The sequence below is a fragment of the Pseudomonas phytophila genome (genome assembly GCF_025643095.1).
GTDB lineage: Bacteria > Pseudomonadota > Gammaproteobacteria > Pseudomonadales > Pseudomonadaceae > Aquipseudomonas > Aquipseudomonas quasicaspiana.
On sequence record NZ_CP081201.1, the window covers coordinates 3,266,736 to 3,324,406 of the forward strand.

The following is a 57,671-nucleotide window of genomic DNA, read 5'->3' on the forward strand; positions in this document are numbered from 1 at the left end:
CTCGTGCTGCTTTGCCAGTAAAATGGGCCAGTTGGCCGGTAACCATTTCCTGACCATCGTGCAAGGCAAGGAAAACCTGCGTGCCCTGGGCGTGAAAACCCTGTGGGAAGGCGCGCAGGACGTGCTCTTTGAGCAGGTCTGAGTCGCCCGGTATGATGACTCAACTCGCTGAATCAATACCCAACGCAGAGGACAGCCGCACCTGTGCGCGCGGCGCTTTTCTTGCTGATGCCGGATTTGCCGATGCCGTTCTGGAGGCGTTGCCCGCAGATGCGTCGGCACGACGTTATTTCCGCCTGCAAGGTGCCGGGCTGTTGCTGATGGATTCGCCGCCACGCAGCGAACCCATCGCGCCATTTGTGCAGGTGGCCGGTTATCTGCACAGCATCGGACTGTCAGCCCCGGGCTTGCGCCAGGTGGATGAACAGGCCGGACTGGCGTTGATCGAGGATTTTGGCAACGCCACGTACACTCGGCTGCTGGCTTCAGGGCATGCGGAAGAAGCCTTGTATGGCCTGGCCGTCGACGCACTGGTGGCTTTGCATCGGGCACCCGCCAGCACCGGGTTGCCGACCTACGATGCGCAGAAATTGAGCGCTGAATGTGCACTGTTCATCGATTGGTATGCACCGTTGTTGATCGGCAAAGAGGCCGCTCTGGCGCTGCGTGGACGCTATCTCGAACTGTTTGCCGAAGCCTGCCGTGACGTGGCCGAACGCCGTGAAACGCTGGTGCTGCGTGACTTTCACGTGGACAACCTGATGCTGCTCGACAGTCGCCAGGGCGTGGCGGCTTGCGGCCTTCTGGATTTTCAGGACGCGTTGGTGGGTTCAGCAGCTTATGACCTGATGTCGTTGCTAGAGGATGCGCGTCGCGACATGTCCGAGCCGCTGCGCGCAGCATTGTTCAGCCATTACCTGATGCAGCGCCCGGAACTCAATGTGCCGCTGTTCGTTGATGATTACCGGCGGCTCGCTGCGCAACGGCATGCCAAAGTACTGGGAATTTTCGTGCGTCTGGCGGGGCGCGACGGCAAGCATGGCTACCTGGCGCACCTGCCGCGAACCCTGCGCCTGTTTGTGCAAGCGCTGAGGGCGCCCGCGTTCAATGAACTGCGGGAGTGGCTGGACCTGAACGTGCCAGGCTGGCGCGATGACTTGTCTGCCCAGACTCTGGATGAGTTGCGAACCACGCCTTATCGTCAGTGACAGGCTTTCGATTGTCCGGGTCCTAGCCTGCAAAGGCACGCCACAGGGCCCAGGCAATCAGCAGCCATATCAGCACAATGCAGGTTATGGTCAGCCATTGGCCTTTGAGCTGGATTCGCTTGCCGGCCATGGCTTCAGCTTCAGGTCGGCAGCGCTGTTGCAGATCATCCGGAATCAGCCGCAAGGCGAGGGCGATGCCCAGCGGTAAAAGAATCACATCATCCAGAAAGCCCAGTACCGGGATGAAATCCGGAATCAGGTCGATAGGGCTCACAGCGTAGGCCACCGTCACCAATGCGACGATTTTTGGTAGCCAAGGCATATCGGGTTGACGGCAGCAGAGCCAGAGCAGAATCAGATTGGCTTTGAGGCGGCGGGCCCATAGTTTCAGGTGTTTGACGGTGTTGCCGATCATCAAGGGGGCTCTTCGTGCGGGATGTTATGACCTCTGAATTGATCCAGATCCTGTAGGCGCTCACGAGCACCTACAGACGGTATTCTTTAATTCAGATTCAAAGGCTACCGAAACAAACCTGCTCATGAAACACAAAGGGCAGGTCCGGTAGCGACGTGAATTCGCGGATCAATGTTCGATATTCTGCATCAGGGTCCAGATCAGCGAACTGTTCTGGCCAGAAGATTTTCGCCAGCCATTGTGCCCCGACGATGTTGAAAACGCTGTTGTAAAACTGGTGATTGAGGCCCTGTACGCATGATTTTGGCGACTTCGCAGTGGCGGCAAAGCCGGGACGGGACATCAAACGCTGCATTTCACTGTTGATCCGTTCGGTATTGGCACCGTAGCCAAAAGGTATCGCGGTGACGCCGTTGCGCAAACGCTGTGTGCCCGTCATCAAGTAAACGTCGGGTTTGCTCAGGATCAGGGTTTCCAGCGCCACATCGGCTGATTCGCTGCGCAGGTAGCGGGAGCCAAGGTTGATTGCACCGATGTCCTCGATCAGCAATCCCCAACCGGCGTGGGCCTGAGTGTGGCAACAGCCGCCAGATCCGGCTTGCCCGGCTCGGGCTTCGACGAACACTTTAGGCGCCGGCAGACCAGCGGTTTTCTCGCGCAACTCTTCAAGTTGGCGACCATAGACCTGTAAATACGCTTTGGCGTTGTCTTCCTCGCCCAATACCCGCCCCAGCAATTCCAGACTACGAGGCACGTTCACTAATGGGTCCAGCTCGTTGTCGACGTATATCAGAGGTATGTCCAACCGCTCAAGTACGCTGTTGAGTACCGTGTTTTCGATGGCTGCCCGACCACTGAGCCGGGCAATGACCAGCTCCGGGTGGGTGCGCAACAGGCTTTCGATGTCCAGCTGGCCTGTGTCGGGGAAATCCAGGTCCTTGATCTGCGTAGCATGCGGCCAGCGTTGGCTGACCACATTCCACAGGCCAGGGTCGGAACTGGCGAGATTGTTATCCCAGGCAATCACCCGGGCCAGCGGGTTTTCGCGTTCCAGCAGGGCCAGCGACAAAAGGGTATTGCTGTCCTGCAACACGATACGTTGCGGGCTATGGGATAGGGTGACGCTGCGCCCGGCGAGATCGATGATGGTGAGAGGGTAGTTGGCGGCTTGAGCTGCAGAGCAGAGTAAAAACAGTAGGCCCAATGTCCTCAATGCCACGTCCTTCAAAAAAACGCACGAAGTCACTGACACCCCCCAATACCCCTGTGGGAGCAGGGCTTGCCCGCGATAAGGCTGGACACGATATACCTGATATCTGCGGTGCACTTATCGCGGGCAAGCCCAGCTCCCACAGATTTCGCGTCATCCAGTGGGTCCGTTGTTGGGGAGAGCTGCAATATGCGCTTCATGCCACAGACCCATCCACATGAATCTGCACCCGGCCCTGGCTGCAGCGCTCGACCCGCGCCTGGACCCGATAGACCTGCTCCAGCATGGTCGGCGTGAGGGTATGTTCGGGTGTGCCCGCTACATTCAGGCGGCCACGCTCAAGCACCATGATCTGATCGGCCCAGCGCGCCGCCAGGCCTAGGTCATGGAGGACAACCACGACGATCCGGCCTTGATCGGCTAGTTGGCGGACCATGCTCATCACGTCGTTTTGATAGCGCAAATCCAGCGCACTGGTGGGTTCGTCGAGCAGCAACAAACGTGGCTGGCGAATCACCGCTTGAGCGAGGCTGACCATTTGCCGTTGTCCACCGGACAGACTGTCCAGGGGTTGCAGGGCCAGATGCAGGATGCCCAATTGTTCAAGAACGGCGCAGGCCTTGTTTTGTTGTTCCCGGGCGCTGCCGACTGTGGCCAGTGAGTCGCCCCCGCGCAAGGCGCCGAGCAGGGTTTCCAATACGCTCAAGGCAATGCCATCGGGCAAGGTCTGGGGCATGAAGCCCAGAACAGCAGCGCGTTCGCGACGCTTGCAACGCAGCAGATCGAGATCACCCAGACGAATCTCTCCCGTCGCCGACAATAGCCCGGCAAGGCTGCGCAGCAGAGTCGATTTGCCTGCACCGTTAGGGCCCACCAGCGCTACGACTTGACCCGGCGCAATATCCGGCAGGTCAATGCCATGCAGCACCGTGCTGTGTTTGTAACCAACAGTCAGATTACGTACCGTCAACTGGCTCATGTCCGGCCTCGCTTGAGAATCAGGCTCATGAACAACGGTACGCCGACGACGGCGGTTACGATGCCGATGGGCAGTACCACGCCCGGAATCAGCTGTTTGCTAACAATGGCCGACAGCGACATGATCAACGCGCCCATCAAGGCGCTGACCGGCAGAAAGAAACGGTGATCTTCGCCAATCAGCATGCGGGCAATGTGCGGCCCCACCAGCCCGATAAAGCCGATGGTCCCTACGAATGCCACCGCGGTTGCGGCCAGTAGACTGATACGCAGCAACGCCCCTAACCGTAACCGGGCAACATCAATGCCCAGCGTTTCGGCACGCTCGTCGCCCAGTCGCAGCGTAGTCATCTGCCACGACGCGCGCAGGCTGAATGGCAACACCAGAAAAAACACCACGGCCAGGGTCTGCACTGCAGGCCAACTGGCGCGGCTCAGGCTGCCCATGCTCCAGAACACCAGTTGTTGCAAGGCATCTGCCGAGGCCAGGTATTGCAGCAGCGCAACCATGGCATTGAAGCTGAACACCAGCGCAATGCCAAACAGCACCAGCGACTGCACGCCGCCAGTGAGGCTGGCGACGGCCTGTAACAACAGCACCGACGCAAAAGCTAAGATGAACGCATTGGCGGTAATCAGCCAACTGCCGGGCACGCCGGGAATTCCCAGATCCAGCACAATGGCCAGCGCCGCGCCAAAGGATGCTGCCGATGACACGCCCAGGGTAAACGGACTGGCCAGCGGGTTATTGAGGATGGTCTGCATCTCGGCCCCGGCCAACGAAAGCGCCGCGCCCACCAGCACGGCCATCAGCGCGAACGGCAGGCGCAATTCGCGGACGATCACCTGAGTATCCGGATCAACGCTGACCGGATCGAATATTGCCAGCAAGACTTCACTGGCAGCGAACCGGGTAGTGCCCAGCGTGATGTCCGCCACCAGACACGCCAGTAACGCGAGCACAAGAGCGCCACAGATCCACAGGCGTTTACGCAGGATTTTGTTGTAGGCGACCTGCAGTGTTTCAGCGTTCAGGGCAGGTTGGGAACGACTCAAAACTTCGCACTCACGCTGGCGATGAACGAGGCGGGTGCGCCCGCGTAGTTACCGTCGGTATTGGCTGCGGTTTCGATATATTTGCGATCCGTCAGGTTGCGGCCTTTGAGTGAAACCCGGATGTTTTCGTCGATGTCGTAGAACACGCTGGCGTCGATCCTGGCGTAGCCGCTCACGTCGTAGCTGTTGTCGATATCGCCCTGACGTTCGCCCACGGCGATGACGCCCGCGCCGAAGCCGAGACCTTTCATGGGGCCGTCTTGTAGCTGGTAGCTGGACCAGATCGAACCGCTGAGGATCGGTACGCCGTCCAGACGGTTGCCGGTTTCGATTGTCGTGTCCTTGGTGACTTTGGCGTCCAGTGCGCTGACGTTACCGATGATTTCCCAGCCATCCAGAGGAGTGCCGCTGACATCGAGTTCAGCCCCGCGCACGCGCTGCTCGCCAGTCTGTACCGAGTAGTTGTCGTCTGTGGGATCGGTTGCTGCCACATTCTGCCGGGTGATCTCGAATACCGACAATGTGGCGCTGAGGCGGTCAGGGATCAGGTCAAACTTGGCGCCAACTTCATACTGCTCACCTTCCTCAGGGTCCAGAGGGCTGCCGTTGCGCTGGGTGTCACTCTGCGGAGTGAATGAAGTGCTGTAGCTGGCGTAGAGTGCCAGCCAGTCAGTGGGCTGATACACCAGGCCCAGTCGAGGTGAAACTTTGGACGGGTCCAGGTTGGTTGGGGTCGACACACGACCCAGGCCCGTGATGGGATTGACGACGGTCGTCGTATTACGCTGCCGCGTATCGTCGTAGCGCGCCCCCACAATCAGCTTCCACTGTTCACTCAGATCGATCTGATCCTGCAGATAGAAGCTGTAGGCTTCCAGTTGATAATCGGTTTCTTCGTTGAATGAGAACGGGCCGGGCCGGGCGCCATAAACCGGATTGAAAATATCGATCGAACCCAATGTTGCTCGATCCGTAGCCACGTTGCGCTTGCCGTCGATGTACTCGAAACCTGCCAAAGCTGTGTGTTTCAGGCCACCGGTGGCGAAGCGGGCAATGGCTTCGAACTGCATGTCCAGCGTCTTTATGCGCTCGTCGCCATCGGTTGCACGACGAGCAAGGGTGCGGTTGTCGTCCTCCAGTCCGCGCAAATCCACGACATAACGATTCTTGTGGGACTGATCCCAGCGGGTCATCTGGCGAAGGGTCAGCCAGTCATTTACATCGTGCTCGGCGCGATACCAGACCGACACCTTGTCCGCCTTGTCCCGCGACCAGGGTTCATGCAGATAGCGATCGGCATTCATGTTGATCTTGCCGTTGACCGGGATTAGCCCTCGATCAAAAGGACTGGTCTGGTTGATGTATTCCAGGCCCGCATCCACACGCGTGACATCGCTGGGTTCCCAGCGCAGGGTCGGGGCAACGTAGATGCGTTTGCTGTCGCGGAAGGTGTCGCGAAAACCGCGTTCGGTCTGGGTTGCGACTGTCATGCGCCCAGCCAGGGTTTTGGCTTCGTCCAGAGGGCCGCTGGCGTTGGCTTCAAGCCGATAGAAGTCATAAGAACCTGCCTGCGCCTTGACCTCGGCTTCCGGGGTGAAGCTCGGCTGGCGGGTCACCAGGTTGATCAGCCCACCCGGATTGCCACGGCCATAGAGCACCGACGCGGGCCCCTTGAGGACTTCGACCCGCTCGACGTTGGCCAGATCGCGCAACGCTTCCGGGCGCGACACCAAGGGGTTGATCAACATGCCATCCACCGCATAAGTGGTGGCTTTGAACCCGCGGATGATGAAGCTTTCGGAAGAACCGCCATGGCTGTTGCCACGTTGCACGCTGCTGACGTTGGTCAGGGCATCGCCGAGGTTATTGACCTGCTGATCTTCAAGCACCTGGCGGGAGACCACCTGAATGGATTGCGGAACGTCGCGCAGGGCGGTGTCTGTCTTGGTCCCGGTGGCGCTGCGGGTTGCGCGATAGCCCTGCACCGGGCCGTTCGCATGTTCGATATAACGGTTGGAGGTAATGGTCGACGGCGCAAGGTTGATTGAGCCGCTGGCAGGCTGCGCAAACAGCAGAAGAGTGCGGTCTTCAGTCAGCGACCAGCCCAAACCTGAATCCCTGAGCAACCGGGTCAACGCTTCTCGCTCACTAAGCTCGCCGTTAACTGCTGGTGCGGTTTTGCCGGTCGCCAGTGCGGCGTCAAAACTCAGCTGTAACCGGTTCTGTCTGGCGAATTGCGCCAGCGCCGAAGCCAGCGGTTGTGCGCTCATGCTGTAACGGGCAGTACCCGGACGTTCAGAAGCTTCGGCAGCCCAACCGTTGCCCATCGGCAGCATGATGAGCAGGGCAAGAGACGGCAATGCAGGTAGGCGTGGCATCAATACGATCCTTCATACGTCTTGATTACGTTTGCGAAAAATTCTCAAACAGATGATCAAAGACGTAGCCCTTCGGGATTTTTTTCAAGGACGGGCGAAAAAAAACAAAATAACTGACAGTGCAGGTGTCCCCATGACACCGCGCTGTAGCGTTGCAAACACGGCTTTCTGTGGGAGTGAGGCTTGCCCGCGATAAGGCTGAACACGGTTTACTTTAGATGGCGTCCAGCCGTATCGCGGGCAAGCCTCGCTCCCACAAGGATCTCATTCATTCAGGATAATTAGTCGACAAAAACAAACCCCAGGCACTTGCGCCCACCCGATTAACGCGCAACCTTAGCCGCTACTGTTTGTGATCTCCAAACAATCCTACTGATAGCGGGGCAGGAATGGACCGTTTTGATGCCATGCTGGCATTCGCCCGGGTCGTGGAAGCGGGGAGCTTTACCAGGGCGGCTGACACGCTGCACATGAGCAAGACCACGGTGACCCAACTGGTTCAACAACTGGAAGCCAGGCTGCGGGTCAAATTGCTCAACCGCACCACGCGCAAGGTCAATGTCACTGCTGACGGCGCGGTTTACTACGAACGCGTGGTACGGCTGCTGGCGGACCTGGATGACGCAGAGACAAGTCTCTCCAGCGCAGCGTCATTGCCCCGAGGTCGGTTGCGAGTGGATGTACCCAGCCCGCTGGCCAGAATGATCCTGATGCCGGCACTGCCCGGTTTCCATGCAAGATACCCGGATATTCAGATCGATATGGGCGTCAGTGATCGCAAAGTCGATCTAATTGGCGAGAATGTCGATTGCGTGGTCCGCGGCGGTGAACTCAGCGACCTGTCACTCATGGCTCGCCGGGTGGGTGATTTGCAGCTTGGAGTGTACGCGGCGCCAGCTTATCTGCAGCGTCTCGGCATTCCAGTTCACCCTCGCGAGCTTGAAGAGTCTGAGCACCGGATCATCGGTTTCCTGTGGGCGCGCACAGGTAAAGCCTTACCCTATGCCATGCACAACGGCACCGAACGTCTGACGATTAATGGCCGTTACGTGTTGGCGGTGGACGACGGCAATGCGTATCTTGCGGCAGGACTGGCAGGCATGGGCGTGCTCTGGCTACCGGACTATATGGCAAAACAACACGTGGCAAGCGGTGAATTGGTCCCGTTGTTCAAAAGCTGGCGAATGGAACCCATGCCTCTGTATGTGGCGTTTCCGCCAAACCGGCATATCAGTATTAAAGTCCGGGTATTCATCGACTGGGTTGCAGATCTGATGGCGCAACACGGCCCGGTCGGCGATCGATACGCGATTGATGAGACGGAGAACCGGACGACATGACTGAGCGACGTCAATTCAGTGGTGGCATGAAGGGCAAGAATCTTCGCTATCTTGGAGATGAGTCAACAGCTTCCCGTCAGGCAAAAGCCGGATTCTTGTTGCTCGAACATTTCTCGCTTCCTGCATTCACCCAGGCGCTGGACACCATCATCACCGCAAATCTGCTGCGTCCCGGCTTGTTCGCGACCTGTACCTTTGGCTTGCAGGAGGGCGAAGTGGTCAGTGATCTGGGGCTGGTCATTCGACCTGATGTGCGGCTGACAGCTGCCGGCATAAACGGTCTGGATTTGCTGGTTGTCTGCGGCGGCTACCGGACCGAACTCAAGCATTATCCCGAGTTGACAGCGTTACTGAATACGGCGGCAGAGCAGGGTACTGCGCTGGCGGGTTTGTGGAATGGTGCGTGGTTTCTGGGTGTCGCGGGTTTACTCGACAGCTACCGTTGCGCGATTCACCCGGAACACCGTCCCGCGCTGGCTGAAATCTGCAAGATTACCCATGTCACCAGCGAGCCGTTCGTGGTGGACCGGGATCGTCTGACCGCCGCAAGCCCGTCGGGGGCTTTTCACATGGCGTTGGAGTGGATCAAGACCCTGCATGACAAAGCGCTGGTCGAAGGCATCGAGGACATTCTGTCTTTTGAAGAGTCTCGTTATAGGCGTATCAAGACTTCGGCGCATCTATCGGTCAGCGCGCCGTTGCGTGAGGTGGTGAAGCTGATGGACGCCAACCTCGAAGAACCGCTGGAAATGGAGCAACTGGTGAAGTACTCCGGTCGCTCCCGTCGTCAGGTCGAACGCTTGTTCCGGGAACAGCTGGGCACCACGCCGCAGCGCTATTACCTGGAATTGCGCATCACCGAAGCCCGGCGTTTGTTGCAGCACACTGAGATGTCCCAGGTTGAGGTGCTGGTCGCCTGCGGATTCGTCTCGCCCAGTCATTTCAGCAAGTGCTACAGCGCGTTCTTCGGTTACCGGCCATCGAAAGAGAAGCGGCTGGTTCGTTAGTGTCTTTCATGAGCGCAGTTTTGGTAGACGGTGCCTCAGTGTCCAGGGCACCGCGCTGTCTCGCGGCAAGCATAAGGCCTGTAGGAGCTGCCGAAGGCTGCGATCGCGGTGTGTCAGGATAAATGTTTCGCAGCCTTCGGCAGCTCCTACAGAAAATGCACTTCAATCCAGCGTTTGCATGTTGTTTGATGAGATTGAACTTGTTCACGAAAGAGCAGGTACATCCACAGCACATGTATGTTCTGAAATACCGCCTTCCCGAATGAACTCGCTCCCACCGCTCCAACAGGTGCTGCGGGCGGCTGAAGGCTGAGCTAACGCTGAATCCGCTCAACGATGGCATTCAGCAGCACATCGCAGCCCATGCGGGCATCTCCAGGGAAAACGTCCTCGGCTTCGTTGTGGCTCAGCCCGTCAACACAGGGGATGAACACCATCGTGGTGGGGCAGTGCCGGGCGAGCAGGATGGCGTCGTGACCTGCGCCGCTGACGATGTCCTGATGCGGATAACCTAGCGCTTCGACGGCACGGCGTACCGCCGCGACGCAATCCTTGTCGAACGGGGTGGCCGGGCTTAGCCAGTGGCGCTGTATGTCCAGGGTCAATCCGCGGACGTCCGCTACCTGCTGAAAACGCTGTCGGACCAGCTCCTCCATCAGCGCAATCTGCCCGTCTTCGTGGTGACGCAAATCCACCGTGAAGTTCACGCTGCCGGCAATGGTGTTGCGCGATGATTTGGCGATGCTCAACTGGCCAATCGTGACCAGTCCCTTGGGCGCGAACTCTTCAGCCAGGGCTTCAAGTTTCGCAGCCATTTGCGCCACGCCAAACAAAGCGTCCTTGCGCAGTTTCATCGGTGTGGTCCCGGCGTGGGCGCTCTGGCCTTTGACCTGAACGTCCAGCCAGCAAATGGCCTGACCGCCCGTCACCACGCCCACCGGGATGCCGTTGTCTTCAAGGATCGGCCCCTGCTCGATGTGCGCTTCGAAATACGAATCGAAAGGACGCTTGAAGGGTTGCTCACCCAGGTGCCCGGTGGCGTCCAGCGCTTGAGCGACGCTGATACCGTCGGCATCGCATGCATCCAGCGCTGTCTGGAGTGCCAGAGTGCCGGTGAAAACTGCAGAGCCAAACATGGCTGGCGTGAAGCGCGCGCCTTCTTCGTTGGTCCAGACCGCGATTTCAATAGGCCGTTGGCTCTGGATGCCTTGTTCGTTCAGACAGCGAACCACTTCCAGGCCGCTCAGGACCCCGTAGATGCCATCGAAACGACCGCCTTTGGGCTGAGTGTCGAGATGGCTGCCCATCACGATCGGCTCAAGCTTTTCGTTTAGCCCGGCACGGCGGGCGAACAGGTTGCCGATTGCATCGAAGCTAAGGGTCATGCCTGCTTCCCGACACCAGCTCATGAACAGCTCACGGCCTGCTTTGTCCTCCTCAGACAGGGCCAGACGGCAGTTGCCGCCCTTGGCGGTGGCACCGATTTGGGCCATGTCCATCAGGCTGGCCCAGAGGCGATCGCCGTTGGATTCAATTACATTCATCGCTCAACCTCTTGCGTGTCGCTTCAGTAGCCCAGCGTTGGGTCCACCAGATTATTCAGGGGTTCGCCATTGAGCAGTCGGCGGGCGTTTTCCGCGACCTGCAGTGCAATGCAATCGTCGGAGGCGGCGGAGGCCATGTGCGGAGTGATGATCACCCCCGGCATCTGCCACAAACGATCGTCCACCGGCAGCGGTTCCTGATCGAATACATCCAGCACCGCGCCGCGCAAATGCCCGCTGGCCAGGCCCTGTTGCAGGTCATCGACGACCAGGTGCTGCCCGCGTCCGGCATTCACCACTACCGCGCCGGGAGCCAGGGCGGCAAAGGTCTTGCTACACAGAATGCCTCGGGTGGCGTCGGTCAGGGGCAGCAGGTTGACCAGCATGTCCAGGCCGTCGAGGAATCCGTCGAACTGCTCGTCACCGTGATGACAGATCACTCCGGGAATTTCTCGCGGGCTACGTGCCCAGCCACTCACCGCATAGCCAGCACCGGCCAGATCACTGGCGATTGCCGCACCCAGTGAACCCAGGCCCATGACGCCCACTCTGAACTGCCCGGCAGGACGTTGTGGGTGACGCTGCCACGCGCTTTGACGCTGCTGTGCGGCCACGCGATCAAAATCACGGTGAAAATGCAGCACCGCCCAACGCACGTATTCGGTCATCCCACGTCGATGATCAGGGTCCACAACGCGGCAAGCTGGAAGGTCCGCCCGACTCGGATCCGTACGCAAATGATCAACCCCCGCAGCCACCGAATGCACCAGTTGCAGGTTGGGCAGGCTTGCCATGCTGCCCGCGGGTGGATACCAGCAGGCCGCGATTTGCGCCTCGGCGGCGGCCGGGTCATCGGGCAATACCACGTTGAGTTCAGGCGCGTTACGGGCGAATGCGACTTGCAGTTCGCTGTTCAGAATGGGGTCATTGGTCAACAGGACGACGGTGGTCATGAGCAGTAGGACTCGCGTTGGTCTTCGATCAGGGTAAGCGCGGCGTTCCAGCTCAACTGAATGATCTCTGCGGCTTCATCGCGATCAAACTGTTGGGCGGTCAAACGGCATACATCCTCGCTGGGTTGCACGAGTTTACTTTGACCGGACAAGGCTTGAACCTGTGCCTGACACGCCCGCTCCAGAAAATGGATTTCATGGAACGCCTGGGCCACGCTGCCACCGCCCGCCAACAAGCCGTGATTGCGCAGGATCATCGCCTTATGGGGGCCAAGATCCGCCACCAAGCGTTGACGTTCTTCCAGCGAAAGGGCGATGCCCTCATAGGTGTGATAACCCAGCTTGCCGTAGAACTTCAGCGCATGCTGAGTGATCGGCAACAGGCCGTGTTCTTGCGCGGCGACTGCCATACCGGCTGCGGTATGCGTATGGATCACGCAGTTCAGGTCTTCCCGAGCCATGTGGATAGCGGAGTGGACAACGAAACCTGCGGCGTTTACCCGGCTGTTTTCCACGTCGCCATTGACCACCTGGCCATGCTGATCGATCCGCACCAGATCACTGGCTTTCATCCGGTCGAAGATCACCCCGTAACGGTTGATCAGGAAGTGATGTTCGGGACCAGGGATGCGCAGGCTGATGTGCGTGTCGATCAAATCAGTCATGCGAAAGTGCGCCACCAGTCGATACAGTGCGGCCAGTTCACAGCGGGCCTGCCATTCCACAGCGTCGATAGAATCCGGGGTATTCATGAAAGCTCCTTGTTGAACGCTGACTGTTGTGTGGTGCTGTCGTCACCGCGCAGACGCGCCAGACCACAGACGCCAAACAGCGAAATGCCTGCCAGCACGCTGAAGAAAATCGCCAGTGGCAGCCATTGCCCGGCGTAGTGAGTGGCCAGCAACGTGCCGATGATGGGCGTGCTGCCACCGGCAATCGCACAGATCAGTTGGTAAGCGATAGATATCCCGCTGTAACGCAAATGCGCCGGGAATGCCTGAGCCATGTAACCGGCAATCACTGCGTAAAGCGCTGACAAGGTGATCACAGCCATGGCGATGCCCAGGGTCATCAACGCCAGGTTCTGGGTGCCGACCAGCAGAAACATCGGGTAAGGCATGAACATCGAGAGCAGGGCGGTCAGCATCAGGAACCGGCCTTCGCCGATACGCTCGGCCAGTAATGCGCTGATGGGCTGGGAAATGAATTGCAGGACGGTCACGATAAACAGGCAATCCAGAATGGTCGCCCGTGAGATGCCCTGATACTGGGTCACGTAAGTGATCATGAAGGTGTTGGTGAAGAAAAAGCCCGCCGAGCCGATGGTCACCGCGCAGGCGGCGAAGAAAATCTGCCGCCAGCAGGTGCGCAGCACGTCCAGCACCGGGTACTTGGCGGTTTCGCCTTTCTCCGCGACTTCCTTGAATTCCGGTGACTCCTCAACGCCAAAGCGGATCGCCAGGCCAATCAGCATCAATACGCCACTGGCGAGGAACGGCAAACGCCAGCCCCAGTCGGCAAATTCAGCGGGCTCCAGAGACGTAACAAGTCGAAAGGCAATCAACGCCAGCAGCAAGCCTGCGGGGCTGCCCAGTTGCGCGAAGGAGGCATAGAACGTCTTGCGGCCCTTGGGCGCATGTTCGCTGGCCATCAGTACCGCGCCGCCCCATTCGCCACCGACCGAGATGCCTTGCACGATGCGCAGCGCCACCAGACCAATGGGTGCCCAGATGCCGGCGCTGGCGTAGCTCGGCAGCAAGCCTATTCCCGTGGTTGCCAACCCCATCAGCAGCATGGTGAACAGCAACATCTTTTTACGCCCAAGCCGATCTCCCAAGTGACCGAACACCATCCCGGCCATGGGCCGTGCGATGAAGCCGACCGCGAAGGTGCCAAAGGCGGCGAGGGTGCTCAGGCCTGGCGTATCGCTGGGGAAGAACACCTGGCCGAGGATCAGCGCGGCGGCTGTGGCGTAGATGTAGAAGTCGTAAAACTCGATGGTGGTGCCGATGAATGCCGCGGCAGCCGCGCGACGAGGCTGGTTGGACGAGGTTCGCATGCAAGGCCCTTTTAGTATTGGCGTTATGGCAGGGATTGAGGCTGTTCACATAGCGCTCTGTGGCGCTTCCCTGCTTTATCGCTCGCTGCCTATAATTAATCAATTTGCTAATACTTATTTTATGTATTAGTCAGGCTACTAATGGTGCATTGATGAACAACGACGAATTAGTCGAAGCACAGGGCAAGTGGCAAGGTCGGCGTTTTCTCAATGATCGACTGGACTGGAACCTGCTGCGCACTTACCTGGCTATCGGTCAGGAACGCAGTATCAGCCGTGCGGCAGCCAGGCTTTTCGTCACGCAATCAGCGGTCAGTCAGTCGCTCAAACGGCTTGAGGAACAGCTCGATTGCGCGTTGATCGTGCGCAAGGGGCCGCGCTTCGACCTGACTCAGGCCGGGGAAGAGGTGTTTGGCATTGCCCAGGAGATGTATGGCAATGTGTCCCGTCTGGGCACGGCGGTTGAGGGTGCCGAGGAAGAAGTCGTTGGCAAAGTGCGTGTGCTGTCCATCAGTCATGTGCAGTCACCGCTCTATGACGACTTTCTTGCGGACTTCCACCTGCTGCATCCGCGTGTCGAGCTGGAACTTGAAGTCATGCGCAGTTCAGATATTCAGAGCTCGCTGAACCAGAAAACCGCCAGCCTCGGCATTGGCCTGTGCCGCTTTCCCCAGGCAAAACTGGAGCGAGTGCTGTTGATGCGCCAGCGCTATGCATTCTTCTGTGGCAAACGGCATCGGCTGTTCGGAAAACGCGGACTGGCACTGGATGCGTTACAGGGCGAAAACTTTGTCAGTTTCACCAGCGACCAGTTGGGCGGCAATCTCTCACCGCTGACGGTGTTCCGCGATCAGCAGGGGTTCACCGGAAAAATCGTCGCATCATCGCCCAGCTTTGAAGAGATTCGCCGGTTGATCATCGCCGGATATGGCATCGGTTGTTTGCCTGAACATCTGGTGGACAACGATTTGCACAACGGGCTGATCTGGCGTTTACCACCGGCTGACGGCGTGGTCGATGTCGATATGTTTTTGATGTGGAACCGCGATCAAAGGATGAACCGCGCCGAAACGGTTTTTATCGAGTCGTTTCGGCAGGTCATTGAAGGAGCGCTTTGATCAGCAGGTAGTTACGCGTGCCAGCCTAATTGGCTGGAAATGCGTTGCGTGGCTTCCACCAGTTGCTTGACGTAGTCCTGCTTGAGCTCTTCTCGAAAGCGGAAGCAGGGAAATGACACACTCATGCCGCCGATCACATGCCCAAAACGGTCGCGAATCGGCGCCGCCAGACAGCGCATGTTGTCTTCAAACTCTTCATGGTCTTCGGCATAACCCTGTTCGCGAACCACCTGCAGTTCCTGCAAATAAGCATCGACTGTGGTCAGGGTATTGGCTGTGCGGCGCTCGAAGCTCTCTTCTTGCAGGTGTGCCAGCAGCTCCGGTTGCTCAAGCCACGCCATCAACACTTTGCCGATCCCGGTGCAATACAGTGGTGCGCGTCGACCGATACGCGAGTACATGCGCAGGTTGTATTTGGAGTCGATCTTGTGCACGTAGACGATGCTGCCTTCGTCAAGAATCCCCAGATGCACTGTCTCGCCAGTCAGCTCATTGATACGGCGCATGCCCGGTTCAGCTTCGCGGACGATGTCCAGATGAGGCAGGGCTTGCGCGCCCAGTTCAAACAGCCGAACGCTGAGCCGGTAGCGTTCTTCGGCATCCTGCACGACATAGCCACGAGCCTTGAGCGACTGCAGAAAGCGGTAAACCGTGCTTTTGGACATGTCCAGTTTCTGCGCGATTTCCGATACGCCGCTTTCCTCGGGATGTTCTGCCAATGCCTCTAGTACCGCCATGGTCCGGCCCACTGCGGAGACCAGTTCATTGTTCTGGAGAGTGCTGTTGTCCATGAAGGCTCCAACGGGAACGGAAAACCCAAGGATATACGCTGGCGAGTCAAAACGCTGTTTCATTTTGCTTGACGAGGTGAAAAATCTGATCGAAACTCCGCCACAACTTGCAAGTGAAACGCCGTTTTAAAAATAATAAGGCGCGTAATGATGAAAGTGATTTCAAGACAACAGCCGCAATCCGTTTCACACAAACCCGTCAAAGTCGCGATGGTGGGTGAGTGCATGATTGAGATGAGAGCCGAGTCAGCCTCAGACTTCAGTCAGACGTTTGGGGGCGACACGCTCAACACGGCCGTTTATCTGGCCCGATTGAATTCAGCTGCGCACATCGCCGTGGAATACGTTACCGCCATTGGCGCGGACAGCTTCAGCGATGCCATGCGCCAGTTGTGGTGTGACGAAGGCGTCGGCAACCAGCACGTGCGAGTGATCAAGGACGCATTGCCGGGCCTCTACGTTATCCAGACCGATACTCGTGGTGAACGACGCTTCGTGTATTGGCGCGGTCAGGCCGCAGCGCGACGCATGTTCGACGGGCCTGAAGCAGACACCATGCTGATGGCTCTGGCCGATTACGACTACCTCTACCTGAGCGGCATCAGCCTGGCGATCCTCACGCCCGATGGCCGCGCACGCCTGTTGAAGGCTGTAGCTCAAGCCCGCAAATCTGGCACCCGGATCGTCTTCGATAACAACTTCCGTCCCCACCTGTGGCCCGATACCAACGCTGCGCGGCAGGCCTATAGCGACATTCTGCGCCTGACTGATCTGGCCCTGATCACCTGGGATGACGACGAAGCCCTGTTTGGTTACCCAGACGTAGAGGCCTTGTTCCGTGCCTACGCACACTTCGGTGTGGGCGAAGTGGTACTCAAGCGAGGCGCGGCGTCATGCCTGATCGACTGCGACGGCGAACGCTTCGAAGTGCCCGCCGAACTCGTCAGCAACATCGTCGACACCACGGCGGCAGGCGACTCTTTCAGCGCAGGGTATCTCTCTTGTCGCTTACAAGGCGGCGGGCCTGATCTCGCTGCTCAGTGGGGGCACCGACTGGCCGCCCAAGTGGTTCAGCATCGGGGAGCACTGATCCCCAGCGCTGCCATGCCCATCCTGAATATGCCTACATTTTCTTTTGCCGCAGAGGCCCGCAACTGATGAAAATCATTGAAGCTCGCGTGATCGTTACCTGTCCGGGTCGCAATCTGATCACTCTTAAGATCGTCACCGATGCCGGCATTTACGGTATCGGCGATGCGACCCTGAATGGTCGCGAACTTGCGGTGGTCGCCTACCTTGAAGAGCACGTGCTGCCCGCGCTGATCGGGCGCGACGCCCATCGGATCGAAGACATCTGGCAATACCTGTATCGCGGGGCTTACTGGCGCCGTGGTCCGGTGACCATGACCGCGATTGCCGCAGTGGACATCGCGCTGTGGGATATCAAGGCCAAGGCCGCCAACATGCCGCTGTATCAGTTGATGGGTGGCAAGAGCCGCGAGCGGGTGATGGTCTACGGGCATGCCACGGGGAAAGACATCGAAGGTTGCCTGGATGAAGTCGCTCGCCATGTCGAACTGGGTTACAAGGCGGTGCGCGTGCAATGCGGGATTCCCGGCATCGCCACCACTTATGGCGTGGCCAAGCGCAGCGGCGAACGCTATGAGCCGGCCGACAGCGACCTGCCTGCCGAACATATGTGGGACACCGCCAAGTACCTCAACTATGTGCCCAAACTGTTTGCGGCCGTTCGTGAGCGTTTTGGTGATGACCTGCACATTCTCCATGACGTTCACCATCGCCTCACGCCGATAGAAGCGGGGCGCCTGGGCAAATCCGTAGAGCCGTACAACCTTTTCTGGCTGGAGGACTGCACCCCGGCTGAAAATCAGGAGGCTTTTCGTCTGATCCGTCAGCACACGACCACGCCACTGGCGGTGGGTGAGGTCTTCAACTCGATTCATGACTGCCGCGAGCTGATTCAGGAGCAGTTGATCGACTATATCCGTGCCACCCTGGTTCACGCAGGTGGCATTACCCATGTGCGACGGATTGCCGATTTCGCTGCGCTGTTTCAGGTGCGCACCGGCTTTCACGGCGCCACCGACCTGTCGCCAGTGTGCATGGGCGCTGCCCTGCATTTCGATACCTGGGTGCCCAACTTCGGCATTCAGGAGCACATGCCTCACGACGAACGCATCGACGAAGTCTTTCCTCATGCCTATCGCTTTGAAGACGGCCATTTCACCCCGGGCGAAACCCCGGGCCATGGCGTCGACATCGATGAAACCCTCGCAGCGAAATATCCCTACAAACGCGCCAGTCTGCCGGTCAATCGCCTGGAAGACGGCACGCTCTGGCACTGGTAAGACAATCAAATCATCACAACAAGAACATCAGGCGGCGGCCGCCCTGACAGGAGTTACCCGATGAAAGCCTTTCAAGTAAGAGCACCTTTTGAGTTCGGCCTGGCCCACGTCGAGGTGCCGCAAATCGCACCCGGCGAAGTCAAGGTAGACGTGGCCTACGCCGGTATCTGCGGCTCGGACATGCACATCATCCACGGCCAGAACGCTTTCGTGCGTTTCCCTCGAGTAACCGGCCATGAGTTCTCTGGCGTGGTGCGCGAAGTGGGTGAAGGCGTCGAACACCTCAAGGCTGGCGACCGCGTGTGCATCGACCCGGTAATCAGCTGCGGGACTTGCTACCCGTGCCGGATCAATCGCCCCAACGTCTGCACCAAACTGCAAGTGATTGGCGTGCACCGCGACGGTGGTTTCAGCGAGCAGGTCTGCGTCCCGGCCAGCAACGCCCATCGTCTTCCTGACTCGATGTCCCTGAGTCACGCGGCGCTGGTGGAGCCTTACTCCATCGCGCTCAACGTGCTGGATCGCATGCACGTGCATCCGGGAGACAGTCTGCTGATCTATGGGGCTGGCGTGATTGGCCTGACTCTGGTGCAGATGGCCCGGGCGCTGGGTTTGACCGACATTACTGTCACCGACGTGATTGATGCGCGTCTGGAAACCGCCAAAGCCTTGGGCGCCAGCCGTACCCTCAACGGTCAGGCTGTCGATGTCGAAGCCACGATGCGTGAGTTGACCCACGGCGAAGGCGTGCCGCTGATTGTCGACGCTGCGTGCATTCCGTCCTTGATGCCGCAAATGGTCCGCCTGGCCTCACCAGCCGGGCGTATCGGCTTGCTGGGCTTCAATGCTACACCGAGTGATCTGGTGCAACTGGAGATGATCAAGAAGGAGCTGACGCTGGTGGGCTCACGCCTGAACAACCGCAAGTTTCCCAAGGTGATCGAGCTGATTGCCAGCGGCAAATTGCAGGTTCAGGAGCTGGTCAGCCATCAAGTGTCTTTCGACGAGATGCCAGCAGCCATCGACCTGATCGAAAACCACCCTGAGCAGACCCGCAAGGTGCTGGTGCAGTTGGGTGAAGCGCGTCACTAGTCCGATGTAGATACGAGTGCCCCTATGGGCACCCTCACCGAATAAACATAAAAAGCGGGAGGTTCCAATGTTTGGTCAAGGCCGTACGTTAATTATCATCATGCTGTTCCTGGCAGGCGTCATTAACTACCTGGATCGCTCGGCATTGTCCGTGGCAGCCCCTTTCATCCAGAAGGACTACGGTCTGACGACGGGTGAGATGGGCATGATCTTCAGTAGTTTCTTCGTCGGCTACGCAGCGTTCAACTTTATCGGTGGCTGGGCGGCTGACCGCTACGGCGCAAAAACCACGCTGCTGCTGGCGATGGTGTTGTGGTCGTTGTTCAGCGGCCTCACTGTGCTGACCGTCGGTTTCGCCTCGTTGGTGCTGATCCGCATCCTGTTTGGCATGGGTGAAGGGCCATTGAGCGTCACCACCAGCAAGATGGTCAACAACTGGTATACGCCAAAACAGCGTGCCAGGGCGCTGGGTTCGTCGATGTCCGGCACACCTCTGGGCGGGGCGATTTCCGGGCCGGTAGTGGGCTTCATCGCCATCAGCTACGGCTGGAAAGTGTCGTTCATTATCATCATGGTGGTAGGGCTGATCTGGGCGGCGGTGTGGTTCAAGTTCGTCAAGGACAAACCTGAAGGCAAGGTAGCCGAGGAAATCCAGCGCGCCGAAGGCACCAGCGAAGTGGCTTCGTTGCCGGTGCATCCGCTGCGTTATTACCTCAAACAACCTACCGTGCTGTTCACGTCGCTGGCGTTCTTTTCCTATAACTACACGCTGTTCTTCTTCCTGACCTGGTTCCCCAGCTACCTGACCATGGCCCATGGGTTGAACGTCAAGGACATGAGTATCGCCACCGTGATTCCGTGGCTGCTGGGTTTCCTCGGTCTGGCGCTGGGCGGTTTCATCTCCGACTTCGTGTTCAAGAAGACCGGGCGGATGATGTTCTCCCGCAAAGTGGTGCTGGTCACGTGCCTACTGGCTTGCGCAGGCTGTATTGCTCTGGCTGGCATTGTCAAAACCCTTTATCCAGCGGTCATTCTCGTCGCACTGGCGGTGTTCTTCCTGTACCTGACCGGCGCCATTTACTGGGCGATCATCCAGGACACCGTGCCCGCTGCCCGGGTGGGTGGCGTCAGCGGCTTCATGCATTTCCTGGCGAACACCTCGGGGATCATTGGCCCGACCCTGACCGGTTTTCTGGTGCAGTTCACCGGCTCGTTCACCAGCGCATTCCTGCTGGCAGGGCTGTTGACTGTGATTGGCGCGGTCTGTGTGGCGCGCTACGTAAAACCGCTAAGCGCTGCAGACACCGGTGAAGCGGCTGTCCCGGTTCCGCAACATGATTCGGCCTTGAGCCATCCCAGAACATAAGGAGTGTGTCGATGCCGACTGTTAACCGCGTGCCCGCTACCGGCACTGCTTCAGAGTCAGAACCGGTCATTCGAATTGTCCATCTTGGCCTGGGGGCGTTTCATCGCGCCCATCAGGCGGTCTACCTGCAACGTAACCTCAATCGTCATGGCCAGAGCGACTGGGGCCTGTGCTGCGCCAACCTGCGCTCCAATCGAGCAGTGGTTGATCTGCTGCGTGAACAGGACTGTCGCTACCATGTGGCTGAGTATCGCGACCGCGAACAGGTGACGCTGCGCGAAATTGCCGTCGTGCGCGAAGCGCTGTTTACGGGAGAGGGCGGTGATGAGCTGGAGTTGCTGTTGCAGCGTATGGCCGCGCCGCAAACGAAGATTGTCACGCTTACGGTTACCGAAAAAGGCTACTGCCTGAGTCCTTCTACGGGGCAATTGCGCCTTGAAGACACGACGATTGCCCATGACATTGCTCATCCGCTAACGCCGCGTTCGGCACCAGGCATCGTCCTCGAAGCCTTGCGCCGCCGTCGCGCTGCTGGCATCCCGGCGTTCACCGTCCTGTGCTGCGACAACATGCCTGACAACGGTCAGCGTACCCGGCAGGCGGTACGCGGTCTGGCAGCAGAACAGGATGAAGAACTGGCTCAATGGATAGACCAGAAAGTCGCGTTCCCAAGCTGCATGGTCGACCGGATTGTCCCGGCCATGACGCCAGAGTCTTTCAGTCGTCTGGAGCAGCAACTGGACTGCCACGACCCTGCGGCGGTGGTCTGTGAAAGCTTCAGCCAGTGGGTCATCGAGGACAACTTTCCGCTGGGTCGCCCTGACTGGGAAGTGGAAGGCGTGCAGATGGTTGAGGACGTGCAGCCCTTCGAAACGATGAAGCTGCGCATGCTCAACGGCAGCCATTCGCTGTTGGCTTACGTGGGTGTGCTGGCGGGTCATGAGTTGGTATACGAGGCGGTCAATGATGCCCGGATGGCAGGTCTCATTGAGCATTACATGGCCCATGAAGCCGCACCCACGCTGGACATGCCGCCTGGCATCGATCTTTCGCTCTATGCCCGCGATCTGATCGCGCGCTTTGCCAATGACAGCCTGCAACATCGTCTGCGGCAGATTGCCATGGACGGCTCGCAAAAACTGCCGCAACGCTGGTTGCTCGGTGCTCAGCAGTTACTCGACGAAGGTCGCGATATCGCTTGCACTGCTTTGGGCGTTGCAGCCTGGATTCGCTACTGCACACAACCCGCGACGCAGGTCGTAGACGACCCGTTGAATGCCACCTTTGCCGATCTGGCAGGACGCTTTGAAGGCGCGCCTCTGGTGGATGCGTTTTTGGAACTGAATGAAGTATTTCCGACCGCACTGGCGAAGCGCCCGGCGTTTCGCGCCGCGGTGCAACAGGCTTATGGCTCGCTGGTTGGCGAAGGCATCAGCAGCGTGTTGCAACGCTTCGCTGGGCACAACTAACAAGAAAAGGAGAAGCATATGGAACAGACATGGCGCTGGTTTGGCCCCAAAGACCCGATTTCTCTGGCGGACGTCCGGCAAACCGGCGCGACCGGCATCGTCACTGCACTGCATGAGATCCCCAATGGCGAGGTATGGCCGGTAGAGGCCATCGCGGCGCGCAAGCAGATGATCGAAGCCGCAGGCCTGACATGGTCGGTGGTGGAGAGCATCCCGGTACACGAAGACATCAAGCGCGGTTGCGGTCGCCGCGATGAGTACATCGCCAACTATCAGAAGAGCGTGCGTAACCTGGCCAGCTGCGGCATTGATATCGTCTGCTACAACTTCATGCCGGTGCTGGACTGGACACGTACCGACCTGGCCTGGGAACTGGCGGATGGGGGCTGGGCGCTGCGGTTTGATCAGACTGCATTTGCTGCATTCGACCTGTTCATCCTCCAGCGTCCGGGGGCAGAGGCGGAGTACAGTGCCGAGGATATACAGCAGGCCAAAGCCTGTTTCGAGGGGCTGACCGCCAGCCAGAGTCAGGCGTTGGTCAATACCCTGATTGCAGGTTTACCGGGTGCTGAAGAGCATTACACCCTGGAAGATTTTCGCGCTTTGCTGAACACTTACGCGGATATCGACGAAGCCAGATTGCGTGAGCATCTGGGCTATTTTCTGCGTGCATTGATTCCGGTGGCAGAAGAAGTCGGTGTGCGGATGGCGATCCACCCGGATGATCCACCCCGGGCGCTGCTCGGCCTGCCGCGTATTCTCTCTACCGCCGCCGATGCCCAGTGGTTACTGGACGCCGCGCCAAGCCAGGCCAACGGCCTGACGTTCTGCACCGGCTCTTACGGTGTGCGCGAAGACAACGATCTTGTGGCGATGGCGAAGCATTTCGCACCTTACATCTACTTCACGCATTTGCGCTCGACCCGCCGAGAGGCCGATCCGCGCAGCTTCCACGAGGCTCATCATCTGGACGGTGATGTGGACATGGTCGGGGTTATCCGCGAGCTGGTCACCGAGGAGCGAAGACGTGAACGCGAAGGCGGCCCGCGCCTGCCGCTGCGTCCGGATCACGGCCATCAATTACTCGACGACCAGCACCGCAAGAGCAATCCTGGCTACTCGCTGATTGGTCGACTAAAAGGGCTGGCAGAAATCCGCGGGGTGGAATTGGCAGTGCGGCAGCAGCTGAGCTGAAAGACCTCAGCGCCTGACTCCCGGGAAAGCCTAGCTCCAACAGGGGAATGCGATCTCATGTGGGAGTCGCCCCGGTGTCCCTGACACCACGCTGTCGCGCAGCAAACACCGACCCTGTAGGAGTGAGCTTGCTCGCGATTCGGCCTGTCAGTCGATGAATATATTGCCTGTAATGGAGCTATCGCGAGCAAGCTCACTCCTACAGTAAAAAGCATTCCAAATCAGATAGTTATATTTTGTTTGATAGGAGCGGTGCTTGCCCGCGATTCAGGCGCCTCAGATATAAAGCCAACTAAGGCTTGGCGGAAATCCACCGCCTGGAATTGGCTGTACCGCAGCAGTTGGACTGAAAGACCTCAGCGCCTGCATCGCGGGCAAGCCTCGCTCCCACAGGAGATCGCGGTCTCATGTGGGAGCCGGGCTTGCCCGCGATACAGGCGCCTCAGATATAAAGCCAACTAAGGCTTGGCGGAAATCCACCGTCTGCAATTGGCTGTGCGGCGGCAGCTGGGCTGAAAGACCTCAGCGCCTGCATCGCTGGCAAGCCTCGCTCCCACAGGGGAATGCGATCTCATGTGGGAGCGAGGCTTGCCCGCGATACAGGCGCCTCATATATCAAGTCAACTCAAGGCGTAGTGGAAATCCACCGTCTGGAATTGGCTGTACCGCAGCAGTTGGGCTGAAAGATCTCAGCGCCTGCATCGCGGTCAAGCCTCGCACTCAGAATCCGGGTACGCTTGAGTTACTCAGCAACCTCACAAATGCTGAGGATGGCCAGGATATAGACACGCACCATGTCCAGATAATCGCTGATGTGTACGCGTTCGTCCGGCATGGTGTTGAACTTGCCGCCCGGACCGCAGACCACGCCTTGCATGCCCAGACGCTGGTAGAAATGCGCAGCGTCAGTGCCGAAATAAGCGGGCGGGGTGATAATCCCGGTCGGCTGCGGCTCGCCACGAACCTGCTCATAAGCAGTGTTGACCGCCTTGACGATCAACGAGTCATGGGACACCTCGAACGGCGGCATCAGCGGCTGGTTGTCACTGTCATTGATCAGCGTTGCCTGTAGTCCGGGGAATTGCTCGCAGAGCTGATCCAGCAGGCGCTGCAAATCAGCCAGCACTGACTCCACGGTTTGGCCCGGTGTGTAGCGGGCCGAACCGCGCAGGCGCAGAAAGTCTGCAACCTGTGGCGGACGCCATTCTTCAAGATCACGGCCCAGCGCACCTCGCACCACTCCGATATGGCCGCGATTGACCTTCTCATGCTCCGGCGAACGCGCGCCGCTGAAGGTGATGCCGTTGATCTGCGGGATCAACTGCACCGCAGCGGTGATCACGTCTACTGCTTCCTCGCGCTTGGACAGGTGACGTGTGTCGCCGGTCAGCTCGATGACGAACATCAAAGAGCCCACATGCAGAGTCACGGCCTGCAGGTCGGTGGGTTCTGAATTGATGAAATAGTCCGCCTTCACACCTTGCTCGATGGCCGCAATGGTCCCGATGCCACCCTGCAGTTCACCCACCACATAAGTGAGGATCACATCGCCCTTGAGCTTGATCCCGGCATCGATCAAGGTTTTCAGCGCGCAAAAATAGGCTGCATCACCAGCCTTCATGTTGGAAACACCGATGCCGTAGATGAACTCGTCATCAATCTTTCCGGCCCACGGATCCACCGTCCAGCCTTCAGTCACCGGGTTGGTGTCGAGATGCCCATTGAACAACAAGCTGTGACCGCCGCCCTGGCCCTTGAGCGTGCCAATGGCGTTCAGGCGTTCGCCCGGCACCGGCATCAGTCTGGCGTCCAGCCCCAGCTCCGCCATTTGCCCTGCCATGTACTCGGCCAGTAGCCGTTCTTCGGGGGTGGCGCTGTAGCTTTTGTGCTGCACCATGCGCGCCAGAAAATCCAGGCAGTACGCCTCGTCAATGCGGTCGAGTAGCGCTTCAGACGTCATGCTGTGGCTCTTCATCAATGCGCTCCAATTCATTCAAAGGCTGCGGCACTGCGTCGAGCAGGGCGCGGGTATAGGGGTGAGTGGCCTGAGCGGCCATGTCCACGGCGGGCAGAATTTCCAGCAGATCACCGCGGTACATCACGGCAATCCGGTGGGCAATCTGCCTGATCAGATTGAGATCATGAGTAATGAACAGGTAAGCAGTGCCGTGCTGGCGGCGCAGTTCCAGTAGCAGTTCGATCACCGTGGCCTGCACCGAAACGTCCAGCGCGGCGGTGATTTCATCGCAGATCACCAGTTCAGGGCGGGCGGCAAAAGCGCGGGCGATGGCGACACGCTGTTTTTGTCCACCCGACAACTCGTGGGGATGGCGAGTGGCAAAGTCTTCTGGCAAACGCACTTCGCGGAGCAGGCGTGCGATCGCCTCCGCTTCGGTTTCTCCTTCGTTCAAGCCATACAGACGCAGCGGTCGGGATAGGATCTGGCCAATCGTCTGTCGTGGATTAAGCGAGGCGTCCGGGTGCTGAAAGATGATCTGCACCTTGCGCCGGTAATCGCGATCCATTTGCGCAGGGCCGCAGATCGGTTTGCCGTCGAAATACATAGTGCCGGTAAACGGCGTCAAGCCAGTCAGGGCCTTGGCGAGGGTTGATTTACCCGAGCCGGACTCGCCGATGATGCCGAGAATTTCGCCCCGCGCCATGCTCAGGTTCATGTCGCGGGCGCCCATGGACGGCACGGATTTACGCCGCAGCAGACTGTCCAGCAAGCTTGGCCGCCCGTAGCGGACGTTGAGGTCGCTGACTTGCAACAGTGCGGGGCCGACGGATCTCTTTTCATCCAGCAGACGTTTGTCCGCAGCCGGAACAGCCGCCACCAGACGTTGCGTGTAAGGATCACTTGGGGCGCTGAAAATGCGTCCGCCACGAGCCTGTTCGACGATGCGCCCCTGATTGAGCACGCACACCCGGTCCGCAACGCGCGACACCAGCGCCAGGTCATGGGAGATATATAAAGAAGCAACGCCGGTTTCTTCACGCAGACGGCGAAACAACTGCAGGATCTGCGCTGAGCTGATCACGTCGAGTGCCGTGGTCGGCTCATCGAAAATCAGGCACTGCGGGCGACAGGCGAAGGCGGTTGCGATCAGCACACGTTGCTTCTCGCCACCGGAGGCTTCGTGGGGGAAGCGCTTCATCATTGCGGCAGGGTTTTTCAGATCAACGTCGGCCAGCAACTGTTCGCCCAGGGCCCAGGCCTCGCGATAGCCCAGATCCCGATGGCGGGTCAGGACTTCAACCACTTGCTCGCCGAGGCTGAGGGTCGGATTAAGCGATGCGCTAGGGTCTTGAAAAATCATGCCCAGGCGACCGCCACGCAGCTTCTCCACCTCACGTTGAGGCATTTGCAGCAGGTTTTCGCCTTGCAGGCTGATGCTGCCGCCCATCTCCCGGGCATTGCTGGCCAGGTAACGCATGATTGCCCAGCCAAGGGTGGTCTTGCCCGAGCCGGACTCACCGACCAGCCCGACGACTTCGCCGGCAGCAACACTGAAATCAATGTTTTGCAGGACGTTCAGGGCGCCTGTGGGCAATTGATAGTCGAGGCTGTAGTCAGCCACTTGCAAAACCGTACTCATGAGCGCTGCCCCTTGGGATTAAGGGCATCGCGCAAGCCATCGCCCAGCAGATTGAAGCCGATCGCAATGACGGCGATTGCCAGGCCCGGCATCAGCATCATCCATGGAGCCTGGAAGAAGTAGCGCCGCGCTTCGGCAACCATCAGCCCCCATTCAGGCTGGGGCGGTTGTGCGCCAAGACCGAGGAAACTCAAGGTGGCAAACAGCATGATCGCGAAGGCCACGCGGATGGTCGCCTCGACAATGATCGGTGCGACGATATTGGGCAACATCTCCCGCACCACGATGTAGGCGGTGGATTCACCTCGGGCGATTGCGGCATTGACGTAGTCCTGGCGGCGGGCTGCGAGGGCAACGCTGCGGGCGATACGCGCCATGCCTGGCACGAAGGCAATGGTGATCGCCAGTACCGCATTGAAATCGCTTTTGCCGAGCGTGCTGACAATCAGCATTGCAAATAACAGCGTGGGGATTGCCATCACCGCATCCAGCGTTCGCATCAGTGCTTCGTCGACGCGACCGCCGAGGTAACCGCTGACAGTGCCCAGTAATGCGCCGATGAGCATCGCCATGGCGGTAGCAAACACTGACAGCGAGATCGTTGCCTGAGCCCCGACCAGTACACGACTGAGGATGTCGCGGCCCATCTGGTCGGTACCCAGCCAGTGCGTCAGGCTGGGCGCTTTGTAGCGGGTGAGAATTGAAATGGCTTCCGGGTCGAACGGGGCCAGCGCGGGCCCAGCAATGACCAGCACCACCGCCAGCAGCAAGATAAGACTGCCCAGCAAGCCTTGCGGCGTTGTCAGCAGCCGGTAGAAAACATTACGCATATTGAATTCGCCGGTCGAGATAGGCATAGGTCAGGTCAGCCACAAAGTTGACCACGCAATAAGTAGCGGCAAGGATCAACACACCGCCCTGAATCGCCGGCAAGTCGCGAGCGGCGACTGCTACCAGCAGTTCGCGGCCGATGCCGGGAATGTTGAAAATCTCCTCGACTACGACGATGCCGCCCAGCAGGTAGCCCACGTCCAGCGCGACAATGGTGATGGTCGGCAACAAGCCGTTGCGCAGCGCATGACGCAGCAATACCCGCCGCCGCGTGAGGCCTTTGAGGCGTGCGGCGCGTATATAGTCGGTTTCCAGAACGTCGATCATTTCCGAGCGCACCATGCGCGAGACGTGGGCGACCATGATCATCGACACCGTCAGCGTCGGCAGAATCAGGTGGCGAATGCCTTCGACGACGTTATCGCCCAGCGGCACATAGCCGGTCGCCGGTAGCAGTTGCCAGAAATCAGCGAACAGCAGAACCAGCAGCGTGGCCGTGACGAACTCGGGCAACGACACGCCGATGTACGACAGCACGCCGATGATCAGGTCGACCGGACGTCCTCGGCGCACAGCGGCGATGATTCCCAGCGGAATCGCCACCGCCAGCATTAGCAGCAACGAGCAGCTCGCCAGCAATAACGAGCGGCCCAGCGCATCAAGCAGCGAACCGAGTACCGGCTGGCCATTGCGCATCGACACACCCAGGTCGCCTTGCAGAACCCCCATCAACCAGTGACTGAATTGCAGCCAGGCGGGCTGATCCAGCCCAAGCCTGGCACGCAGCGCTTCAAGGGCTTCAGGCGTGGCGTTCTGGCCCAGCAACGTCACCGCTGCATCTGCCGGGAGCAGTTGCGTGATGGCAAAGACCAGCAGTGAAACGATCAGCAGGGTGTACACGACCAACAGCAAACGCTTGGTCAGATAAGCAGCAGTCACAGGTTTATCCTCGGTTCATCCACGCTTGGGCGCGCTGTCGTCCAGCCACGCCTGATCGAGCCGGAACACTGCACCGCGTGGGTGCAACTGGTAGCCCTGAACGTAGTTGCGTTGCGCGGCCAGCACATCGAAGAACGTCGGAATCAGCGATGGCACCTGCTCGTGCATCAGTTTCTGCGCGGTGGCGTACAGGGCGGCGCGCTTGACCGGGTCATCGGTGCCACGGGCTGCAGTCACTGCTGCGTCGAAATCGGCGTTGTTCCAGCGGGTTTCATTCCAGGCGGCATTCGAGGTGTACAGCAGCGAGAACACCGCGTCGGCGGAAGGCTGCATGTTGTAGAAGCCGACGTAGAAATTGCCTTTCTTCCAGACCTGATCCAGATAAGTGCTGTTGGCCATGGTCGCAACATTGATGTTGAAGCCGGCTGGCTTGGCCATTTCGCGCACAGCAATACCCAGTTGAGTACGGGTGGACGGTTTGTCCGAAGCCACCAGCGTGATGTCCAGACCATTGGGATAACCGGCGTCGGCCAGCAGTTTCTTGGCCTGATCGATATTGGCCTCTCGCAACGCGATATCGCTGTGGTAGCGATAAGCAGCATTGAGCGGGGTGTCATTGCCAGGAGTCCCAAAACCTTCCGCCACAAAATCCACGAGGGCAGCGCGGTCGACGCAAAGAGACAGCGCCTGACGAACCCGCACATCGTTGAACGGTGGCTGATCGCACGCCATGTTGATATTCAGAAACTGCCCGGACGGGACGCGCAGGCCTTTTACGCCGCTGGCATCACTGAGACGGCTGAACTCTGTGGCTTGCGCCGAGAGCATCAGGTCAATGTCGCCTGACATCAGCGCCGAGCTTTCCGCGGACGGATCGGGATAGACGCGGATTTCAATACGATCCAGGTGCGGGCGCTCCGGGTCATGAAAGTGTTCGTTGCGGGCGACCACCACCATGCGTTCCGGTTCGAACGACACCAGCTTGAACGGACCGGTGCCCACCGCTTCGCGGGACAGTCGAGCCAGATCGCCTTGCACAATTGCAGCCGGGACGATCTTCGCGTCCGGGTAGGCCAGGCTCACAGGCAAGTCAGCATATGGAGCGCTGGTGGTGATTTTGACGCGCAGGTCATCCAGCGCTTCGACGGTTTGAATCGGGCCGATGTTGCGCAGGCCGGGCGAAGCGGTTTTGGGATCAAGGATCGCTTGCAGGCTGGCGGCGACGTCCTTGGCGGTGCAGGCGCTGCCGTCGTGGAATCGCAGGTTGCTGCGCAACGTAAAGGTCCATTCGGTCAGCGTATCGTTGTGGCTCCAGGATTGCGCCAGATCCGGTTCGGCCTGCATGTCCTGGCTAAGGCGGGTCAGGCCGTTATAAAGCAGTTCGCTGAGCAGATACTCGGGGTTAACCCGTGCCAACAGCGGGTTGAGCATGCCCACCGCCTGGTCGACGCTGATACGCAGCGTGCCGCCTTTGCGTGCAGCAGCCGTAGCCCATAGTGTGCCGGAAAACGGCAGCATGGCCGCGCCGGTAACGATGGCGGAGGTGGTCAGAAAACGACGACGGTTGAGCCTGAAAACGTTAGTCATGGCGATACTTCACTTAGCAATGAGTGGGCATAGGGCAGCCAGGTAAAAAGCCGATAACCAGTCTTGATGCCGGTCTTCGGTGTTTCCAGTGTTCAGTCAGCAGGTGATTCAAAAGAATCCGGCGAATCGAAATCAGCGGCCAGATAGGCCAGAATCGACTGCGCCAGAGCCACCAGGTCGCTGCGTGTGGTGTACTCGTCCGCAGCATGAATACGGCTTTCCGGGCGGATCAGTCCACCCAGCAGAATCTCCTGAATCCCGGCTTGCTGCACCCAGCCCATGTCGGAACTGCTCGACGAGCCATAGCACTGAAACTGCTCCGGGGTGAAACCGAAGCCAACGCCCAGCGCAGCCTGCCAACGTGGCCAGTGGGGACCTGTAGGGTCGGCCACCGGAGCCAGATGACCAATAACTTCATGCTCGACGGACAACGCTTCGCTATCCGCCATGGCGCTCTCAATGCAGTTTTCCAACTCGGCCATGACCTGCTCGTAAGGCTCCTGCGGCGCATAGCGGCGATTGATCAGAATCTCGAACTGCGCGGGGACGGTTGATCCCTTGCTGCCACCGTGGGCGGCGGCCAGTGTCATGCGTGAAATCAGCGGGGCGCCGTTGTAATGCGGCGGCGAGGGCATCGGCCAGGCTCGTTTTTGCACGTCGAGCTTCAGGCTGTGCAGCGCATTAAGCAGCGGCAGGCTCTGTTCAATGGCATTGATTGCATTGACCGGCTCACCGGAGTGCGAGGAGCGGCCTTTGACCGTTATCTTCAGATCGATACTGCCAAAGCAGCCCGCCCAGATCCGGGGTGCTGCGCCGCCGTTGAAGCTGAGGATGTGGCCTTCGACCAACTGTTGTTCGGCCAGATAACGGATGCCTGGGTACAGGCCGCCTTCTTCGTCAGTGCACAGCAACAACGCCGGGCAATAGCGCAGCGGCAACTTGAAACGCTGGGCTGCACGCAAGGCGGTGAGGGTAGAGGCGATGCTGCCTTTCATGTCAGCGGTGCCGCGGCCAATAAGTTTGCCTCCGACCTCGGTCAGTTGCAGCGGTGGCTGAGTCCAGCCGTCGCCCGGCGGTACGGTATCGACATGGAAATACAGGCTGCAGACTTCCTGATCGCCGCGCTGGCGAGCGACAAGATTGATGCGTTCGCCATAGGCTTCGCCGCTGCGGGTCTGCCACAGTGCTTCGGGCACTGTAACGCGGCGGGTGTCCATCCCTAACGGCGCGACCAACTCATCCATGAGGTCGGCGAACGCGCCGTAGCCCGCTCCCGGAGGAAAACAGGTGTCTACCGCGATCATGCGTTGCAGATCGTGGATGAGCGAATCATGATCCGCCTCGATCGACTCGAGTGCCTGTTTCAGCGCCGCATTCGTCGTCATTTTTCGCTCTCGATGTATTTCTATATAGTTTATAGTTAAGTATCCATGCACGGCCCGTCAAGGAAAAAAGATGACAGACAACAACCCGCCGCCTGCACCTGTGAATTTCTCGCGATTGAGCGAAAACGACAGCGCGCCCCTTTATGAGGTGGTCAAACGGCACATCTCCGAGGCGATCCTTCTCGGCGAATGGGCCAGCGGCACGGTCATACCCAGTGAGAATGCTTTGGCGGCCGATTTCGGCGTTTCAGTTGGCACCATCCGCCGCGCTTTGGCCGAGCTGGTGTCCGAAGGGATGCTGATGCGTCGGCGCAAGACGGGCACCGTGGTGACGGGCTGGGCTCCGCTTCACAACCTGCGTTATTTCTTCCAGTACTTCCGTTTGCACAATAAGGAAGGCGCGCTGCTGAAATCGCGCACCGTGTTGCTTGATTATCAGTTGGGGGAGGCGAACGCCAAGGACGCTGAAAAGCTCCTGATCGAAGAGGGCAGCCCGGTCTATCGCTTGCACCGTCTACGCAGCATCGATGGTGTGCCCGCGATGCACGAGCAGTTCACGATCGTGGCCAGTAAAGTGCCGGATTTTCCTGGCCCGGACGAACTGCCGGAGCTGCTCTATCGCTATCTACTGGAGCAATACGGCCTGCGCGTTGCCGCTGTGCGGGAGCAACTGACGGCCGGGCTGGCCAATGACGAGGATTGCCGGTTACTGGAACTGACTGCGCCCCATGCGGTGATGATCATTGATGCGGTGTCTTTCGATCAGGCCGCCACGCCGGTGATGATGACGCACCAGCGCGCAAGTACTGAGCACTTCATGTACGTCAACGAGATTCGGTAGGCTGCGTGCTCTTTGCTGGGCCGGCAAGGCGATATTCTGACTACCGTACTTGAGATTGCGTAGGTCCTGTGGGAGCGAGGCTTGCCCGCGATGGCGACACCGCGGTACGTCTGAAAAACTGCGGACTTTGATTTGCAGGCAAGCACCCAAGGATCTATATCCTGCTGTCAGTGCGTCAACAGCTTATTCAACCCGAGCGGCTTTCCGACGGTGGCGTGGCCTCATACTTGCCCCAGATCCGCCGCAAATGTCGCGCCGATCCAAACCCGGCACGCTCGGCTATCGCTTCCATATCAAGGGTCGATTGGGCCAGCAGTTCACGGGCGACGCTGACGCGCAGCCGGTGCAGGTAATCAAGCGGGCTGATGCCTGCGTGCTCTTGAAACAGGCGCGCCAGATGTCGGCTGCTGGTGCACGCCAGGCTTGCCATGCGGGTAACACTCCAGTCTTCACAAGGCGCCGCAGTGATTGCGTCCTGCACACGGTGCAGCGCGGGATGCAGATGATTGCGCCCGGCAATCCAGGGCGATAGTTGCGGGTCAGCGCCGCCACGACGCATGTACACCACCATGTCCCGCGCCACAGAACAGGCCAGTTGCGGTCCCGCCAGCTCTGCGACCAGATGCAGCATCAGGTCGATACCTGCGGTTACACCAGCGCTGCAACTGATCGGCCCGTCAGTGACATACAGTCGGTTCTCCAGCACCCGCGCGTTGGGTGCAATGGTTTGCAAAGTGGCGCACAGAGAGTGATGAGTCGTGCATTGCCGACCCTCCAGAAGGCCCGCTTTAGCGGCGATCAACGCTCCTGCGCAGATGCACACCAGCCGGTTTCCTGATGGCTCAAATACCCGTTGCAACCAGTCAGTGACGACCACGCTGGCCTGCTCGAACTGAAGCTGCTGTGCGGGTGTTGTCCCGGTGGTAGAGCCGACCAGCACCACCAACGTCCCAGGCATCAGAAACTCTGGCAGTGGTGCCAAACCGGACAATGGCAACCCGATTGAAGATTGCAGCGACGCAACCGGGCTGACGTACTGCAGATCAACCTTCAGCGCTGTTTCGCTGTCACCTTGCGCGGCAAGCCGCAGTACTTCCGCCGGGCCTGCCAGATCAAGCATCAGCACATTGGGCAGCAGTACAAACAGCACCGGGATCGTCATTGTTTCAACCTTCGAGCGCCTGGGTAACGGTGACGATCCGGGCAAAGCGATCTTCCAGCACCAGTTCGGTACGCTCGCGAATCTCTGCGGGGCTGTAGGTGCGACCGCTGCGTGGGTGAGTCATGGGGAAAGTCAAAGTCGCCTCGCTGACGAAGTCTACGGAGAAGCCGCTGTCTGAGGCTTGCCGTGTGGTGGTTTCGCAACACTGTTCAGTGCGGATGCCGCTGATGATCAGTGAATTGATATGTCTTTCAGTCAGCCAGGCGGCGAGTGGAGTGCCAGCGAACGCGCTGTGAAAACGCTTGTGAATGACCACATCCGGTTGGATGGACAGTTCGTCCAGGGTTTTCACGTGACCTGACGCCAGAGAGAAGTGTCCCTGCTCCTCGACGTGGAAGACTTGTACCACGGGGATGCCTTGCTGGACACACCCGTCAATCAACGCTTGCTGGTTTTTCAGGTAAGTCGGCAGGTCAGTTTCGGACCAGTAGGTAGAGTGGCGGAACGAGTGCTGCACATCAATGACGATCAGGGCTTTGTTACTCATGGTCTGTTCTCTTTGCTCTGTGAGAGGCGTTTAAGAGATCCCATGGTAAGCACACAGCGGTAACGACGATAGACATGGGCAGGACCAGTGCAGGACCGTTTCGGACATCTGGCTTTTTAACTTGAATGCTCGGCGCGCTTGTTTCGTCGACAACGCTCCGAGCAGTAGCGGACTTCATCCCAGCAACGCGCCCACTTCTTGCGCCAGGTAAAAGGCAGGCCGCAGACGACGCAGGTTTTTACGGGCAACTCATTCTTTTTCAATGCATCTCCTGTCCAACAAATGCCACTGCCTGATTTGGAGTGCTTTTCTGTAAGGGCATCCCGGTGTCCCTGACACTACGCTTTCGCTAAGTAAACACGGGACCTGTAGGAGCTGCCGAAGGCTGCGATCGCGGTTTATCAGGAGAAATGCTTCGCAGCCTTCGGCAGCTCCTACAGAAAATGCATTTCAATCCAGTGGTTTGCGTGTTGTTTGATGAGTGCGCTTGCCCGCGATTCGGTGTGCCAGTCGATACATATATTGGCTGCGCTGACGCTATCGCGGGCAAGCGCGCTCCTACAGGTTCTATGTTTGATTCGCGACAGCGCAGCGTCAGGCTTAACAAACGATCTGCTTTAAATCATCTCCCCAGCATCCAGCCTGGTCAGTAACATCTCGCCGCGCTGCCAGAGTGCTTGCTGTTTCGATTCGGGCATGCGATCCAGATTCTTGTAGATCATGCCCATGCGCTGATTGCCGCGCAGAAGGTTGTCGTGACGCATTAGAAAGTGCCAATACAGCGAGTTGAAAGGGCAGGCATTGTCAGCCGTACTTTCAGTCACTTTATAAGCGCAGTCACCGCAGTAATTGGACATGCGTTTGATGTACTGACCGCTTGCGCAGTAGGGTTTAGAGCCGAGGTAGCCACCATCGGCATGCATGACCATGCCCAATGTGTTGGGCAGCTCGACCCAGTCGAAGGCATCCATGTAAATCGCCAGATACCACTCGCATATCTGCGGCGGCGCAATGCCGGCAAGCAGCGCGAAGTTGCCGGTCACCATCAGGCGCTGAATATGATGCGCATAGGCGTATTCCAGGCTTTGACCGATGGCCTGACTCATGCAGTTCATTCTGGTTTTACCGGTCCAGTAGAACTCCGGCAGCGACCTGGTGTTGCCGAATGAATTGCCGCTGGCGTAGTCCGGCATCTTTAACCAATAGACGCCGCGCACATATTCACGCCAGCCGATCAGTTGGCGAATGAAGCCCTCAGCGGCATTCAAGGCAATACTGCCTGCCCAATAGGCCGATTCCACATCGCTGCACAGTTGACGAAGGTCCAGCAGGCCGATGTTCAGCGCGGCGCTGATGCGGGCGTGGAAAAGGAAGGGTTCGTTGCTGGCCATGGCGTCCTGATAATCGCCAAAACCGGCCAGCCCGTAATCCAGAAAATATTCCCATAGAGACTGCGCCTCTGCATGAGTCACCGGGTAGTCGAAGTTATCCAGCGCACCGTAGTGACTGGAGAACCGGGCCCGAACCAGCGCAATGACTTCCTGAGTGATGGCGTCAGTAGAAAAGCGCGCCGGGTAGGGCGCCCGCACGTTCTTGGGCAACGCCTTGCGGTTTTCCGCGTCGAAATTCCAGGCGCCACCGACTGGGGTACCGTCGCCATTGATCAACAGTCGGCTTTTGCGGCGCATCTCCCGGTAGAAGAACTCCATCCGCAGCTGTTTTTTGCCTTGGGCCCAGTCAGAGAATTCGCTACGACTGCAGAGAAAACGCGTGTCGCTGTGCCACTGGATCGCTAGGCCACACGTCTTGATGGAGTGTTCAAGACGCCAGTCGCCGGTTTCGGTCAGGTGAATTTCTTCCGGCTGCAACGATGACTGCCAGCGATGCAACTCGGCAGGCACCGAGCCGCTGTTCAGTGAGTCATCCAGCTGGACGTAGTGAACACGAAAGCCAAGCGCCTTCAAAGCCTCGGCGAAATGCCGCATGGCACTGAAGATCAGGGTGATTTTTTGCGGGTGATGGGGCACATGGCTGGCTTCCTCCATGACCTCGACCATCAACACGGCATCGCGTTCGGCGTCCAGCTCGGCCAGCGAAGCAAGGTCAAAGGACAATTGGTCGCCCAGCACCAGGCACAATCGGCGAACCGCACTCATCAACGCATCTCTCTGTTCAAAACGTCTTTCCTGATGGCTGTAAGCCGAAGTGATGCAAAAACCTGTACCAATGTAAATTCTTGTACAAGTATTTCATAGGTCTTTGTGAATATGGCCGTTCAGCGCATTTGCAAAGGGAACTGAAGAAAAACCGAACACCTCAGTTCACAGGCACTCGAAAAATGGAGACGCCGATTCAAACTCATTAAAGGAACAGCCCCATGCGACCGCAAACTTCGTTCATCTTCGATCTGGACGGCACGCTTACAGACAGCGTTTATCAGAACGTTGCAGCCTGGAAAGAAGCCTTGGACTCCGAGGATATTCCCCTCGCGATGTGGCGCATCCACCGCAAGATCGGCATGAGTGGCGGGCTGATGCTCAAGACCTTGTCGAGAGAAACCGGACTGGACATCAGCGAAGCCCAAGCCAAACGACTCAGCGAAAAGCACGCAGAAGCCTACGAGCGGCTTCAGGGCCAGATCATCGCACTGCCCGGTGCCGTAGAGCTGCTTGATACGCTCAGCCAGGACAACCTCAAGTGGTGCATTGCAACCAGTGGCGGGATTGATACGGCAACGATCAACCTGAAAGCACTTAAGCTGGACATCAACAAGATCAACATCATTACCCGTGATGACGTGAAATACGGCAAGCCTGATCCTGATCTGTTCCTGGCCGCAGCGGAGAAGCTGGACGTGCCTATCGAGGAATGCCTGGTGATTGGCGATGCCGTCTGGGACATGCTTGCTGCACGCCGCTGTAAAGCCACCGGTATCGGCTTGCTATCGGGCGGTTATGACATTGCAGAGCTTGAGCGGGCAGGGGCCTTGCGTGTGTATGAAGACCCACAAGACCTGCTGGAACATCTGGACGAGATCGCCTCACGGCCATGACAGGTGGGGGTCAGGCTGTAGGAGATCTCTCATCGTCCAGAATCCGCGCTGTCGCGCAGCAAACATGGGACCTGTAGGAGTGAGCTTGCTCGCGATTACGTCAGCACAGGCAATATATTCACCGACTGATAGACCGAAATCGCGAGCAAGCTCACTCCTACAGATCCTGTGTTTGCATCGCGACAGCGTGTTGTCAGGAATACTTGGCCGCCCCTATCAAACAATATTCAACTATCCGAAAACTGACATTAATCCTGTTACTGAACTTGTCCGTCGAGGTCGCCGTCAGGCAGAATCTTCGGCTTCAGTTTCAGGGAAGACCCCATGATTGCCTCATTGCAGAGCGCTGCGTTGCACATTCGCCAGGCTGTTCGTGTCGCTACCGAAGGTTTGGTTGGGCGTGAGCAGCTCGCCGAGTTGATTGTTCTGGCTGCCGTTGCCCAGGAGCACATTCTGGTGATCGGCCCGCCGGGCACTGCCAAAAGCGCGGTGGTGCGGCGGGTGGCCCAATCCATGGGCGGACGTTATTTCGAATACCTGCTGGGGCGTTTTACCGAACCTTCCGAACTGTTCGGCGCGGTGGACCTGAAGAAGTTGCGCGAAGGCACCGTTGAAACAGACGTCAGCGGTATGCTCCCTGAAGCCGATATCGTGTTCCTCGACGAGGTGTTTCTCGGGTCTACAGCCATCCTCAATACGCTGTTGGGTGTGCTTAACGAGCGGCGCTTTCGCCGTGGTCATACGCAGATCCAGTGCCCGCTGCGCGTCTGCGTCGGTGCGGCAAATGGCTTGCCCGACGACGAGGCACTGGCAGCGTTCGGTGACCGTTTCCTTCTGCACCTGTTCGTTGAATCAGTCCCTGACAATCAACTGGAGGCCATGTTGGCGGGTGGCTGGCAGTCCGAGCAACGCCCGGTTCAGCAGTTATTGGGCTTGAGCCAGCTGGACACCCTGGGCCAGGCGCTGAAACAGGTTGACCTGACTCAGGTTCGGCCGTCCCTGGCTCGCGCGATCCGGCGTCTGCGTGAGGCCGGTATCCAGCTCTCGGACCGCCGCATCGTCAAGTCTCAGCGACTCATCGCGGCCGCCGCATTGCTGGGCGGACGCCTTGAGGCCAGTGACGCAGATTTGTGGCCGCTGCTGTATGTGTTGCCTACCAAGGAAACCCAGCAGCATGGTCGCGAAGTCCTGCGGGACATCTTTGCGCAGTCCAGCAACAGTCACTTGTTCAGTGCAGTGGAGGAGGCAACCCTGCAGCCGATGTCACGGCTCAGCCGTCTGCTGGAAACGGCGGAGGACTACCTGGCCCGTAGCGAACCACCGGCTAGTGCTTTGCTTGAAGGCTTGCTTCGCGAGATAGATGCCAACTTCAATACGCAGACCATACCGGCACGCTTGCAGGAAGTACGTGGGCAATTAGCCCAGATGCTGTCGACATCGGCATGAGTGCTTACGCAAAGACCTGGAGTTGGCGGCCTCGCCTGACTCCGGCCGAGCCGCGGGCTGCCGTAGCATGGGGCGAGGCAGCCCGGCGCCTGCACGCACGGTTATCATTGGTTCCGGCTGAGCAGGCTGTACGTCTGCAAGTCACCGCCAATCGCGATGTAATGGTGGTGTCCGGTGCTGTTGGCGAATTGCCGTGGGTCGATGGGGTGGAATACGCGGCAATGGATGAGCGTGCGCCCGGCCTATGGTTACCCACCAGTTGGGAGCCCGATGTGCCAATCGATCTACTGGGGCAGGCCTTGTCGTCCAGTTTTTCGCGCTCACCCCTGCTGCTGTGGCGTGAGCCGTCCGCCGTGGTACCCCTGGATCGTCAACTTCCGGTCACGTCGGAGCACTTGCTGATCATCCAGGATTATTGGGCGCAACGCTGATGCAATTACCTGATGGCCTTCAACCCTGGCGGCAGTGGCTCGAATGGTTTGCCCCCGAGCATTTACCCATGTTCGCCGACCTGCTGGGGCGTCTGAATCCACTGCTCGGCCCGTTTCGCGGGCGACAGCAAGGCGGGGTGCCCGAGCCCGACGGCCTGGGTGATCTGCAGCGTCGCGGACCCTATGAGCGTTTACTGTCCAGCGAATGGTTACTGGCCGATGAGGTGCCCGATGAGTTTTTGCGCCGAGCCGCAGCTGGCGAACACCTTTTTGTCGCACCGCAATACCATGCGCGGCAAGCAAATCGGCTGATCGTGGTTTTGTTTGATGCCGGTCCCTTGCAGCTAGGCGCAGCGAGACTGGTTCACCTTGCGCTACTGATATTGCTTGGGCGACGCGCCCAGGAAGCGGGCGCCCAATTGCGCTGGGGCATTCTGCAGCAGGCGCCCGAACTCCATGAACTCGATTCGCCTGCACAGCTCAGACGGCTGCTCAACGCGCGCACTTATGAGGTGGTGACTGACGAGCACTGGCAGACATGGGGTGACTGGCTTACCGAACAGCAACATGATGCCGGGGAGTGCTGGGTTGTCGGGCAGCGTTTGCCCAGAACCGACGGTAAGCTCTGTACCCACAGAGCTCAGGTTCACCGCAGTCTGGACGGGGAGAATCTGTTCTTCGAGCTGCAAAGTTCCAGCACTCGTCGCGTGTCGCTGCCCATCCCGGACGAACAATTCGCACTGCAGCTACTGAAAGGTCAATTCGCCGGGGAAACCATTGAGGCTCCCGTACTCAAAGGCAGCGTGCCGCGTGTATCACTGACCTTGCTGCCGGTCATTGCAAGCGCGGGCACTCACATCGCGATGAAAATGCTCGATGCGCCGGGTGTGGTGTTGATCAAGCTGCCAGCAGCCGGGCAAAAAAAACCGCTCGAAATTCGCCGTCAGCTATGGAACCCGGAATGGACGCCTCTCAGCCTCACATTCATGCACAACAAACTCGGCGGCGTGCTGAGTAACCATCAGCAACTTTCATTCTGGAACATGTCAGGACTGGTTTCTGTCCTTAAACCCGAGCCCGATGAGCTGAAATTACCGCTTGGCACGGCCAGTTTTCTACCCGCCGTCTGGTTGCGGAACAGCACTACAGGCCGTCTGTTTTTACTGGATAACCACGGGCATCTGGCTTTCTGGGCGATAGCAACGTCGCGCTCACCCGCCAAACCCAGGTCAGGTACCACTCACTATCTTGCGGACAAGGTGCTGGGCCTGGCCAAAGTCGACAAGGATCGGGCAGCCTATGTGCGCAGTGACGCCGGGCGTTTATACGCTCACTCGATCAATGCTGAGGGCGAGGTTTCGCCGGCTTACGTGGTGGGCGACGCTAACGGCGTCACTCAGGTGCTGTTTGCCGGTGGCAAGCAATGGAAGAGCGGTTTCGGCGGCTGTGCGCTGCTTACCGTTACGCTTGAGGGCGAGCGCTGGCAACTGGTCGCTGCGCCGAATGCTTCGATGCCGACGCAGACCCTTCGTCTGTCCGGTGGCTGGAAAGCTGTCGGTGTATGGCAGCAAGAGGGCGATGATTACTGCTCGATGGTTGTGTACAGTTCCAGGCAGCAATCCGTCACGCTGCGAAGTGGTGATGGGCAATCGCGTGTGTTGTTCACGACCTCTAACCCCATCGCCAAAATCAGCTTTTGCCCTGTAAGCGGCCTTATCGCCGCCTTGACCAGTGCCACCCGGGAATTACTGGTTTATTCGTTGCCACTCAATGCTCTGCGCCTGCAGATATTCTGCAACGAAACATCGGACGAACACGGGGAAGGCACGGATGCTTGAGCATGACTCGACACTGATTCGCCGTCCGGTGCTGGTCGGTCATCAGCACATTGAAGGGGTATGGTTCTCCCACGAAAGGTTTGACGAGCAGGAACGGGCAAGACTGATCCTCGATCAATGGCAAACGGGTTCAAGCGCCTATCGTTTTGCCGACGGCGACTTGCTGCGCTTTCGCCAACCCCTGTCTGTGATGTGTGAAACCCAGGTGGGCTGGCCGCTGATACGTCAGGGCGACGCACTGTGCTCGGCTCTTCTGACCCCGCAGGAAGCGCGCAGCCTGCCCGCAGCCGATGTCTGGCTGGTGCGTGCCAGCCACGTCAGCGCTTTGCAATTGCGCGATGCGACGCTCATTAATCCAGCGCAATGGCTCGATTTGGGTGGCTACACCTTGCTGGAGACCTATGACTGTCGGCGGGCGTTGCCGGAACCGATTGTTGAACCGCCTGCTGTTGCGTCCGGCGTGCGGGAGATCCTCGGCGGTGCTCTGCGGCCTGTCAGCCCTGAGCGGGAAGAGGTGATGAAGGCGCTGCTGGAACGCAAAGTCAGCGCGCCTGAAAAAATCCCTGATCAGGCTGCCGGTAGACCAGCGGATAACCCGTGGAAGAGCCCCGAGGTGGCATCGCTGCCCTGGCTGAAACTCGGCATCAGCGGGATATTGGTTGCCGCTTTTATCTGGATGGCCGTCAACGATAAGAAGGATCAAACCATTTCGCCGTCGGCGGCAGATTCCCCGGATGTCGGCGCAGTGATTCTGGGAATCCTGATCAGCGCAACGTTGTTTACTCTGTTGCTGCTGTGGATTCGCCGTTTTTTTGTTGGCCAGCCCTCCGGGGGGTATGGGGTGCCTCAATCCCAGAGCCAGCCGGGGATTGCACCGCGCGCCACGCCCACGAAGCCCAGGGTCAATCGATGGCGTCGCTGGCTTACACGCCTGACACTTCGCTCACCGCTTTCCGCGCTCTATGGCAAACGCCAGGCAGAGTACATGCGGCGCATGATGGAAATGTTCGAAGACGGCGATCTGGAAGAAGCCCTGCGCCACGCCATTCCACTGGAAGGTGGCCAGAGCACGGGGGAGCAGGCATTTGGGACTCCGCAACGGCGCCAGGAGCTTGTTGTAGGTGAGCGTTCCGGACCTGCTAACGCGATGCTTTTTGAAGATGACCTTAAAGACCGCCTCAAGCACTTATACCGGAAGTCGTTTGAAAGGCTCGACCGGGAAGGCCGTGTTGAAGAAGCAGTGTTCGTTCTGGCCGAACTGCTGAAAGAGCGCCAGGAAGCGCTCGACTATCTGGAAAAGCACGAGCGGTACCAACAAGCCGCCGATCTGGCCCTGACGTGGGATATGCCCCCAGCGGTGATCGTCCGCTTGCTGTGCCTGGCCGGTAACTGGCAGCGAGCGGTGCAGGTGGCTCGTCGTGACGACGCGTTTGCTGATGCGGTGATGATGCTTGAGCAAAAACAGCCTGAAAGTGCCGGGCGGTTGAGGCTTGAGTGGGCCGAGTCGCTCATCGGCAAAGGGCTGTGGTTGCAAGCCGTCGACGCCATCTGGAGTTTGCCCGGCGAGCGCGCCCGGGCGGCTCAATGGTTACTTGACGCGGAGGCCGCTGGTGGACGTCTTGCCATAAGGGCACTGGTCAAACGAGCGATCCTGTTACCTGACACGCTGGCCGCCTATGGGGAATGGGTGGAGCAGCTTCGCGATGATCCTCAGCGCTTCGCCGAGCGCGCTGCCCTGGCGGAGGCATTGTTGCAGCACCAGAGTCACGCAAAAGCGCTGGCCTGGCTGACCGGCGCAACGATACACGCGATCATTGCCGATGAAGCAAATGGGCAAGGGCGGCTGACCCATAATCAGTTGCAAGCGCTGGTCATAATGAGCAAGGACAAACTGCTCCAGGCTGACCTTCCTGGCAAAGCGTTGCCTCGCCGGGGTAAACAGCCTCTGGATAGCGTTGAGGCGACGCTTGAATGGTCGGCACCCGCAATGGGGAGCAGGGCCATACTGGATGCCGTGGCACTGGAAGACTCGCGTTACTTGCTGGCATTGGGCGAGGCGGGTGCAGTGGTCGTCGACGCATCCGGCAAGCGTCTTTTTCACTTTTCAGTACCGGCGCAAGCCATCGTGATGGCCCACAGCCGACAAGTGGCGCTGGTGCTGGTTCGCCGAAGCGAAGCCTGGCGGATCAGCAAGCTGGACCTGGTTAACCGTACCGCAACGGATCTGGGCGTACATAAGTTCGACGTATTCGCCAGGATCTTCAACGGTTCGTCCTGGACCATTGGGCAAAACCGGCAACTGCGGGTGGTCGACGTGGATCGAGGGTTTGAAACGCTGTGGCATGTCAGTGATCTGCCAGGCCGTCTTCTGGGGCTGAAGGATGATGCTCATGGCGAATACCTCTGGCTTTACGACCCTGAGTCGGGCAGTGAGCTGTGGCATTACCGCCTGCCGGATCGTCGCCTGATGAGCCGCGAACCTGCCTCGAAGACCGTCTTTGATGACGGCCGTCAGTTGTTCAGTGCATCCAGTGACGTCGTCGAAATCCGCATCAAGCGTGAAAGAGAAGATGATCCCGTCCTTGTGATCGAGCAACGTGGCAGCCGCAAGGGCTATCGCTTGCCTGGGTGTATTGAAGGGCCTGAAGACGACCCTGTTGAAGTGCTCCTGCTTGAGCACTGGCTGCTCACTGGTTATCTCGTTTCTGACGATGAAACCCGCTGGCAATTCATCCACCGCAATAGCGACCGCCTTTGCGCGACGCTGCAATGGCCTCGACCCGAAGTGAGGACACGCCTGTCAGGAGCCGACTGGCTCATGTTTGACGATCAAGGGCGGTTGAGTCATATCAATGCGGAAGAGGGCACTCAGCGCAATTTGACGATCAACTAAGATTGGATCGGGTGTTTACAAGGCTTGGGCGGGAGTTCTGGGTAGGCCTGTCTGTGGGCGAAGTAAGCTGGAGTATTGAGGGGCGATAAAGTTTGCCCATTTCCAGTCGATAACGCTGCTAGAGAGGGCTCCAATGCGTGAATCCCTCAACTCTAACAACGACAAGCCTGAGTACTCCCCATGTCCCAGTTCCTCAATCTGAAGCTCAAATCAAAGCTGCTGTTTGCTTTTGGTCTATGTGCGGTCATCACTGTCGGTGTTGCGGCGCTGGGGTACAGCGGGATCTCAACTATCTACGGCCAACTGCAGAGCACGGTCAGCAATAACCTGGTATCGATCCAGAAAACCGATTCGGTTAAAGCCAACGTGATTGCCACCCACCGGGACATGTTCAGAGCCATCAATCTGGGCTTGCGCAAAGCCACGCCGGAAGACATTAACACTGTCGTTTTGTCCTTCAGGGATAACCAGGCAGAGGCTGAGCAACAATTCAAAATCTATCGCGCCACTCCTCTGGAAGCTGACGAGCGCGCGGCAGGTAATGACTTCGAGCGGGACTGGCCCGCGTACGTCGCAGCCGCAGAAAACATCTTTTCGCTGCTGAAAAGCGGCGACGTCGATCAAGCCGCCAAGCTTGCTGATACCGTCGCAACCCCCGCGTATCGCAAGACCATCGGCGAAGTCAAAATCATGATCGAGTCCAATGCCCGGCAAGCGCTTGACGTCGCCAGATCGGGGGAAGATACCAACCATCAAGTGACCTGGGCGCTGATCATCGGCGGACTAATCGCCGCAGTTGCCGCCATCACCCTGGGTCTGGTGGTCACCCGCATGATTACCCGACCGCTCTATCAGTCCGTGGAAAGCGCTACTCGCATCGCTCAGGGCGACCTGACCAAAGAGATCACCTCGAACAGCGAGGATGAAACCGGACAGCTGCTTAAGGCACTGTCCAACATGCAGAAAGATCTTAAAGGCACGGTGCAGCAGATTGCCGATGCATCCGATCAGTTGGCTTCAGCTGCCGAAGAGCTGACCGCCGTTACTGAAGATAGCACACGTGGCCTGGTTCGTCAGAATGACGAGATTCAGCAAGCCGCGACTGCGGTAAACGAGATGACCGCCGCAGTGGAAGAGGTTGCCCGTAATGCCGTCAGCACTTCCCAGGTGTCGAGCCAAACCGCAGAAGATGCGATAAAAGGCCAGCATCAAGTCCAGCAGGCAGTGACAGCGATGAACACCATGGCCGTGGATATTAACGACTCCACGCAGCGTGTCGAAACCCTGGCCGGCCAGATTCGTGACATCACCAAGGTGCTGGACGTGATTCGTGGTATCGCTGAGCAGACCAATCTATTGGCCCTCAACGCTGCCATCGAAGCCGCTCGTGCCGGTGAACAGGGTCGAGGCTTCGCCGTTGTCGCCGACGAAGTCCGGGCCTTGGCCCATCGCACGCAAGCCTCTACTGGCGAAATCGAAGCGATGATCAAGGTCGTACGCGCAGGCGCTGACGAGGCCGTACAGTCGATGAGCAAAAGCCAGTCGATGGCTCAAAGCACGCAGTCGCTGGCAACTGAAGCTGGCCTGGCACTGGAGCGAATCAGCGCCGGAGTCAGCGAGATCAATGAACGTAACCTGGTGATCGCCAGCGCAGCAGAAGAGCAGGCTCAGGTAGCACGTGAAGTCGACCGCAACCTGGTGAATATCCAGGACCTGTCGACCCAGACATCCGCCGGTGCGAACCAGACCAACGCTTCGAGTCAGGAATTGTCGCGTCTGGCGATTTCGTTCAATACGTTGGTGGGCAAGTTCAAGCTTTGAGGGGTATTGATATCTACACATCTTTTCCATGCAGGGATTCTAGTGTACATATCCGTTATCGCGGTCAGGGCTGATATTGGTTGCGCCCTTACGGCGCGTCACTTTTGATAGAGCGCAAAAGTAACCAAAACGCTCTTGCCCCACCACTCGGCACCTCGCTGTCGCTATGTGTACCCGCCCGCAGATCCTGAACCGTGGGCCGCCGCAACGGGCCATCCATGGCCCAATGCGGCTAACTCGGCGTCCTGCCCCTCTTCAACTCAAGGGCGTCCCACGCTTCAGAATCTGCGTTCGGCCAGCGTGATTTAACGGGGCGCCTCAGATCAAAATCAAAAGCTTGGCGGCCTGAAAGCCGACCTGATTGTGTGAGCTTGCCTGTCTTCTGTAGGAGCTGCCGTAGGCTGCGAGGCGGCGTTCAGGCACTCTGCGATCGGGCAAGAGCTTTTTAACTTACTTTTGGCTGGGGCGGCTTCCGGCTATTTTCAAAAGATAGCTATTCTTTCATGGCTCAGCACCCGGATATCGATGGGAGAGTGAGCCGGCTGCGACCATCAAGTTCTCTCCAAACCTTTGAGTCCCATCAATACAACGTATCAGCAATACGCCCCGGCAATGCCTTGTCATACGCATCGCCATCAATTTCGGCGGCCGAGATTTCCTTCAATATTTTCCCGGCAGTCGGCAGCGTGCTTCTTTCCACGTGACGCGCTGCATCCCAAAGTCCCGCCCTAATGACCGCCCGGCTGCACTGGAAATAAACGCTGGTGACGGTGATGCGCAGCACCGATTTAGGCTGCTGGCCATTCACGGCGAAACGCGCCAGTAATTCGGGGTTCACTGATATCTGTGCTGTCCCGTTGACTCGCAACGTTTCCCCGACCCCTGGTATGAGAAACAGCAGTGCCACCCGGGGATCAGTCACGATATTGCGCAGGGTGTCGATCCGGTTGTTACCACGTCGATCGGGCAGATAAAGCGTCTTGCTGTCTTCGATATGAACAAACCCTGCCTGATCGCCACGTGGCGATGCGTCAAGTCCATCGGGGCCTGACGAAGCAAGAATCGCAAAGGTTGCTGACTCGATGAAAGGCCGGTAGACGGGATGAATATGGTCCACCTCTTTGACCATCGAGGGGCGGGCGATTGGGCCGTACAGCTTTTCCAGCGCCTCTGTCGTGGTCACGTACTCGTTGCTGTCCAGTTCCATAGTCATTTCTTTCTACCGTCTTTTTCTGGTTGTTATGCCTGCACTGATGCGGGTTAGCCGTGTTGAGTTTGAGCTATTTTGATGAAGGAAATGTGCTGCTGACAGTCGTGTTGTGAGCTGCATGGTCAGCCAGCCTCAAACCATTGCGTGAAATCAACTACCGTAAATCCCCGGATTGGGCGGCAGCATTCGCTGCCTGCATCTGGATTCGAACCTGACGACCCCTTCTTGTATAAACTCGTCCCCACGCTGTCGCACCCGACTGAAAATCTGGATTAGCCCGTCTGCGGAGACCCCATGGATAATTTGCCCCCTCTGCGTGCCTTGCAGATCTTTAACATCGTCGGTCGCTGCGGCGGTATCGCCGAGGCCGCACGACGCCTTGGTATCTCGACCGGTGCTGTCAGTCAGCAGATGAAGTTACTGGAAGAAAGCCTCGGAATTACCCTGACGGTCAAAGACGGCAAGCGCATTCGGCTTACCACTGTAGGTGAACGTTATCACCGTAACTGTGCAGCGGCGTTTGAGAGTTTGCAGGTCGGAAGGGCTGAGGTGGAGTTGGCAAAAAACACCAGCAACATGCGAGTCAGCGCGTTTCCTTCACTGATGTCCAAGTGGCTCGCACCGCAGCTTTTTGACTGGCAAGACCGCTATCCCGAAATTGACCTTTTTCTGGAAGCTCGCCATGCCGAGCCTTCTACTGGCGGCTACGACATAGACTTTCGCATTACCTACGGCGACCGGATTCCGGACAGTGGAAATGCTATCGAGTTGTTCCGCGATTGCATCGTTCCAGTGTGCAGCCCTGAGTTGCTCAAAGGCCGGGAGCCCATCATCCGTGCCGAACAGATCCTCGACTACCCATTGCTTTCAGTCGACTGGCTGCCAAGCTTCGCATCACCACCTTCCTGGCACGACTGGTTTGCTGCGCAGGAGGTCGACTGCCCGCAGTTACGGGATGGCCATCGAGTGTTTTCCCTGTCGTCCATGGCCATTCAGGCAGCAATCGAAAATCGCGGCTTTGTCCTGGCGCAGTACTCCATGGTTCGCGCGGACATTGAGGCCGGGTATTTGCTCATGCCGCTGGCACGCCCGCTGTTCCTGTTGTCTTCCTATTATCTGGTCTGGAGCAGCAGTGCCTTTGATAAGGCCTGGGGCCGAGACTTTCATCGGTGGCTGGTTGCCCGTGGCAAAGATCAGCATGACTTGAACCAACGCCTCGGAGTTTAGTTTTTCTAAAGCATGAGCCAGTTTTTCTGGCCTTATCTACCCTCAAAGAATCCGTTATGTTGACGCCATGAGTTACACATAAAAAATAAAAACAGTACTGGCACCATCGCTTTTCCATTGTCTGCCAATCATCTCAGGACTTCAGCCGCGCCTATCGCTCGCGGACAGTCGTCCTGTGCCACGAGTGCCCAGCCCGGAAACGCCTCCATGAAAAAACTCATCGCCATCATTTTACTCGCAGCTGTGTCATCCACGGCCTTTAGTAAAGACATCACGACCATTCGTTTTGGCGTCGACCCCACGTTCGCTCCCTTTGAATCAAAATCGCCTCAAGGAACACTTGAAGGCTTCGACATTGATCTTGGCAACGCTATCTGTGCGCAGCTCAAAGCAAAATGCGTGTGGGTGGAAACCAGTTTCGACAGCATCATCCCCGCACTCAAAGCGGGTAAGTTTGATGCGATCCTCTCGGCCATGAGCATCAACGAAACCCGAGCCAAACAGGTGACTTTCAGCGACAAGCTGTACAACTCGCCAACCCGGTTGATTGCCAAAGCCGGAAGCGCCTTGCTGCCAACTGCTGAGTCGTTGACCGGCAAAACTGTCGGCGTCGCACAAGGTTCCACCCAGGAAGCCTATGCAAAAGCCAAATGGGCACCCAATGGCGTGAACGTGGTGAGCTATACGAATCAGGATTTGATCTACCCCGAGTTGATCAACGGCCGTATCGACGCGACCCTGACTGACGCCGTGGTCGGTGATTCCGGTTTCCTGCAGACCCCGCGAGGCAAGGGCTACTCATTCGCTGGCGGCCCGATCAGGGACAAAGTGCTGTTGGGCGAGGGCGTGGGTATCGGCATTAACAAATCCAATAAACAGATGATCGACGCGATCAACTCTGCATTGCGCGCCATTCACGAAAATGGCACTTACGACGCTATTCAGAAGAAGTACTTCAGCTTCGATATTTATAACGGCTGACAGCCGGTCTGCGAGCCATCCTCATGCCTAATCTATTTCCGACTCATCCAAGCTATCGAGGCCTGCGCGAGCGTTTTGTGCAGTCCGCCAAACAAGCCGGGGCGATCCTGTCCCGCTACGACCACCCGCTGCCCGGGCCTTTCGGGGAGCCGCTGAGCACAGACGTTGCATTGCTCGGGCAGCCGAATGCCAAGCGCGTGATGGTTATCATCAGCGGTACTCACGGTATCGAGGGTTACTACGGCTCGGATTGCCAACGCCGCTGGCTGGATATGCTTGCCACCCAGCAACTGCCAGCCGACACCGCCATCCTGATGATTCACCTGATCAACCCCTGGGGCACTGCGTGGATGCGCCGGGTCAACGAAGACAATATCGACATCAACCGTAATTACGTCGATTTCACACAGTCACTGCCTGACAACGCGGCGTACGCAGCGATACACGATGTTTACACCTGCACTGACCTCGACGGAGCAGAGCGCGCTAAGGCCGATGTGCGATTCAGCTCGCTCATTGATGAGCATGGCTGGCCCGGGCTCATGGGCATCGTCGGCGCCGGGCAATATCAGTTTCCCGACGGTTTATTCTTCGGCGGTCACGGCCCGAGTTGGTCGAACAATACGCTTCGCCATATCCTGGCAACCCATCTGGGTAGCGCAGAAGTTGCGATGGCATTCGACCTGCACACGGGCGCCGGAGACTACGGTCACCCTATGCTCATGACCATTGCCCAATCTCAATACCCGGCGCTCCCCGACGCGCAGGCACTGTTTGGCCCGTGGCTTTATACGCTGATTACCGGCGCCAATACCCTGAGCGATACCGGGGTCGCAGCGACTTCCACCGGCTATACGTCACAAGCACTGCTGGATGCGCTGCCTGACGTGCACCTGATGCCCTTTGTCATCGAATGCGGCACGTGGCCCGGTCCTGATGTTCACGACAGCCTGCGTGCTGATCACTGGCTTCATCTACACGGCGACCCTTGCGACGCAACCGGCGAGACCATCAAGCGGGCATTACTGGAACAGTTTTATCCTGCCGATTGCGACTGGCGGGAGCTCGTATGGCTGCGAACCCGACAGATCTGGGAGCGAGCGCTGGCTGCATTTCCGACGATAAAAATGTTGTGAATGTACCGGCCTCTTCTCGGATAAATCCGGTTCTGCCAGTTCTCTGTTCGCCTCGAAAAGCGTGGTGTCAGCAATACGCTGGCTCTTAAACAACAGCGCGAAGCCCAAGAGGAGTAACGCATATGTACTTACGCAATGCCTGGTACGTGGCTGCCAGCGACAGCGACATTGACCATAGCCTGTACCCCACAACTTTACTGGGTGAGCCGGTGGTGCTGTTCCGTAAAACAGATGGCGAACTCGTCGCACTCGAAGACGCTTGTCCTCATCGCAAGCTCCCGCTGTCCATGGGCCGTCTGGACGGTAACCAGATCGAATGCGGATACCACGGACTTACCTTTGACGGCCAGGGGACCTGCACACGAGCGCCTACCAGCGGGAGAATCCCGTCCCGGGCGCGAGTGCATAGCTATCCCGTTCACGTGCGGTACGGGCTGGTCTGGTTATGGATGGGTGAGCCTTCCCTGGCAGACGTCTCAAGCGTGTGTGAAGTGCCGGAGTGGGGCGATCCGCAGTGGGGACTCAGCCGCGGAGCGAGCATGACGGTGCAGTGCAATTACCTGTACATGACCGATAACTTGCTTGATCCCTCTCATGTGGCATGGGTGCATCAGTCTTCTTTCGGCAACGCCGCCTGCGCTTCGGAGCCTGTAACCGCCACTGAAACGGCCAATGGCGTTATTGTCTCGCGGTGGATGCGTAACGTGGAGGTGGCGCCGTTCTATGCACAGTTCGTGACCTTTGACGGGCCATGCGATCGTCTGCAGCATTACGAAGTCCAGTACCCTTGCCAGGCAATCATCAAAGCATTGTTCACGCCGGCAGGTACCGGGCGGGATGAAGGTCCGCTGCATGCCGATGTTTTTCTGATGAACTCTTACAACTTCATGACGCCGGTAGACGAGCATTGCACCCGTTATTACTGGTTCCAGATGCGTAACTTCGAGCCAGGCGATGAGGGGGTATCCCGTCGTTTCGATGAAGATGTTCAACACGCTTTCGCCGAGGATCGCGTTGTGCTCGAAGCGGTGCACAAAGGCATGATTAATCCCCGCGTTGCGCCAATCAATCTGCCCAGTGATGCAGGCCCGGTAAAGTTTCGGCGAGAACTGGCCAGGCGAATCAGTGCCGAAAGCGCTGAAAGCGAGCACGCCAGGCCCGCATCTACAGAACATCGGGTGATCGAGACGCTTAGCGTTTCCTCGTGATATGGCAGGCATTGCATTGTTTGGCCAAGCCAAACAGTCATTTAGCGAACTGCCCGTTTATCCGCCACCCGCGCAAACCTACAGTTGCCACCTGCAAAGCCAACTGAAGGAATGACCTAATGACTGTCCGTGACGTAGTAACCCCGCCTGATCGCCATGCACTTTACGAACTGCATCGCTATTCTCCGGCGATCCGCAGCAACGGCCTGCTGTTCGTATCCGGCCAGGTCGGCAGCAGGGCCGATGGCTCTCCTGAGCCAGAACTGGATGCTCAAGTGCGCCTGGCATTTCAGAACCTCAACGCGATTCTTGCTGCGGCGGGCTGTAGCTTCAATGACGTGATCGATGTGACGGTGTTCATGGTCGATCCGCACACCCATTTCGAACGTGCCTGGGCGGTGGTGGCGGAATACTGGGGGGAAGCGCCGTATCCGACGGCTACTGCGGTGGGCGTTACCTGGTTATCGGGTTTTCAGTTTGAGATCAAGGTGATTGCCAGGTTGCCTGAAGGCGCTTGAAAGGAAGTTCTGCGCTGACTTTGCCGCCTGTCCGCAGACCGGACTTACTGATCCCCTTTCAAAAAACGGCGGTCATGGTCTGCGGTTGGGGCGCGGCTGGAGTCGTATCTGCCGAACAATCGATAGCGATTCAGGGCGATTTTGTCGTACATCCAGTCCCGTAGGATTTGCGGGATAACGCGTGCAACGGTCAGCCAGCGCCAAGGGGCATTCAAGCGCTTGAGGATCTCGAACATCGCCTCGGAGCGTATGGACACCTTGTTGTTCGAGATGAGCACAATGGTATTGAATTTGTCCTGAGGCAGCCCGGCCCACCCCAGCAATGCCTGGCCTTCCGGTGATTGCACCGTGGCCAGTTGAATTCGACGAGCCTGATCATGACGGATAACGAATCGTGCCCAACCGTTGCACAGTTTGCAGGTCCCGTCGAACAGCACCACCGTGTCGTCTGGATTCAGGAACGGGGCAGGGGTGCTCGCTTGCATACTCATTGAGCCTGCTGCTTCGCTGTTCGAAGCGTGATGCGGGTCAGCTCTGACGGTATGCCCAATCGCAGGGCAAATCCGGGCCACAGGGCGGTGCCGTTGTTGACATAAAGCTGCATCCCGTCGACGTCATAAAAACCGGAAACAAAGCCCTCATTCGCCAAGGCGATCACTCGCTCAAGCCCCAGAATCATGCCGCCGTGGGTATGACCGGACAACTGAACAGCCACGCCCTGGCTTGCGGAGAATTCTGCGTTTCTGGGTTGATGGTCGAGCAGGATGATGGGTGTGTCTTTTGGCGCGCCTTGCAGCGCTTGCTTCAGGTCAGGCGCGGGGAAGCCGGTTTTGGGTGCTGTTACATCCGTGACGCCCGCCAATACAATCTGTGCGCCGTTACGCTTGATCAGCGTGTGGCTGTTCGCCAGAGGGATCATCCCCAACGAAACGAAATGCTGCATCCAGGCTGCATTGTCAAAGAAGTACTCATGGTTGCCGGGAATGACGTACACACCGTCGGGAGCGTGAAGATCGCGCAAGGCGTCAATGTCTCGGGTCCGGTCACGGATCGAACCGTCAATCAGGTCGCCGGTGACGACGATCAGATCGACACCCAGATTGTTCGAGTCCTTCACCACCGCTCTTGTCCACGGCTCATCAAACAGACGACTGATATGCAAGTCCGTCAGTTGCAGAATCTTGTAGCCATCAAATTGTGGGGGCAGGTTGTTGATCGTTATCTCGATGTCCTTGACGGGCGGAACCCGTATCGCCTGGTTCACACCGAGTGCTGCCAGCAAGAGCGCCGCAATACCAAATCCATAACGCAGGTTGGCTGGAATAGTCAGCTTTTTCCGCCGAACCAGCATCGTTACCAGCGTAATCAGGTCAACAATGATTTGTCCCACCGCGATGAGCAGAATCGAGCCAAAGGCCCAGTTGAACAGCATCACGACAGTTCGCGGAAATTCCGGGGAGAACACGCTGCCTGAGGAAAACCGGGAGTACAGGTGATATTGCGAGGCGAGCACCAGCAGCAACGCGACGGCGATTCTTGCCTGCAATTTCCAGGGCATTGGCAGGATGAAACGGACGATGACATACAGGCACGGCAGGCTGAACATGACATGGAACATTAAACGCGTTTCCTTTGACGGTGATCGTTGCTGGATGCAGGTCGCCATTGCATGGAGACCCCGGCAGCGTCATCCAAAGCTATTTTTACAGGCAGCGCACCTTATCAGTTCCAGCCGAAAACCGTAGGGCGGTGTTAAAGCTGCAGCCTGCAGCCACTGAATTGAAATGCGTACTCACTGAAACAACACGTAACCACCTAAATTTACGCAGAAACCTGTGGGACCGAATTTATTCGGGAAGAGGTCGGTACATCCGCCACATTATCGTCGTCGGGAATGCCGCCTTCCCGGATGAATCCGGTCCCACTGGTTCTCTGTTTGCTGCAGGACACCGGGGCGGTTCTGATCAAAAAACCCGTCACTATCTGAATTCGCAGAAACCTGTGGGACCGAATTTATTCGGGAAGAGGTCGGTACATCCGCCACATCATCGTCGTCAGGAATACCGTCTCCCGGATGAATCCGGTCCCACTCAGACTGTGTGAAAACGTAGCGAGCGACGGCAAGACAAGGCAAAAACAGGCGAAAAAGCGGAGTCTAGGTGTTCTAAATGAGCATTTTTCGCCTGTTTTTAACGCAGTATTGCCGAGCGCAGTAGTTTTCACACTGTCTGCACTGGTTCTCTGTTTGCTGCAGGAAAGCATGGTGTCAGGGTCATTTGATCGGTTCATACACCTTGCGCGTAGCCTCGTACCTGTAATCAGTCACTATTTCGGGCTGATTACCGGCGGCAGGCACCGTCACTCGCAGCAACGGGAGGTCGCTGCCTTTCTGCGCAATGAACTCGAGCTTACCGGTCGTGTCGCCACAAGGAATGGCTCCGGCCGAGTCGGGCCCGCAATTGGCTTCGTTATTGAAACCGGCTTCGAGGGTTGCCAGGTAAGTCCACCATTTGTCGTCGGTATTCGACAGTTCTTGAGGATGGAACAGCAGTATCTCGATCGTTCGCATCCGCTCCCCGGACACCAGATACCATGTCGGCAGCGCCAGCAGCATGTCGCCTGATGGGGTATTCCACGTCTGCGGTTCACGCGTCGTGTCGACTTCGTTGCCTCGCTCGCTGCCGCCAAATTCGCCGATGTACGGTTCTACGCCTTTTAGCAACCACGGCGACTTGCTGCCGGGTTGGCTGGTGACAAACGTGGCATGCGCCATGGTTACTTTGGTATCCGGCGCAGGAAAGTCATTCTCGAGTTCGGCACCGTATTTGTCCGGTGTCTCCCAGACAAACCCTGTGTAATAGAGCGTTCCGTTCAGTTCGAACTGAAAACCGTACCAGTAATTGATCCAACTGCCGTTGACCGTCGGGTAGGACAAGTCACCGTTCCCATCCACCCTGCTGATGTAATACATGATGCTGTCGGGGCGCGGTGGTTTTAACTGTAGAGCCGCTCCTGTGGCAGGATCCCTCGCGATTGGCGCAGGCGCCGCGGGTGCGGCGCCGTCGTCATGTGCCAATGCCGGCCCTGCCGCCAGTGCTGCCAGAGCGAGAATCAGTGGAATGGTTTTGATGAACATTGGATGTCCTTGGCCTGAGAGCGGCTACTGGTTTCAACAGCCTGTTTTTTCAAAAGAAGGTTCATGGCCTGCGTCCGCTGCCAATCATCAAGAGTGAAAGCACAGTCAGGAAGATTACGAGAATTGGTAATGCGAAGCTGAAAGGTGCAGCCTCGGAATAAGCCATAAGCTGCGTAATCATGAGTCCAGGCTCAGCGGTTGGAGGACTGACCCCGGCGCCTAAATAGGACAGTGTTGCTAAAGCCAGAATGGCTGAGGCAGCACCAGATGCGGAGAAGGTCATGAGTCTTGATGACAACTCAGGCCATACATGTCGGCGTATTACGTAGAGTGTACCGTGCCCCTGCTGGCGGCTGTCTGCCACGTCCGGCGAAGCCAGCACCGTGCGCGAAAGTGCGCGTGTCATACGGAAGCATTCAGTCCATAGCACCAGTGCGATAGCGCCATATACCGCCAGAAGATTTCCCGGAAATATCACGACGATCAGTAGCACCATCAGTAATCGGGGCAGGACCAGAAACACTTCGGCCAGCAGGCTGAGACATTTATCTATGACACCGCCTGTCCAGCCGGCAAGGATGCCAAGCAGTATTCCGGGTACTGCGGCTGTGATGACACTAAACACAGCGAACCCTAGCGATAAGCCTACAGCGGCGGCTAGCCGCGCTAGCATGTCACGGCCCAGTTCGTCTGTGCCCAGGGGATGCCCCTGCACGGGACCTGACAGCAGCGCTGTGCGATCCATTTCCAGACTGCTTACCCCCCACATCAAGGGCACCAACACGGCAAACAGTATCAGCGTTGCGAGAATGGAGAATCCAATGATGCGAGGCAGGGCATGCGTCCTTGGAGAGTTGCTCTGGATAGCGGCTTCGTGGCTCATGAGTTCCTCCGACGAGAATCGATGGAGTGGTTTACCAGGTCAACAATGGTTTTGAGGAGCACGAACATCAGCCCGATAGCCAAAGCGCTACCCTGCATCATTCGTGAGTCGCGTTCGGCGATAGCGCGCACCAGTTCCATGCCAATTCCAGGCCAGGCAAAAACTGTCTCAACGACGATGATGCCTTCCATCAAATACACGAGTTGAGCGCCGAGAGCGGTGACTATCGGGCCCCTTATATCGCGTAAGCCGTGCTGCCTGAATACTGTGAATGCGCTGAGTCCTTCAAGTCGTCCGGAGGTGTAATGGGGCGCTGAAGTGACTGCTAATGTGGCGTCTCGCGCGGCAAGCGAAGACACTGCTGCCAAACCCAAGGCGAGGGTTACAGTTGGAAGGATTGAGTGAGCGAATGTGGCGTGCCCTTGAGTCGGCAGCAAACCCATGGCCACAGCGAAGATCAATACAAAAATAATCGCAAGCACAAATTGCGGAATTGCGCGTATTGCTGTGCTCAAGAGCAAAAGCGCGCGATCCGTCCATCCACCCCTGTGCAAGCCTGCAATGATCCCAAGCGGTAGCCCGATCAATAGGGAAAGTATCAACGCACCGACGGCCAGGGGGATTGAACTACCCAGACTTTGAACAACCCTGTCCAGTACGGGCTCCCCCGAGGCTATGGAACTGCCGAGATCAAAAGTCAGGACGTCACCCAGCCAGCCCAGAAAAAGCCACGACACCGACTGATCAGGGCTCAACGGCGTACGAAGCTGAAGGATTATGGATATGAACGTCAGTGTCCCAACCAGCACTGCAACCATGAATGCATGCAGCAGGCGAAGGCTCAACAAGCGAATCATGCTGCGTACTCCTCGGCGCGATCAGGTTGCGGATTGCCAGTGGCATACACCTCGTTTATGGACCGGAAGATGCTGTGCGGGCGCGACGGCTTTGACGGTAAAACCGCTCCAGTGGCCGTATCTGTCACGGCAGGCGCACGTTCGCCGAGGGTTGTATTAATAAGCATTGGATGTCCATGTCTTGTGAATACGGAAGTCTGCTCGAGCCAGGCCCGTGCAAACCGTGCTTATGGGAATCACGGCTCTGCGCTACCACGAAGTTAGGATGCTGGGCAGTGCATCCTTCGCCTGGAAGTCTTATGAGTGCATAAAGTAAATCAACGGCCAATATTTGAAATAGTACACCTGTACTATGTTTGCCTTTCCCAGGAAGTGTTAGGTTCAACCCATCAATCGGTGGTATCGCCCGTTACAAGTTTGCACGGTATTAAGAATCTTGGTTTACAACAGGTGTGAAGTGCACGGCAAAACTACTGAAGGGAGTTGTTCATTGTTGAACGGCGTAATGAGAGTCTCGGCGGCAGTTGGTTTGCTCGCCTCCACAGCGTGTATGACACTGCCCGGTTTGGCCGCAGGCAATAATTCTGCTCAACCGA

General features: G+C 58.0%; 48 protein-coding genes and 2 pseudogenes (1 of these 50 only partly in view). 24 read left to right on the forward strand and 26 right to left on the reverse strand.

Annotation, left to right across the window (positions count from 1 at the left end):
• Together K3169_RS14845 and K3169_RS14850 are read left to right on the forward strand one after the other, a co-directional pair.
• Positions 1–142, forward strand: the final stretch of a protein-coding gene (locus K3169_RS14845; protein ID WP_027901218.1) for a DUF3830 family protein. Its footprint begins 284 nt before the window's first position; 142 of the gene's 426 nt are visible here — the last part of the coding sequence; its start codon lies beyond the left edge, outside the window; it ends in the stop codon at positions 140–142.
• A gap of 10 nt (positions 143–152) precedes the next feature.
• Entirely contained in the window at positions 153–1,208 is a 1,056-nt protein-coding gene (locus K3169_RS14850) for an aminoglycoside phosphotransferase family protein (protein ID WP_263272178.1), read from the forward strand.
• A 22-nt stretch (positions 1,209–1,230) separates the two neighbouring features.
• Here the strand turns inward: K3169_RS14850 and K3169_RS14855 are convergent, their stop codons facing one another.
• The 5 genes from K3169_RS14855 to K3169_RS14875 all read right to left on the reverse strand — a co-directional run bounded on the left by K3169_RS14855 (position 1,231) and on the right by K3169_RS14875 (position 7,245).
• Complete coding sequence (locus tag K3169_RS14855; RefSeq protein WP_263272180.1) at positions 1,231–1,623, reverse strand: YkvA family protein; 393 nt, start codon at positions 1,621–1,623, stop codon at positions 1,231–1,233.
• 97 nt (positions 1,624–1,720) lie between these two features.
• Positions 1,721–2,836, reverse strand: a complete 1,116-nt coding sequence (locus K3169_RS14860; protein WP_263272182.1) for an ABC transporter substrate-binding protein — start codon at positions 2,834–2,836, stop codon at positions 1,721–1,723.
• A gap of 193 nt (positions 2,837–3,029) precedes the next feature.
• On the reverse strand, positions 3,030–3,812 hold the full coding sequence (locus K3169_RS14865) for an ABC transporter ATP-binding protein (protein WP_027901222.1): 783 nt from the start codon (positions 3,810–3,812) through the stop codon (positions 3,030–3,032).
• Positions 3,809–4,867: a FecCD family ABC transporter permease gene (locus K3169_RS14870; protein ID WP_411567038.1), complete on the reverse strand. Its 1,059-nt coding sequence runs from the start codon at positions 4,865–4,867 to the stop codon at positions 3,809–3,811. Before K3169_RS14870 ends, K3169_RS14865 begins: the two co-directional genes overlap by 4 nt.
• The gene (locus tag K3169_RS14875; protein WP_231677701.1) at positions 4,864–7,245 is read right to left on the reverse strand and encodes a TonB-dependent siderophore receptor; all 2,382 of its coding nucleotides are present in this window, start codon (positions 7,243–7,245) and stop codon (positions 4,864–4,866) included. Before K3169_RS14875 ends, K3169_RS14870 begins: the two co-directional genes overlap by 4 nt.
• A gap of 389 nt (positions 7,246–7,634) precedes the next feature.
• Here K3169_RS14875 and K3169_RS14880 point away from each other — a divergent pair, with 389 nt between their 5' ends.
• Together K3169_RS14880 and K3169_RS14885 are read left to right on the forward strand one after the other, a co-directional pair.
• Positions 7,635–8,585, forward strand: coding sequence for a LysR family transcriptional regulator (locus tag K3169_RS14880; RefSeq protein ID WP_263272185.1), 951 nt, complete (start codon positions 7,635–7,637; stop codon positions 8,583–8,585).
• Positions 8,582–9,592 (forward strand): GlxA family transcriptional regulator, encoded by a 1,011-nt coding sequence (locus tag K3169_RS14885; RefSeq protein ID WP_231677699.1) that lies wholly within the window; start codon positions 8,582–8,584, stop codon positions 9,590–9,592. The genes K3169_RS14880 and K3169_RS14885 overlap by 4 nt, the downstream gene beginning before the upstream one ends.
• A gap of 314 nt (positions 9,593–9,906) precedes the next feature.
• On the opposite strand, the gene K3169_RS14890 is transcribed toward K3169_RS14885, so the two are convergent.
• Genes K3169_RS14890 through K3169_RS14905 form a run of 4 tightly spaced genes read right to left on the reverse strand, consistent with a single transcriptional unit; the run spans position 9,907 to position 14,148 of the window.
• Positions 9,907–11,136, reverse strand: a complete 1,230-nt coding sequence (locus K3169_RS14890) for a Zn-dependent hydrolase (RefSeq protein WP_263267025.1) — start codon at positions 11,134–11,136, stop codon at positions 9,907–9,909.
• Between the two features lie 23 nt (positions 11,137–11,159).
• Positions 11,160–12,089, reverse strand: coding sequence for a 2-hydroxyacid dehydrogenase (locus K3169_RS14895; RefSeq protein ID WP_263267026.1), 930 nt, complete (start codon positions 12,087–12,089; stop codon positions 11,160–11,162).
• The gene (locus K3169_RS14900; protein ID WP_263267027.1) at positions 12,086–12,841 is read right to left on the reverse strand and encodes a class II aldolase/adducin family protein; all 756 of its coding nucleotides are present in this window, start codon (positions 12,839–12,841) and stop codon (positions 12,086–12,088) included. Before K3169_RS14900 ends, K3169_RS14895 begins: the two co-directional genes overlap by 4 nt.
• The gene (locus tag K3169_RS14905) at positions 12,838–14,148 is read right to left on the reverse strand and encodes an MFS transporter (RefSeq protein WP_027901229.1); all 1,311 of its coding nucleotides are present in this window, start codon (positions 14,146–14,148) and stop codon (positions 12,838–12,840) included. Before K3169_RS14905 ends, K3169_RS14900 begins: the two co-directional genes overlap by 4 nt.
• A 152-nt stretch (positions 14,149–14,300) precedes the next feature.
• On the opposite strand from K3169_RS14905, the gene K3169_RS14910 reads away from it, so the two are divergent.
• Positions 14,301–15,266, forward strand: a complete 966-nt coding sequence (locus K3169_RS14910) for a LysR family transcriptional regulator (protein ID WP_255884221.1) — start codon at positions 14,301–14,303, stop codon at positions 15,264–15,266.
• A gap of 11 nt (positions 15,267–15,277) precedes the next feature.
• Here the strand turns inward: K3169_RS14910 and kdgR are convergent, their stop codons facing one another.
• Complete coding sequence (gene kdgR, locus K3169_RS14915) at positions 15,278–16,057, reverse strand: DNA-binding transcriptional regulator KdgR (protein ID WP_027901231.1); 780 nt, start codon at positions 16,055–16,057, stop codon at positions 15,278–15,280.
• Between the two features lie 150 nt (positions 16,058–16,207).
• Here kdgR and K3169_RS14920 point away from each other — a divergent pair, with 150 nt between their 5' ends.
• The 6 genes from K3169_RS14920 to uxuA all read left to right on the forward strand — a co-directional run bounded on the left by K3169_RS14920 (position 16,208) and on the right by uxuA (position 23,547).
• The gene (locus K3169_RS14920; RefSeq protein ID WP_263267028.1) at positions 16,208–17,215 is read left to right on the forward strand and encodes a sugar kinase; all 1,008 of its coding nucleotides are present in this window, start codon (positions 16,208–16,210) and stop codon (positions 17,213–17,215) included.
• Positions 17,215–18,426: a D-mannonate dehydratase ManD gene (manD, locus tag K3169_RS14925; protein WP_263267029.1), complete on the forward strand. Its 1,212-nt coding sequence runs from the start codon at positions 17,215–17,217 to the stop codon at positions 18,424–18,426. Before K3169_RS14920 ends, manD begins: the two co-directional genes overlap by 1 nt.
• 60 nt (positions 18,427–18,486) lie before the next feature.
• Positions 18,487–19,518, forward strand: a complete 1,032-nt coding sequence (locus tag K3169_RS14930) for a Zn-dependent oxidoreductase (RefSeq protein ID WP_263267030.1) — start codon at positions 18,487–18,489, stop codon at positions 19,516–19,518.
• Between the two features lie 67 nt (positions 19,519–19,585).
• A complete protein-coding gene (locus K3169_RS14935; protein ID WP_122396767.1) occupies positions 19,586–20,884 on the forward strand; it encodes an MFS transporter in 1,299 nt (432 codons plus the stop codon).
• A gap of 11 nt (positions 20,885–20,895) precedes the next feature.
• On the forward strand, positions 20,896–22,353 hold the full coding sequence (locus K3169_RS14940; RefSeq protein ID WP_263267031.1) for a mannitol dehydrogenase family protein: 1,458 nt from the start codon (positions 20,896–20,898) through the stop codon (positions 22,351–22,353).
• An 18-nt stretch (positions 22,354–22,371) separates the two neighbouring features.
• Positions 22,372–23,547, forward strand: coding sequence for a mannonate dehydratase (uxuA, locus tag K3169_RS14945; protein ID WP_263267032.1), 1,176 nt, complete (start codon positions 22,372–22,374; stop codon positions 23,545–23,547).
• Between the two features lie 742 nt (positions 23,548–24,289).
• On the opposite strand, the gene K3169_RS14950 is transcribed toward uxuA, so the two are convergent.
• The 6 genes from K3169_RS14950 to K3169_RS14975 all read right to left on the reverse strand — a co-directional run bounded on the left by K3169_RS14950 (position 24,290) and on the right by K3169_RS14975 (position 31,888).
• Positions 24,290–25,522 carry a M20 family metallopeptidase gene (locus K3169_RS14950; RefSeq protein WP_263267033.1) on the reverse strand — a complete coding sequence of 411 codons (1,233 nt, stop codon included), beginning with the start codon at positions 25,520–25,522 and terminating at the stop codon, positions 24,290–24,292.
• Positions 25,497–27,146, reverse strand: a complete 1,650-nt coding sequence (locus tag K3169_RS14955; RefSeq protein WP_122708866.1) for a dipeptide ABC transporter ATP-binding protein — start codon at positions 27,144–27,146, stop codon at positions 25,497–25,499. Before K3169_RS14955 ends, K3169_RS14950 begins: the two co-directional genes overlap by 26 nt.
• A complete protein-coding gene (locus K3169_RS14960) occupies positions 27,143–27,976 on the reverse strand; it encodes an ABC transporter permease (protein WP_263267034.1) in 834 nt (277 codons plus the stop codon). The genes K3169_RS14955 and K3169_RS14960 overlap by 4 nt, the downstream gene beginning before the upstream one ends.
• Complete coding sequence (locus K3169_RS14965) at positions 27,969–28,916, reverse strand: ABC transporter permease (RefSeq protein ID WP_095101458.1); 948 nt, start codon at positions 28,914–28,916, stop codon at positions 27,969–27,971. The genes K3169_RS14960 and K3169_RS14965 overlap by 8 nt, the downstream gene beginning before the upstream one ends.
• 15 nt (positions 28,917–28,931) lie before the next feature.
• The gene (locus K3169_RS14970; protein ID WP_263267035.1) at positions 28,932–30,503 is read right to left on the reverse strand and encodes an ABC transporter substrate-binding protein; all 1,572 of its coding nucleotides are present in this window, start codon (positions 30,501–30,503) and stop codon (positions 28,932–28,934) included.
• Between the two features lie 92 nt (positions 30,504–30,595).
• Positions 30,596–31,888 carry a M20 family metallopeptidase gene (locus tag K3169_RS14975; protein ID WP_263267037.1) on the reverse strand — a complete coding sequence of 431 codons (1,293 nt, stop codon included), beginning with the start codon at positions 31,886–31,888 and terminating at the stop codon, positions 30,596–30,598.
• A 70-nt stretch (positions 31,889–31,958) separates the two neighbouring features.
• On the opposite strand from K3169_RS14975, the gene K3169_RS14980 reads away from it, so the two are divergent.
• A complete protein-coding gene (locus K3169_RS14980; RefSeq protein ID WP_099271415.1) occupies positions 31,959–32,729 on the forward strand; it encodes a GntR family transcriptional regulator in 771 nt (256 codons plus the stop codon).
• Positions 32,730–32,916: 187 nt separating this feature from the next.
• Here K3169_RS14980 and K3169_RS14985 read toward each other — a convergent pair whose 3' ends face one another.
• The 4 genes from K3169_RS14985 to K3169_RS15000 all read right to left on the reverse strand — a co-directional run bounded on the left by K3169_RS14985 (position 32,917) and on the right by K3169_RS15000 (position 36,594).
• Positions 32,917–33,891 (reverse strand): GlxA family transcriptional regulator, encoded by a 975-nt coding sequence (locus tag K3169_RS14985; RefSeq protein ID WP_263267038.1) that lies wholly within the window; start codon positions 33,889–33,891, stop codon positions 32,917–32,919.
• Positions 33,892–33,895: 4 nt separating this feature from the next.
• On the reverse strand, positions 33,896–34,438 hold the full coding sequence (locus K3169_RS14990) for a cysteine hydrolase family protein (RefSeq protein WP_122708861.1): 543 nt from the start codon (positions 34,436–34,438) through the stop codon (positions 33,896–33,898).
• A gap of 116 nt (positions 34,439–34,554) precedes the next feature.
• Positions 34,555–34,701: a DUF2256 domain-containing protein gene (locus K3169_RS14995; protein WP_099271412.1), complete on the reverse strand. Its 147-nt coding sequence runs from the start codon at positions 34,699–34,701 to the stop codon at positions 34,555–34,557.
• 354 nt (positions 34,702–35,055) lie between these two features.
• Positions 35,056–36,594 carry a cryptochrome/photolyase family protein gene (locus K3169_RS15000; protein ID WP_263267039.1) on the reverse strand — a complete coding sequence of 513 codons (1,539 nt, stop codon included), beginning with the start codon at positions 36,592–36,594 and terminating at the stop codon, positions 35,056–35,058.
• Positions 36,595–36,815: 221 nt separating this feature from the next.
• On the opposite strand from K3169_RS15000, the gene K3169_RS15005 reads away from it, so the two are divergent.
• From K3169_RS15005 to K3169_RS29775, 7 genes and pseudogenes are all read left to right on the forward strand, one after another.
• Positions 36,816–37,490: an HAD family hydrolase gene (locus K3169_RS15005; RefSeq protein ID WP_027899612.1), complete on the forward strand. Its 675-nt coding sequence runs from the start codon at positions 36,816–36,818 to the stop codon at positions 37,488–37,490.
• Positions 37,491–37,814: 324 nt separating this feature from the next.
• Positions 37,815–38,936: an AAA family ATPase gene (locus K3169_RS15010; RefSeq protein WP_231677029.1), complete on the forward strand. Its 1,122-nt coding sequence runs from the start codon at positions 37,815–37,817 to the stop codon at positions 38,934–38,936.
• Positions 38,933–39,367: a hypothetical protein gene (locus tag K3169_RS15015; protein WP_099271409.1), complete on the forward strand. Its 435-nt coding sequence runs from the start codon at positions 38,933–38,935 to the stop codon at positions 39,365–39,367. The genes K3169_RS15010 and K3169_RS15015 overlap by 4 nt, the downstream gene beginning before the upstream one ends.
• On the forward strand, positions 39,367–41,205 hold the full coding sequence (locus tag K3169_RS15020; RefSeq protein ID WP_263267040.1) for a hypothetical protein: 1,839 nt from the start codon (positions 39,367–39,369) through the stop codon (positions 41,203–41,205). The genes K3169_RS15015 and K3169_RS15020 overlap by 1 nt, the downstream gene beginning before the upstream one ends.
• On the forward strand, positions 41,198–44,098 hold the full coding sequence (locus K3169_RS15025; RefSeq protein WP_263267041.1) for a bpX6 domain-containing protein: 2,901 nt from the start codon (positions 41,198–41,200) through the stop codon (positions 44,096–44,098). The genes K3169_RS15020 and K3169_RS15025 overlap by 8 nt, the downstream gene beginning before the upstream one ends.
• A 180-nt stretch (positions 44,099–44,278) precedes the next feature.
• Positions 44,279–45,061, forward strand: a pseudogene (locus tag K3169_RS29770) (MCP four helix bundle domain-containing protein); the annotation flags it as partial.
• A 261-nt stretch (positions 45,062–45,322) separates the two neighbouring features.
• Positions 45,323–45,919: pseudogene (locus tag K3169_RS29775) on the forward strand (methyl-accepting chemotaxis protein); the annotation flags it as partial.
• A gap of 580 nt (positions 45,920–46,499) precedes the next feature.
• Here the strand turns inward: K3169_RS29775 and K3169_RS15035 are convergent.
• A complete protein-coding gene (locus K3169_RS15035; protein WP_231677033.1) occupies positions 46,500–47,126 on the reverse strand; it encodes a pyridoxamine 5'-phosphate oxidase family protein in 627 nt (208 codons plus the stop codon).
• Between the two features lie 297 nt (positions 47,127–47,423).
• Here K3169_RS15035 and K3169_RS15040 point away from each other — a divergent pair, with 297 nt between their 5' ends.
• The 5 genes from K3169_RS15040 to K3169_RS15060 all read left to right on the forward strand — a co-directional run bounded on the left by K3169_RS15040 (position 47,424) and on the right by K3169_RS15060 (position 52,199).
• Positions 47,424–48,356 carry a LysR substrate-binding domain-containing protein gene (locus tag K3169_RS15040; RefSeq protein ID WP_263267042.1) on the forward strand — a complete coding sequence of 311 codons (933 nt, stop codon included), beginning with the start codon at positions 47,424–47,426 and terminating at the stop codon, positions 48,354–48,356.
• A gap of 207 nt (positions 48,357–48,563) precedes the next feature.
• Entirely contained in the window at positions 48,564–49,337 is a 774-nt protein-coding gene (locus tag K3169_RS15045; RefSeq protein ID WP_263267043.1) for an ABC transporter substrate-binding protein, read from the forward strand.
• Between the two features lie 23 nt (positions 49,338–49,360).
• On the forward strand, positions 49,361–50,473 hold the full coding sequence (locus K3169_RS15050) for a M14 family metallopeptidase (protein WP_263267044.1): 1,113 nt from the start codon (positions 49,361–49,363) through the stop codon (positions 50,471–50,473).
• A gap of 122 nt (positions 50,474–50,595) precedes the next feature.
• Positions 50,596–51,681: an aromatic ring-hydroxylating dioxygenase subunit alpha gene (locus K3169_RS15055; RefSeq protein ID WP_263267045.1), complete on the forward strand. Its 1,086-nt coding sequence runs from the start codon at positions 50,596–50,598 to the stop codon at positions 51,679–51,681.
• A gap of 119 nt (positions 51,682–51,800) precedes the next feature.
• The gene (locus tag K3169_RS15060) at positions 51,801–52,199 is read left to right on the forward strand and encodes a RidA family protein (protein ID WP_099271400.1); all 399 of its coding nucleotides are present in this window, start codon (positions 51,801–51,803) and stop codon (positions 52,197–52,199) included.
• A gap of 44 nt (positions 52,200–52,243) precedes the next feature.
• On the opposite strand, the gene K3169_RS15065 is transcribed toward K3169_RS15060, so the two are convergent.
• The 5 genes from K3169_RS15065 to K3169_RS15085 all read right to left on the reverse strand — a co-directional run bounded on the left by K3169_RS15065 (position 52,244) and on the right by K3169_RS15085 (position 57,075).
• Entirely contained in the window at positions 52,244–52,684 is a 441-nt protein-coding gene (locus tag K3169_RS15065) for a thiol-disulfide oxidoreductase DCC family protein (RefSeq protein WP_231677055.1), read from the reverse strand.
• Positions 52,685–52,686: 2 nt separating this feature from the next.
• The gene (locus tag K3169_RS15070; protein ID WP_231677037.1) at positions 52,687–53,817 is read right to left on the reverse strand and encodes a metallophosphoesterase; all 1,131 of its coding nucleotides are present in this window, start codon (positions 53,815–53,817) and stop codon (positions 52,687–52,689) included.
• A 654-nt stretch (positions 53,818–54,471) separates the two neighbouring features.
• Entirely contained in the window at positions 54,472–55,335 is an 864-nt protein-coding gene (locus K3169_RS15075; RefSeq protein WP_263267046.1) for a hypothetical protein, read from the reverse strand.
• A 61-nt stretch (positions 55,336–55,396) separates the two neighbouring features.
• Positions 55,397–56,218: an ABC transporter permease gene (locus tag K3169_RS15080; RefSeq protein WP_231677039.1), complete on the reverse strand. Its 822-nt coding sequence runs from the start codon at positions 56,216–56,218 to the stop codon at positions 55,397–55,399.
• Positions 56,215–57,075: an ABC transporter permease gene (locus K3169_RS15085; RefSeq protein WP_231677040.1), complete on the reverse strand. Its 861-nt coding sequence runs from the start codon at positions 57,073–57,075 to the stop codon at positions 56,215–56,217. Before K3169_RS15085 ends, K3169_RS15080 begins: the two co-directional genes overlap by 4 nt.
• Between the last annotated feature and the right edge of the window lie 596 nt (positions 57,076–57,671).

What these genes read in the sequence shown, in the direction of transcription:
- K3169_RS15035 (WP_231677033.1), bottom strand. Translation starts at nt 47,126, where the DNA reads ATGGAACTGGACAGCAACGAGTACGTGACCACGACAGAGGCGCTGGAA.
- K3169_RS14955 (WP_122708866.1), bottom strand. Translation starts at nt 27,146, where the DNA reads ATGAGTACGGTTTTGCAAGTGGCTGACTACAGCCTCGACTATCAATTG.
- K3169_RS14985 (WP_263267038.1), bottom strand. Translation starts at nt 33,891, where the DNA reads ATGACGATCCCGGTGCTGTTTGTACTGCTGCCCAATGTGCTGATGCTT.
- K3169_RS14905 (WP_027901229.1), bottom strand. Translation starts at nt 14,148, where the DNA reads ATGCGAACCTCGTCCAACCAGCCTCGTCGCGCGGCTGCCGCGGCATTC.
- K3169_RS14975 (WP_263267037.1), bottom strand. Translation starts at nt 31,888, where the DNA reads ATGACGACGAATGCGGCGCTGAAACAGGCACTCGAGTCGATCGAGGCG.
- K3169_RS14935 (WP_122396767.1), top strand. Translation starts at nt 19,586, where the DNA reads ATGTTTGGTCAAGGCCGTACGTTAATTATCATCATGCTGTTCCTGGCA.
- K3169_RS14990 (WP_122708861.1), bottom strand. Translation starts at nt 34,438, where the DNA reads ATGAGTAACAAAGCCCTGATCGTCATTGATGTGCAGCACTCGTTCCGC.
- K3169_RS15005 (WP_027899612.1), top strand. Translation starts at nt 36,816, where the DNA reads ATGCGACCGCAAACTTCGTTCATCTTCGATCTGGACGGCACGCTTACA.
- uxuA (WP_263267032.1), top strand. Translation starts at nt 22,372, where the DNA reads ATGGAACAGACATGGCGCTGGTTTGGCCCCAAAGACCCGATTTCTCTG.
- K3169_RS14970 (WP_263267035.1), bottom strand. Translation starts at nt 30,503, where the DNA reads ATGACTAACGTTTTCAGGCTCAACCGTCGTCGTTTTCTGACCACCTCC.
- K3169_RS15000 (WP_263267039.1), bottom strand. Translation starts at nt 36,594, where the DNA reads ATGAGTGCGGTTCGCCGATTGTGCCTGGTGCTGGGCGACCAATTGTCC.
- K3169_RS14980 (WP_099271415.1), top strand. Translation starts at nt 31,959, where the DNA reads ATGACAGACAACAACCCGCCGCCTGCACCTGTGAATTTCTCGCGATTG.
- K3169_RS14920 (WP_263267028.1), top strand. Translation starts at nt 16,208, where the DNA reads ATGAAAGTGATTTCAAGACAACAGCCGCAATCCGTTTCACACAAACCC.
- K3169_RS15085 (WP_231677040.1), bottom strand. Translation starts at nt 57,075, where the DNA reads ATGATTCGCTTGTTGAGCCTTCGCCTGCTGCATGCATTCATGGTTGCA.
- K3169_RS15050 (WP_263267044.1), top strand. Translation starts at nt 49,361, where the DNA reads ATGCCTAATCTATTTCCGACTCATCCAAGCTATCGAGGCCTGCGCGAG.
- K3169_RS14865 (WP_027901222.1), bottom strand. Translation starts at nt 3,812, where the DNA reads ATGAGCCAGTTGACGGTACGTAATCTGACTGTTGGTTACAAACACAGC.
- K3169_RS15020 (WP_263267040.1), top strand. Translation starts at nt 39,367, where the DNA reads ATGCAATTACCTGATGGCCTTCAACCCTGGCGGCAGTGGCTCGAATGG.
- K3169_RS14895 (WP_263267026.1), bottom strand. Translation starts at nt 12,089, where the DNA reads ATGACCACCGTCGTCCTGTTGACCAATGACCCCATTCTGAACAGCGAA.
- K3169_RS15075 (WP_263267046.1), bottom strand. Translation starts at nt 55,335, where the DNA reads ATGTTCATCAAAACCATTCCACTGATTCTCGCTCTGGCAGCACTGGCG.
- K3169_RS15055 (WP_263267045.1), top strand. Translation starts at nt 50,596, where the DNA reads ATGTACTTACGCAATGCCTGGTACGTGGCTGCCAGCGACAGCGACATT.
- K3169_RS14885 (WP_231677699.1), top strand. Translation starts at nt 8,582, where the DNA reads ATGACTGAGCGACGTCAATTCAGTGGTGGCATGAAGGGCAAGAATCTT.
- K3169_RS14910 (WP_255884221.1), top strand. Translation starts at nt 14,301, where the DNA reads ATGAACAACGACGAATTAGTCGAAGCACAGGGCAAGTGGCAAGGTCGG.
- K3169_RS14940 (WP_263267031.1), top strand. Translation starts at nt 20,896, where the DNA reads ATGCCGACTGTTAACCGCGTGCCCGCTACCGGCACTGCTTCAGAGTCA.
- K3169_RS15010 (WP_231677029.1), top strand. Translation starts at nt 37,815, where the DNA reads ATGATTGCCTCATTGCAGAGCGCTGCGTTGCACATTCGCCAGGCTGTT.
- K3169_RS15015 (WP_099271409.1), top strand. Translation starts at nt 38,933, where the DNA reads ATGAGTGCTTACGCAAAGACCTGGAGTTGGCGGCCTCGCCTGACTCCG.
- K3169_RS15080 (WP_231677039.1), bottom strand. Translation starts at nt 56,218, where the DNA reads ATGAGCCACGAAGCCGCTATCCAGAGCAACTCTCCAAGGACGCATGCC.
- K3169_RS15070 (WP_231677037.1), bottom strand. Translation starts at nt 53,817, where the DNA reads ATGTTCCATGTCATGTTCAGCCTGCCGTGCCTGTATGTCATCGTCCGT.
- kdgR (WP_027901231.1), bottom strand. Translation starts at nt 16,057, where the DNA reads ATGGACAACAGCACTCTCCAGAACAATGAACTGGTCTCCGCAGTGGGC.
- K3169_RS14855 (WP_263272180.1), bottom strand. Translation starts at nt 1,623, where the DNA reads ATGATCGGCAACACCGTCAAACACCTGAAACTATGGGCCCGCCGCCTC.
- K3169_RS14950 (WP_263267033.1), bottom strand. Translation starts at nt 25,522, where the DNA reads ATGAAGAGCCACAGCATGACGTCTGAAGCGCTACTCGACCGCATTGAC.
- K3169_RS14875 (WP_231677701.1), bottom strand. Translation starts at nt 7,245, where the DNA reads ATGCCACGCCTACCTGCATTGCCGTCTCTTGCCCTGCTCATCATGCTG.
- manD (WP_263267029.1), top strand. Translation starts at nt 17,215, where the DNA reads ATGAAAATCATTGAAGCTCGCGTGATCGTTACCTGTCCGGGTCGCAAT.
- K3169_RS14900 (WP_263267027.1), bottom strand. Translation starts at nt 12,841, where the DNA reads ATGAATACCCCGGATTCTATCGACGCTGTGGAATGGCAGGCCCGCTGT.
- K3169_RS15060 (WP_099271400.1), top strand. Translation starts at nt 51,801, where the DNA reads ATGACTGTCCGTGACGTAGTAACCCCGCCTGATCGCCATGCACTTTAC.
- K3169_RS14880 (WP_263272185.1), top strand. Translation starts at nt 7,635, where the DNA reads ATGGACCGTTTTGATGCCATGCTGGCATTCGCCCGGGTCGTGGAAGCG.
- K3169_RS15040 (WP_263267042.1), top strand. Translation starts at nt 47,424, where the DNA reads ATGGATAATTTGCCCCCTCTGCGTGCCTTGCAGATCTTTAACATCGTC.
- K3169_RS14890 (WP_263267025.1), bottom strand. Translation starts at nt 11,136, where the DNA reads ATGAATGTAATTGAATCCAACGGCGATCGCCTCTGGGCCAGCCTGATG.
- K3169_RS15065 (WP_231677055.1), bottom strand. Translation starts at nt 52,684, where the DNA reads ATGCAAGCGAGCACCCCTGCCCCGTTCCTGAATCCAGACGACACGGTG.
- K3169_RS15045 (WP_263267043.1), top strand. Translation starts at nt 48,564, where the DNA reads ATGAAAAAACTCATCGCCATCATTTTACTCGCAGCTGTGTCATCCACG.
- K3169_RS14930 (WP_263267030.1), top strand. Translation starts at nt 18,487, where the DNA reads ATGAAAGCCTTTCAAGTAAGAGCACCTTTTGAGTTCGGCCTGGCCCAC.
- K3169_RS15025 (WP_263267041.1), top strand. Translation starts at nt 41,198, where the DNA reads ATGCTTGAGCATGACTCGACACTGATTCGCCGTCCGGTGCTGGTCGGT.
- K3169_RS14960 (WP_263267034.1), bottom strand. Translation starts at nt 27,976, where the DNA reads ATGCGTAATGTTTTCTACCGGCTGCTGACAACGCCGCAAGGCTTGCTG.
- K3169_RS14850 (WP_263272178.1), top strand. Translation starts at nt 153, where the DNA reads ATGATGACTCAACTCGCTGAATCAATACCCAACGCAGAGGACAGCCGC.